Annotated in this window: 50 protein-coding genes (1 of these 50 running past the window's edge); 35 read left to right on the top strand and 15 right to left on the bottom strand. The window is 60.4% G+C overall.

What is annotated here, in order from left to right; translation table 11 throughout:
- Positions 1-691: the 3' portion of a DegV family protein gene (locus JQM68_RS07315; RefSeq protein WP_235222349.1), read on the top strand. 155 nt of this gene lie to the left of the window's left edge; the window shows 691 of its 846 coding nt (coding positions 156-846); the start codon falls outside the window, past its left edge; it ends in the stop codon at positions 689-691.
- 44 nt (positions 692-735) lie between these two features.
- Here the strand turns inward: JQM68_RS07315 and JQM68_RS07310 are convergent, their stop codons facing one another.
- The 4 genes from JQM68_RS07310 to JQM68_RS07295 form a co-directional block, all read right to left on the bottom strand.
- Entirely contained in the window at positions 736-1590 is an 855-nt protein-coding gene (locus JQM68_RS07310; RefSeq protein ID WP_235222348.1) for a fumarylacetoacetate hydrolase family protein, read from the bottom strand.
- 63 nt (positions 1591-1653) lie between these two features.
- Complete coding sequence (locus JQM68_RS07305) at positions 1654-2448, bottom strand: ABC transporter ATP-binding protein (RefSeq protein ID WP_235222347.1); 795 nt, start codon at positions 2446-2448, stop codon at positions 1654-1656.
- Positions 2441-3397, bottom strand: coding sequence for an ABC transporter permease (locus JQM68_RS07300; protein ID WP_235222346.1), 957 nt, complete (start codon positions 3395-3397; stop codon positions 2441-2443). The genes JQM68_RS07305 and JQM68_RS07300 overlap by 8 nt, the downstream gene beginning before the upstream one ends.
- Before the next feature lie 133 nt (positions 3398-3530).
- On the bottom strand, positions 3531-4541 hold the full coding sequence (locus JQM68_RS07295) for an ABC transporter substrate-binding protein (RefSeq protein WP_235222345.1): 1011 nt from the start codon (positions 4539-4541) through the stop codon (positions 3531-3533).
- A 682-nt stretch (positions 4542-5223) separates the two neighbouring features.
- Here JQM68_RS07295 and JQM68_RS07290 point away from each other — a divergent pair.
- From JQM68_RS07290 to JQM68_RS07280, 3 genes are all read left to right on the top strand, one after another.
- Positions 5224-6831, top strand: coding sequence for a CTP synthase (locus JQM68_RS07290; RefSeq protein WP_235222344.1), 1608 nt, complete (start codon positions 5224-5226; stop codon positions 6829-6831).
- 29 nt (positions 6832-6860) lie between these two features.
- Positions 6861-7934 (top strand): M24 family metallopeptidase, encoded by a 1074-nt coding sequence (locus JQM68_RS07285; protein ID WP_235222343.1) that lies wholly within the window; start codon positions 6861-6863, stop codon positions 7932-7934.
- 132 nt (positions 7935-8066) lie between these two features.
- Positions 8067-9680, top strand: a complete 1614-nt coding sequence (locus tag JQM68_RS07280; protein WP_235222342.1) for a putative manganese-dependent inorganic diphosphatase — start codon at positions 8067-8069, stop codon at positions 9678-9680.
- A gap of 51 nt (positions 9681-9731) precedes the next feature.
- Here JQM68_RS07280 and JQM68_RS07275 read toward each other — a convergent pair whose 3' ends face one another.
- Genes JQM68_RS07275 through JQM68_RS07265 form a run of 3 tightly spaced genes read right to left on the bottom strand, consistent with a single transcriptional unit; the run spans position 9732 to position 11568 of the window.
- On the bottom strand, positions 9732-10340 hold the full coding sequence (locus tag JQM68_RS07275; RefSeq protein ID WP_235222341.1) for an ABC-2 transporter permease: 609 nt from the start codon (positions 10338-10340) through the stop codon (positions 9732-9734).
- Positions 10337-11191 carry an ABC transporter ATP-binding protein gene (locus JQM68_RS07270; RefSeq protein WP_235222340.1) on the bottom strand — a complete coding sequence of 285 codons (855 nt, stop codon included), beginning with the start codon at positions 11189-11191 and terminating at the stop codon, positions 10337-10339. Before JQM68_RS07270 ends, JQM68_RS07275 begins: the two co-directional genes overlap by 4 nt.
- Positions 11188-11568, bottom strand: a complete 381-nt coding sequence (locus JQM68_RS07265) for a GntR family transcriptional regulator (RefSeq protein WP_235222339.1) — start codon at positions 11566-11568, stop codon at positions 11188-11190. Before JQM68_RS07265 ends, JQM68_RS07270 begins: the two co-directional genes overlap by 4 nt.
- Before the next feature lie 154 nt (positions 11569-11722).
- On the opposite strand from JQM68_RS07265, the gene JQM68_RS07260 reads away from it, so the two are divergent.
- From JQM68_RS07260 to JQM68_RS07235, 6 genes are all read left to right on the top strand, one after another.
- On the top strand, positions 11723-12697 hold the full coding sequence (locus JQM68_RS07260; RefSeq protein WP_235222338.1) for a leucine-rich repeat protein: 975 nt from the start codon (positions 11723-11725) through the stop codon (positions 12695-12697).
- A gap of 10 nt (positions 12698-12707) precedes the next feature.
- Positions 12708-14072, top strand: a complete 1365-nt coding sequence (locus JQM68_RS07255) for a vWA domain-containing protein (RefSeq protein ID WP_235222337.1) — start codon at positions 12708-12710, stop codon at positions 14070-14072.
- A 15-nt stretch (positions 14073-14087) separates the two neighbouring features.
- Positions 14088-15623, top strand: coding sequence for an ATP-binding protein (locus JQM68_RS07250; RefSeq protein WP_235222336.1), 1536 nt, complete (start codon positions 14088-14090; stop codon positions 15621-15623).
- Entirely contained in the window at positions 15616-15909 is a 294-nt protein-coding gene (locus tag JQM68_RS07245) for a NifU family protein (RefSeq protein WP_235222335.1), read from the top strand. Before JQM68_RS07250 ends, JQM68_RS07245 begins: the two co-directional genes overlap by 8 nt.
- A gap of 257 nt (positions 15910-16166) precedes the next feature.
- A complete protein-coding gene (locus JQM68_RS07240; protein WP_235222334.1) occupies positions 16167-18005 on the top strand; it encodes an NAD(P)-binding protein in 1839 nt (612 codons plus the stop codon).
- Complete coding sequence (locus JQM68_RS07235) at positions 17999-19744, top strand: NADH-dependent [FeFe] hydrogenase, group A6 (RefSeq protein WP_235222333.1); 1746 nt, start codon at positions 17999-18001, stop codon at positions 19742-19744. Before JQM68_RS07240 ends, JQM68_RS07235 begins: the two co-directional genes overlap by 7 nt.
- Before the next feature lie 230 nt (positions 19745-19974).
- On the opposite strand, the gene htpG is transcribed toward JQM68_RS07235, so the two are convergent.
- On the bottom strand, positions 19975-21858 hold the full coding sequence (htpG, locus tag JQM68_RS07230; RefSeq protein WP_235222332.1) for a molecular chaperone HtpG: 1884 nt from the start codon (positions 21856-21858) through the stop codon (positions 19975-19977).
- 172 nt (positions 21859-22030) lie between these two features.
- On the opposite strand from htpG, the gene JQM68_RS07225 reads away from it, so the two are divergent.
- Positions 22031-22462: a ribonuclease P Rpr2/Rpp21/SNM1 subunit family protein gene (locus tag JQM68_RS07225; RefSeq protein ID WP_235222331.1), complete on the top strand. Its 432-nt coding sequence runs from the start codon at positions 22031-22033 to the stop codon at positions 22460-22462.
- A 30-nt stretch (positions 22463-22492) separates the two neighbouring features.
- Here the strand turns inward: JQM68_RS07225 and JQM68_RS07220 are convergent, their stop codons facing one another.
- The 4 genes from JQM68_RS07220 to JQM68_RS07205 all read right to left on the bottom strand — a co-directional run bounded on the left by JQM68_RS07220 (position 22493) and on the right by JQM68_RS07205 (position 25222).
- Positions 22493-22987, bottom strand: coding sequence for a MarR family winged helix-turn-helix transcriptional regulator (locus tag JQM68_RS07220; protein WP_235222330.1), 495 nt, complete (start codon positions 22985-22987; stop codon positions 22493-22495).
- A 262-nt stretch (positions 22988-23249) separates the two neighbouring features.
- Positions 23250-24305, bottom strand: coding sequence for a DUF4179 domain-containing protein (locus JQM68_RS07215; RefSeq protein WP_235222329.1), 1056 nt, complete (start codon positions 24303-24305; stop codon positions 23250-23252).
- Positions 24289-24777, bottom strand: a complete 489-nt coding sequence (locus JQM68_RS07210) for an RNA polymerase sigma factor (protein ID WP_235222328.1) — start codon at positions 24775-24777, stop codon at positions 24289-24291. Before JQM68_RS07210 ends, JQM68_RS07215 begins: the two co-directional genes overlap by 17 nt.
- A gap of 100 nt (positions 24778-24877) precedes the next feature.
- Positions 24878-25222: a cupin domain-containing protein gene (locus JQM68_RS07205; RefSeq protein ID WP_235222327.1), complete on the bottom strand. Its 345-nt coding sequence runs from the start codon at positions 25220-25222 to the stop codon at positions 24878-24880.
- A gap of 115 nt (positions 25223-25337) precedes the next feature.
- Between JQM68_RS07205 and JQM68_RS07200 the strand changes: the two genes are divergently transcribed.
- The 18 genes from JQM68_RS07200 to JQM68_RS07115 all read left to right on the top strand — a co-directional run bounded on the left by JQM68_RS07200 (position 25338) and on the right by JQM68_RS07115 (position 46485).
- Positions 25338-26357 (top strand): PhnD/SsuA/transferrin family substrate-binding protein, encoded by a 1020-nt coding sequence (locus JQM68_RS07200; protein ID WP_235222326.1) that lies wholly within the window; start codon positions 25338-25340, stop codon positions 26355-26357.
- Between the two features lie 184 nt (positions 26358-26541).
- The gene (gene hisG / locus JQM68_RS07195; RefSeq protein WP_235222325.1) at positions 26542-28119 is read left to right on the top strand and encodes an ATP phosphoribosyltransferase; all 1578 of its coding nucleotides are present in this window, start codon (positions 26542-26544) and stop codon (positions 28117-28119) included.
- Entirely contained in the window at positions 28116-29408 is a 1293-nt protein-coding gene (gene hisD, locus JQM68_RS07190) for a histidinol dehydrogenase (RefSeq protein ID WP_235222324.1), read from the top strand. The genes hisG and hisD overlap by 4 nt, the downstream gene beginning before the upstream one ends.
- On the top strand, positions 29405-30469 hold the full coding sequence (gene hisC / locus JQM68_RS07185) for a histidinol-phosphate transaminase (RefSeq protein WP_235222323.1): 1065 nt from the start codon (positions 29405-29407) through the stop codon (positions 30467-30469). The genes hisD and hisC overlap by 4 nt, the downstream gene beginning before the upstream one ends.
- Before the next feature lie 12 nt (positions 30470-30481).
- The gene (gene hisB, locus JQM68_RS07180; RefSeq protein ID WP_235222322.1) at positions 30482-31069 is read left to right on the top strand and encodes an imidazoleglycerol-phosphate dehydratase HisB; all 588 of its coding nucleotides are present in this window, start codon (positions 30482-30484) and stop codon (positions 31067-31069) included.
- A 16-nt stretch (positions 31070-31085) separates the two neighbouring features.
- Positions 31086-31697, top strand: coding sequence for an imidazole glycerol phosphate synthase subunit HisH (hisH, locus tag JQM68_RS07175; protein WP_235222321.1), 612 nt, complete (start codon positions 31086-31088; stop codon positions 31695-31697).
- A 12-nt stretch (positions 31698-31709) separates the two neighbouring features.
- Positions 31710-32429, top strand: a complete 720-nt coding sequence (hisA, locus tag JQM68_RS07170) for a 1-(5-phosphoribosyl)-5-[(5-phosphoribosylamino)methylideneamino]imidazole-4-carboxamide isomerase (protein WP_235222320.1) — start codon at positions 31710-31712, stop codon at positions 32427-32429.
- On the top strand, positions 32423-33178 hold the full coding sequence (gene hisF, locus JQM68_RS07165; RefSeq protein WP_235222319.1) for an imidazole glycerol phosphate synthase subunit HisF: 756 nt from the start codon (positions 32423-32425) through the stop codon (positions 33176-33178). Before hisA ends, hisF begins: the two co-directional genes overlap by 7 nt.
- A 16-nt stretch (positions 33179-33194) precedes the next feature.
- Positions 33195-33830 carry a bifunctional phosphoribosyl-AMP cyclohydrolase/phosphoribosyl-ATP diphosphatase HisIE gene (gene hisIE, locus JQM68_RS07160; RefSeq protein WP_235222318.1) on the top strand — a complete coding sequence of 212 codons (636 nt, stop codon included), beginning with the start codon at positions 33195-33197 and terminating at the stop codon, positions 33828-33830.
- Complete coding sequence (locus JQM68_RS07155) at positions 33827-34645, top strand: PHP domain-containing protein (protein WP_235222317.1); 819 nt, start codon at positions 33827-33829, stop codon at positions 34643-34645. The genes hisIE and JQM68_RS07155 overlap by 4 nt, the downstream gene beginning before the upstream one ends.
- Before the next feature lie 128 nt (positions 34646-34773).
- Positions 34774-35439, top strand: a complete 666-nt coding sequence (locus JQM68_RS07150; protein WP_235222316.1) for an HAD family hydrolase — start codon at positions 34774-34776, stop codon at positions 35437-35439.
- Positions 35430-35831 carry a metallopeptidase family protein gene (locus JQM68_RS07145; RefSeq protein ID WP_235222315.1) on the top strand — a complete coding sequence of 134 codons (402 nt, stop codon included), beginning with the start codon at positions 35430-35432 and terminating at the stop codon, positions 35829-35831. The genes JQM68_RS07150 and JQM68_RS07145 overlap by 10 nt, the downstream gene beginning before the upstream one ends.
- Before the next feature lie 279 nt (positions 35832-36110).
- Positions 36111-36731: a TetR/AcrR family transcriptional regulator gene (locus tag JQM68_RS07140; RefSeq protein WP_235222314.1), complete on the top strand. Its 621-nt coding sequence runs from the start codon at positions 36111-36113 to the stop codon at positions 36729-36731.
- 12 nt (positions 36732-36743) lie between these two features.
- On the top strand, positions 36744-38102 hold the full coding sequence (locus tag JQM68_RS07135; RefSeq protein WP_235222313.1) for a TolC family protein: 1359 nt from the start codon (positions 36744-36746) through the stop codon (positions 38100-38102).
- A 16-nt stretch (positions 38103-38118) separates the two neighbouring features.
- Positions 38119-39285, top strand: coding sequence for an efflux RND transporter periplasmic adaptor subunit (locus JQM68_RS07130; protein WP_235222312.1), 1167 nt, complete (start codon positions 38119-38121; stop codon positions 39283-39285).
- 6 nt (positions 39286-39291) lie between these two features.
- Positions 39292-42402, top strand: a complete 3111-nt coding sequence (locus JQM68_RS07125; protein WP_235222311.1) for an efflux RND transporter permease subunit — start codon at positions 39292-39294, stop codon at positions 42400-42402.
- 114 nt (positions 42403-42516) lie between these two features.
- Entirely contained in the window at positions 42517-43536 is a 1020-nt protein-coding gene (gene galE / locus JQM68_RS07120; RefSeq protein WP_235222310.1) for a UDP-glucose 4-epimerase GalE, read from the top strand.
- A gap of 300 nt (positions 43537-43836) precedes the next feature.
- On the top strand, positions 43837-46485 hold the full coding sequence (locus JQM68_RS07115) for an S-layer homology domain-containing protein (protein ID WP_235222309.1): 2649 nt from the start codon (positions 43837-43839) through the stop codon (positions 46483-46485).
- Positions 46486-46570: 85 nt separating this feature from the next.
- Here JQM68_RS07115 and JQM68_RS07110 read toward each other — a convergent pair whose 3' ends face one another.
- The 3 genes from JQM68_RS07110 to JQM68_RS07100 form a co-directional block, all read right to left on the bottom strand.
- Positions 46571-47266, bottom strand: coding sequence for a hypothetical protein (locus JQM68_RS07110; protein ID WP_235222308.1), 696 nt, complete (start codon positions 47264-47266; stop codon positions 46571-46573).
- 152 nt (positions 47267-47418) lie between these two features.
- Entirely contained in the window at positions 47419-49860 is a 2442-nt protein-coding gene (locus tag JQM68_RS07105; protein WP_235222307.1) for an O-antigen ligase family protein, read from the bottom strand.
- A 30-nt stretch (positions 49861-49890) separates the two neighbouring features.
- Positions 49891-51027 (bottom strand): glycosyltransferase, encoded by a 1137-nt coding sequence (locus JQM68_RS07100; RefSeq protein ID WP_235222306.1) that lies wholly within the window; start codon positions 51025-51027, stop codon positions 49891-49893.
- Positions 51028-51188: 161 nt separating this feature from the next.
- Between JQM68_RS07100 and JQM68_RS07095 the strand changes: the two genes are divergently transcribed.
- The 6 genes from JQM68_RS07095 (at position 51189) to JQM68_RS07070 (ending at position 57440) form a co-directional block, all read left to right on the top strand.
- Positions 51189-52571, top strand: coding sequence for an undecaprenyl-phosphate glucose phosphotransferase (locus JQM68_RS07095; protein WP_235222305.1), 1383 nt, complete (start codon positions 51189-51191; stop codon positions 52569-52571).
- 135 nt (positions 52572-52706) lie between these two features.
- Complete coding sequence (locus JQM68_RS07090; RefSeq protein ID WP_235222304.1) at positions 52707-54182, top strand: ABC transporter permease; 1476 nt, start codon at positions 52707-52709, stop codon at positions 54180-54182.
- Positions 54183-54206: 24 nt separating this feature from the next.
- Positions 54207-54923 carry an ABC transporter ATP-binding protein gene (locus JQM68_RS07085; protein ID WP_235222303.1) on the top strand — a complete coding sequence of 239 codons (717 nt, stop codon included), beginning with the start codon at positions 54207-54209 and terminating at the stop codon, positions 54921-54923.
- Between the two features lie 12 nt (positions 54924-54935).
- A complete protein-coding gene (locus tag JQM68_RS07080; RefSeq protein WP_235222302.1) occupies positions 54936-56039 on the top strand; it encodes a glycosyltransferase in 1104 nt (367 codons plus the stop codon).
- 5 nt (positions 56040-56044) lie between these two features.
- A complete protein-coding gene (locus JQM68_RS07075; protein WP_235222301.1) occupies positions 56045-57040 on the top strand; it encodes a glycosyltransferase family 2 protein in 996 nt (331 codons plus the stop codon).
- 4 nt (positions 57041-57044) lie between these two features.
- Positions 57045-57440 (top strand): glycosyltransferase family 2 protein, encoded by a 396-nt coding sequence (locus JQM68_RS07070; RefSeq protein ID WP_235222300.1) that lies wholly within the window; start codon positions 57045-57047, stop codon positions 57438-57440.
- The last annotated feature ends 231 nt before the right edge of the window (positions 57441-57671 follow it).

Raw genomic sequence — 57671 nt, 5'->3', positions numbered from 1 at the left:
GGCAATGGATGCGGAAAAGACCGCGTCCTCTACTGCCTGCCCTTCCCCGGCGGCCTTTGCGCGGGCCTTTGAAAAGGCCGACAGAACGGTCTGTTTTACCATTTCCGCCAATCTCTCCGGCACCTATAACGCCGCCGTCATGGGCCGGGAGATGGTGCTGGAGGAGCACCCGGAAAAGGAGATCTGTATCATCGACTCCAAGTCTACCGCCGGCGCCATGGTGCTGCTGATCCGCAAGGCGAAGGAGCTGATGGAGGCCGATACCCAGGGCGACTTTGCCGGCATCTGCGACCAGCTGCGGATGTACCAGGCGGCGCTGCGGACCTGCTTTACCCTGGAGAACTTCGACAACCTCATCAAAAACGGCCGGATGCGGCCGCTGGTGGGCACCCTGCTCCACAGCCTGGGCATCCATGTCATCGCCGACGCCACGCCCCAGGGCACCATTCACGTTGCGGACAAGGCCCGGGGCGAGGGCAAGACCTACAAGGCGATCACGGAGCTGATGAGGGGCAGCAAGGACTGCGAAGGGGCTCATGTGGTCATTTCCCACTGCGAGAACCTGGCGGGCGCCATGAAGCTGAAGGAGCAGATTTTGAAGGACCTGCCGGTAAAGGGCGTGGACATCATTTCCTGCCGTGGCCTGACGACGTTCTATGCCATGGAGAAGGGCCTGATCGTAGGCTATTAAACGCATGAAAAAACCAGGCGGCCTAGCCGCCTGGTTTTTTATGTTCAGCGCACGGTGTTCCGCAGGGTGCCGATGCCTTCAACGGCACATTCCACCACATCGCCGGGCTTCAGGAACTTGGGCGGGTCGAAGCCCATGCCCACGCCGGCGGGGGTGCCGGTGGCGATGATGGTGCCGGGCAGCAGCGTCATGCCGGAGGACAGCTCCTCAATGATGTCCGCAATGGAGGTGATGAGGAGGTCCGTGGTGGAATCCTGCCGCGGCTCGCCGTTGACCCGGGAGGAGATGCGCAGGGCAGGCGGGAAGGCGATCTCGTCGGCGGTGGTGATGCAGGGGCCGATGGGAGTGAAACCGTCCAGGCCCTTGCCGAAGTACCACTGCTTATGGGTGGTCTGGAGCAGGCGGGCGGAGACGTCGTTGAGGACCGTGTAGCCGAAGATGTAATCCGCCGCGTCGGCGGCTTTGACGTTTTTGGCGGTCTTGCCGATGATGACCGCCAGCTCCGCCTCATAGTCCAGCCGCTCCACCAGGCCGGGGTGACTCTCGATAAAGCCCTCCGGGCCGACGGCTTCAGTGACCCGCTTGGAGAAGTAGATGGGAATGGGGCGTTCCTTTTTGAAGGCCTCGGAGCTGTACCGCTCCGCCTCCTCAGCGTGGGCCTTGTAGTTGATGCCCAGGCAGATGACATCCTGCCGGGGCCGGGGAATGGGCGCCAGCAGGGTGACGGCGGACAGGGGCAGGGAGGCGTCCGCGTCTTTCACAGCGGAGAGAAGCTGGGAGCGGGGCGCTTCGATGAGCGCATTCATGTCGGGGAAGGGCAGGGGACGGACAGCGGCGCCGTCCTCACGCAGGACGCCCACAGCCTCTTTGCCGTCATGGAGATAGGTAACGAGTTTCATGGGGGATGTCTCCTCTCAGTCAGAATAAAACGGCGGACAGGGGGACCTGTCCGCCGTGCGTTTTCAGGAAAGCAGCAGCTTGTCGTCGGCTTCGTCGCTTCCGCTGACCTTGCTGAACAGCTCCAGCAGCTGGGGGACCGTCAGCTTCTTCTTCTCCTCACCGGAGACGTCGATGACGATGCGGCCGTCGTACATCATGATGAGCCGGTTGCCGTGGGCAATGGCGTCCTTCATGTTGTGGGTGACCATCATGGTAGTCAGATGGTTTTCCGCTACGATGCGGTCGGACAGCTCCAGAACCTTGGCGGCGGTCTTGGGGTCCAGGGCGGCGGTGTGCTCGTCCAGCAGCAGCAGCTTGGGCTTTTGCAGGGAGGCCATCAGCAGCGTCAGCGCCTGGCGCTGGCCGCCGGACAGCAGGCCAACCTTGCTGGTGAGGCGGTCCTCCAGCCCTAAGTCCAGTTTCCGCAGCATCTCCTGATACTGCTCCTTCTCTGCCTTGGTGATGCCCCACTTCAGGCCCCGGCTCTGGCCCCGGCGGGCAGCCAGCGCCAGATTTTCCACGATCTGCATGGTGGGCGCGGTGCCCATCATGGGGTCCTGGAACACGCGGCCGATGAACTTGGCCCGCTTGAACTCCGGCAGGCGGGTCACATCGGTGCCGCCGATGGAGATGGAACCGGAATCCACGGGGAAGGTGCCCGCCACCGCGTTGAGCATGGTGGACTTGCCGGCGCCGTTGCCGCCGATGACGGTGCAGAAGTCGCCGTCGTTCAGGGTCAGGCTGACGCCCCGGAGGGCCTGCTTCTCATTGACAGTTCCGGCGTTGAAGGTTTTCCAGATCTCTTTGATCTCAAGCATGGTTGGATACCCCCTTTGTGGTTTTGACGCTGGCGCGGATGTACTTGTTCTTCCAGAAGGGGATGGACAGGAAGATGGCGACCACCACGGCGCTGAGGAGCTTCAGGTAGTTGGGGTTCAGGCCCATGGCCAGCACCGCCTGAATGACGATGTAGTAGATGATGGCGCCGATGGACACGCTGAACAGCTTCAGGGCGAAGTTGCTGAACAGCCTGGAGAAGGCCACCTCGCCGATGATGACCGCGGCCAGGCCGATGACGATGGCGCCGCGGCCCATGTTGATCTCGCTGGCGCTGTTGTACTGGGCCAGCAGGGAGCCGGACAGGGACACCAGACCGTTTGAGATCATCAGGCCCAGCACCTTGCAGAAGTCGGTGTTGATGCCCTGGGCACGGGCCATGTTCTGGTTGGAGCCGGTGGCGCGGAGGGAGCAGCCCAGCTCCGTGCCGAAGAACCAGTAGAGAACGGCGATGAGGATGGCCGTGAAGACGCCCACTACCAGGATGGGATGGCGGTAGAAGGGCCGGGCGCCCTTGGCAACGTCCTGGACGAACCGCAGGGACACCAGCAGCTTGTCCAGCAGCTCCGGCGTGGAGACATTGATGGCCACCGTTGCCTTCATGCCCATGATGGCCATGTTGATGGACCACAGGCCCAGCTGGGTCAGGATGCCGGACAGGATGGCCGGGATGCCGCAGAAGGTGTGCAGCACACCGGTGACAAAGCCTGCCAGCATACCCGCCAGCGTGGAGGCCAGCATAGCGATCCACAGGCTGGTCCCGCCGGTGTACAGCACCACGAACACGGCGGCGCCGGTGCAGAAGGAGCCGTCCACCGTCAGGTCGGCAATGTCCAGAATTTTATAGGTGATGTAGACGCCGATGGCCATGATGCCCCAGATCAGACCCTGGGATATGGCCCCCGGCAGCGCGTTGATGAAATTCAGCATAATCGTGCGTTCCCCCCGTTCAGGTGATGAAAGTCATAGACTTCATAAGTATAGCGTGAATCAGCGGAAAAGGGAAGCCCTTTTCCGCTGATTTTTACGTTATTTCGCGTGGTTTTGCGCTTTTTTGCCTGGATCAGGCGATAACCTCGTAGCCATCGGGAACGGTCAGGCCCAGGTCGGTGCAGATGGTCTCGTTGTACTTCTTGGTGAACTGGGGCGCGTACTCGATGGGCATGGAGGCGATGTCGGCCTCGCCGGTCAGGACCTTGGCGGCCATCTTGCCGGTGGCGACGCCCAGGTCATAGTAGCTGATGGACAACGTGGCAACGCCGCAGCCGCCGCAGATGCCTTCCTCACCGCAGATGACGGGCACGCCGGCGGGACGGGCGATGTTGTCGATGATGCCGGTATTGTTGGCGCAGGTGTTGTCGGTGGGGACATACAGCACGTCGCTGTTGTCAACGGCGTTCTGGGTCACGGAAGCCATGTCGTTAGTGTCGGAGAAGGGATACTGGGTGCAGGTCAGGCCCAGCTTCTCCAGCTCAGCCTGGACGGTGTCCACCTGGTACTGGCTGTTGGCCTCGGCGGAGCAGTACAGCAGGCCCACGGTCTTAGCCTCGGGGAACCACTCGGTCACCATAGCGGCCTGCTGGTCCAGGGGAGCCAGGTCAGAGGTGCCGGACACGTTGGTGCCCACAGTGCCGTTGAAGTCCTTGATGCCCAGGGCCACGCCGTACTCGGTGACGGAGGTGCCCAGGACGGGGATGTCACTGGTGGCGGCCACGGCGGCCTGCAGGGCGGGGGTGGCGTTGGCCATGATCAGGTCCACGCCGGCGGACACGAAGCCGTTGACGATGGTGGCGCAGGTGGCGCTTTCGCCGGCGGCGTTCTGCTCATCGAACGTCACCTGGCCGGGCAGAGCCTCTTCCAGTGCGTCCCGGAAGCCCTGGGTGGCGGCATCCAGAGCGGGGTGGGGGGCCAGCTGGCAGATACCGATGTTGTAAGTAACGGCCTCGGCGGGGGCTTCGGTCTGCTCGGTTTCAGCGGGAGCCTCGGCAGGGGCCTCCGTCTTGGAGCCGCCGCAGGCGGCCAGGCTCAGGACCATCACAGCGGCCAGAGCAAGAGCAAGGATCTTCTTTTTCATCACAATGATCTCCTTTTATATTTGGAAAATCTTATAAAAAACGGCCCTGTCCGATGGGACAGAGCCGCTTTCCATACAAGTTCTGTCAAACCGGACGATTTATTTTTGGGCGTAATAAAGTCGGCCCGCATAGCGGACCTCCATAAAAGAATAGGAGATCATAGAAACAGAGAGGGTCATGTTCATATGAAAACTCCTTTCCGCCCTCCGGCTGGTTTTGCTACTTTTGCAGTATATAGCTTTAAAGGAGTGAAGTCAACCGTCATTTTCTACAAAATAAGGGGAGGGAATCGGACGGAGCGCACAGAGAAGCCGCGAAGGAAAGGGAAAAGACTTGAAATGCGGCCTTTTTCCTTTTGGGCGAAATACAGCGGCATGCATGCATGGGAAAAAATCTCCCGTTGACAACGGAAAAGCGGGGTGCTATATTGGAAAAGTATTTTTTGGAACGCTTTTAGGCGGCGGTTTGCGGCGTGAGCCGCAAGGCGACAATCGAACAGACGAGCGACACCGCGGATCGCAGCTGAAAGTCCCGAAAGAGACTGGGACTTTTAGCCGCAAAAATGGTCCGGTGGTGTTTTTTTGTTTACCAAAAGCGGGCCGGTTTGTCCGCTTTGCGCGTACAAATCCCATTTCCGGCAAAACTGTTGTGTGGAATATAGAAAAAGGTAAGGTGAGAGGAATGTCAACAAAATTCGTATTCGTGACTGGCGGCGTGGTGTCCGGCCTGGGCAAGGGCATCTGCGCGGCATCCCTGGGACGGCTGCTGAAGCAGCGGGGCGTCCGGGTGCGCAACCAGAAATTCGACCCCTATATCAACGTGGACCCCGGCACCATGAGCCCCTACCAGCACGGCGAGGTGTTCGTCACCGAGGACGGCGCCGAGACCGACCTGGACCTGGGCCACTACGAGCGGTTCGTGGATGAGGACCTCAGCGGCAATTCCTCCATCTCCTCCGGCAAGATCTACTGGTCCGTGCTGAACCGGGAGCGCCGGGGCGACTACCTGGGCGCCACCGTCCAAATCATCCCCCACATCACCAACGAGATCAAGAGCCGCATCTACGCCATGGCGGGCGACGATGTGGACGTAGTGATCTCCGAGATCGGCGGCACCGTGGGCGACATCGAAAGCCAGCCCTTCCTGGAGGCCATCCGCCAGGTGGCGTCCGAACGGCCCCACGGCGACGTGCTGTTCATCCATGTGCCCCTCATTGTCCAGATCCCCGGCTCCGGGGAGCTGAAGTCCAAGCCCACCCAGCACTCCGTGAAGGAGCTGCTGTCCCTGGGCATCCAGCCGGATATTCTGGTGTGCCGCTGCGACACCCCCATCACCGAGGACATCCGCAGGAAGATCGCCCTGTTCTGCAACGTGGAGCCGGACTGCGTCATCCAGAACGCCACGGCGGAGACGCTGTACGAGGTGCCCCTGCTGATGGCCAAGGAGGGCCTGGACGAGGTGGTTTGCCGCAAGCTGGGGCTCATCACCCACCAGCCGGACCTGCGGGAGTGGAGCGCCATGGTGAAGCGGGAGAAAGCCGCCCACAAGAAGGTGCGCATCGCGCTGGTTGGCAAGTACACCCAGCTCCACGACGCCTATCTCTCCGTGGTGGAGTCCCTGAACCATGCCGGCACCGCCAACGACGCCGTGGTGGACATCGAGTGGGTGAACTCCGAGGAGGTCAACGAGGGCAATGTGGCGGAGCGGCTGTCCGGCTGTACCGGCGTTCTGGTGCCCGGCGGCTTCGGCGACCGGGGCATCGAGGGTATGATCACCGCCTGCCGCTATGCCCGGGAGAACAAGATCCCCTACTTCGGCATCTGCCTGGGCATGCAGATGGCGGTCATCGAGTTTGCCCGCCACGTGCTGGGCTACGAGGACGCCACCTCCTCCGAGTTCTCCGAGACCACGAAACACCCGGTCATTGATTTGATGCCCGACCAGGTGAACGTGACGGAAAAGGGCGGCACCATGCGCCTTGGCAAGTACCCCTGTGTCCTGACCGAGGGGACCCACAGCCGGGAGCTGTACGGCGTGGAGGAGATCTCCGAGCGCCACCGCCACCGCTTCGAGTTCAACAACGACTACCGGGAGGCCATGCAGGACGCGGGCATGGCCCTGGCGGGCCTGTCCCCCAACGGCCATCTGGTGGAGATCGTGGAGATCCCCGACCACCCCTGGTTCGTGGGCGCCCAGTTCCATCCGGAATTCAAGAGCCGTCCTGACAGACCCCATCCCCTGTTCTACGGTTTTGTGAAGGCCGCCGTGGAGAAAATGGAGACAAAGTGAACCCCGCTGTTTGATGGAAAGGTGCTTGCATGAATCATTTTCAGAAAATTGCCGCCCGGCTGGAGAGCAGCGGCCTGGACGCCATCCTGCTGACCGGGGAGGCCAACCGTTTTTACGGCTCCGGCTTCCACTCCGCCGGGACTGACGGCGTGGCGCTGGTGACCCGGAAGCGGGCCTACTACTTTACCGATTCCCGGTACACGGAGGCCGCCGCCCGGTACGTACAGGGCGCCGAGCTGCGGGAGATCGGCCGGGGCCGGGGCTATGCCGCCCTCATTGAGGAGGTCATCGGCGAGGAGCAGCTCCGTCGGATCGGCTTTGAGGACGCCTATATGACCGTCCAGGACCATGAGCGTTACCGCAAGGCCCTGTCCTGCGACCTGGTGCCTGCCACGCAGCTCCTGTGGGACCTGCGGATGGTGAAGGACGACGAGGAGATGGAGACCATGGTGGCCGCCCAGCGCATCGCGGAGCGGGCCCTGACGGACATCCTGGAGGAGATCCGGCCCGGCGTCACGGAGAAGGAGATCGCCGCCCGCCTGCAGTACCTGATGCTCCACTACGGCGCGTCGGACATGTCCTTTGACCCCATCGTGGTTTCCGGCCCCAACGGCAGCCTGCCCCACGGCGTCCCGTCGGAGCGGGTCATCGGGCGGGGAGAATTCGTCACCATGGACTTCGGCTGCGTCTATCGCGGCTATTGCTCTGACATGACCCGCACCGTGGCGGTGGGCTTTGCCACGGAGGAGATGCAGACGGTCTACAACACGGTCCTTGCCGCCCAGAAGGCGGGCATTGCCGCCGCCAAGGCAGGCGTCACCGGCCGGGAGGTGGACGGCGCGGCCCGGGCGGTCATTGAAGCCGCCGGGTACGGTGACTGTTTCGGCCACAGCTTCGGCCACGGCGTGGGCGTGGAGATCCACGAGGCCCCCAACGCCTCTCCCATGAACGACAAGCCTCTGCCCGCGGGCGCGGTGATCTCCGCCGAGCCGGGTATCTACCTGCCGGGCAGGCTGGGCGTCCGCATTGAGGACGTCATCCTGCTGACGGAGGACGGGTGCCTGGATATTACGAAAGCGCCCAAGGAGCTTCTGATCCTCTGACAAAAAATTATTTTCCGGAAAGCCCGCGGAAGCAATCGTTTCCGCGGGCTTTTCCCACGGGAAGAGCCGTTGACAAAGTTTTTTGGGGGAAGCATAATGAGAATGAAAACAAATGCGAGGAGAATGACTCACATGGAAACAGTATACATCACCGGCCACCGCAACCCGGATACCGACTCCATCGTGTCCGCCATGGCGTATGCCGCACTGAAAAACGCCCTGGGACAGCGGGAGTACAAGGCCGCCCGGCTGGGTCAGGTCAGCGATGAGACCCAGATCGTGCTGGACCGCTTTGGTTTCCAGCCGCCCATGCTCATCAGCGATGTGCGCAACCAGGTGCGGGATCTGGACTTTGACACGCCGCCCACGCTGGACGCCTCCGCCACCATCAGCCGGGGCTGGCAGGCCATGCAGACGGACAAAATTTCCGCCATGCCCGTCACCAATGAGGACGGCACCCTGTACGGCATGCTGTCCGCCGGCGACGTGGCCAACTACGATATGACCTCTGTCCGGGACCCCCTGGTGAAAAACATCCCCGTTTACAACCTGCTGTCCGTGCTGGAGGGCCAGATCCTCAACGAGGGCAGCGAGCTGTGGGAGGAGGTCTCCGGCGCCGTGACCATCGCCCTGCCCGCGGGACGGGAGAACCTGATGTTCTCCGGGCGGGATGTCATCCTGGTCTGCGGCGACCAGCCGGACATGCTGCGCCGGGCGCTGGAACAGCAGGTGAACTGCGTGCTGGTGTGCCAGGCGGAGGTGAGCCAGGAATTTATCGAGATGGCGGAAAAGACCTGCATCATCTCCACGCCCTACGACCCCTACCGGGCGGTGCGGCTCATCCACCACGCCATGCCCATCAGCAGCATCTGCAAGACCCAGGACATGGTCTGCTTCCATCTGGACGATTACATCGACGACGTGCAGGACACCGTGCTGGAGAGCCGGTTCCGTTCCTACCCCATCCTGGATGAGGAGGAACGGGTGGTGGGCACCCTGTCCCGCTACCACCTGCTGCGGCCCCGCCGCAAGCGGGTCATCCTGATGGACCACAACGAGCGGGCCCAGTCCGTCGTCGGCCTGGAGCAGGCCGACATCCTGGAGATCGTGGACCATCACCGCCTGGCGGATATTGAGACCAAGAATCCCATCTACGTCCGCAACGAGCCGGTGGGCAGCACCACTACCATTGTGGCGGGGATGTACCAGGAAAAGGGCCTGATGCCCACGGCGAAGATGGCGGGCCTGATGGCTGCCGCCATCGTGTCCGACACCGTCCTGTTCAAGTCTCCCACCTGCACCCAGCGGGACATCGACATGGCCCACCGCATGGCCCGCATCGCCAACGTGTCCCTGGAGGAGCTGGGCAAGGCCATCTTCTCCGCCACCTGCGGCGACGAGAAGACCGTGGACGCCATGCTGAAGACCGATTACAAGGAATTCCACATCGCCGGGCACAACCTGGCGGTGAGCCAGATCACTTGCATGGATTCCGACCGCCTGCTGGCCCGGAAACAGGATTTCCTTCATGCCATGGGCGCCATCCGCAAGGCCCGGGGGCTGGATACCGTGGTGCTGATGATCACCGATGTGCTGCTGGAGGGTACCCAGCTGATCTTCACCGGCGATGAGGACACCATCCGCCAGGCGTTCAACATCAAGAGCGAGGACAACTGCGCCTTCCTGCCCAAGATCATGAGCCGGAAAAAGCAGGTCATCCCCACGCTGTCCGCCCTGTGGGGCTGAAATCCCAAAGAGATGCAAAGAGGTCCGGGCCGTGCGGCCCGGACCTCTTTTTCAGGACTGACGTCTTTGGTAGAACTTTTGAGACAGCGGAATGGAAACCACGTTCAGCACCACGGCGGCGATCAGCATGGCGGCCAGAATGGGGCCCTGGAAGGCGAAAGCTGTTCCGCCGCCCATGCTCTCGGCGATGGAGGCAATGGCCCCGGCGCCGCCGCAGACGAGGAAGATAATGAGGAACATGGCCAGCCGCCCCTTTTCCACACCCATGCGGAACATCAGCGGCAGGGTGATTGCCAGGATACAGAGGGCGCCCAGAACGGACAGGGCTATGACACTGGGGAGAAACGCCCGGTGGATCACCAGGGAGAGGACCGCCTGCAGCAGGCCGGACAACACCGCCGCGGCACCAATGCACAGCCAGCCGAACACGTACTTGCCCAGCACCACGTCCCGTGCGGAATAGGGCATCATGGCGGCCATCTGGTCCCATTTGCTCCGCTCGTCGTAGGCCAGGGCGGTGTAGGGCATCATGGCGGCGTAGATCACGGCGAAGGCGTTGTTAAACCCGCTGGGCAGGGCGGAAAACAGCAGGATCATCACCAGAAAATACTTCATCTGCCGCCAGATGACATAGGTATCCTTTAAAATGAGGGCCTTCATCTCGTTTTCGCTCCTTTCACCAGAAACAGCACGATGTCCTCCACCGAGGGCTTCTCCAATTGGAACCCGGCGGGGGCCAGGTCACGGCGTATCAGCGCCCGGACGCCGCCGTAGCCGTTTGGCTCCCGGGCTACGATGGCCTCGGGCAGCAGGCATTCCAGCTGCTCCGCGGAATCAGTAAAAATGCCGTATTCCTCCAACAGGCGGTCCTTTTCCTCGCAGAACAGCAGATTGCCCTGGTGGATGAAAGCGATGTAGTCGCAGAGCTTTTCCAGGTCGCTGAGAATGTGGGAGGAGATGAGGATGGAGTGGTCCTCCTCCCGGGTGAACTCGTTGAAAATATCCAGCACCTCATCCCGGACGATGGGGTCCAGCCCGGCGGTGGCTTCGTCCAGCACCAGCAGCTTCGGCTGATGGCTCAGGGCCACGGCGATGGCCAGCTTCATCCGCATACCACGGGAGAAGTCCTTGAACTGCTTGCTGGGGGGCAGGTCAAACCGCTTCAGATAGCCGTCGTAGAGCTTCTGGTCCCACCGGCGGTACGTGGCCGCCATGATCTTCCCCACCTGGACGGCGTTCAGGGATTCGGGGAAGTAGGCCTCGTCCAGCACCACGCCCACGTCCTCCTTCACCTCCCGGAATTCCGGGGAGGAGACGTCCGTGCCCAGCACGGAGGCTGTGCCGCTGTCGGGCCGCAGGGCGCCCATCAGAAGGCGGATGGTGGTGGATTTGCCGGCGCCGTTTTCGCCCACCAGACCGCAGATGGTGCCGCTGGGCACCGTCAGGTTCAGGTCCCGGATGGCGAAATCGCCGAAGGATTTGTTGATGTGAGATAATTCAATGGCATTCATTGAGCTTCCTCCTCCAATAGAATGCGCAGCATTTCCTGTAATTCTTCCCGGGAGACGCCGCAGCTTTTGGACAGCTCCGCGGCGGCGGACAGGTGGTCCTCCAGCTCTTTCAGCTGATGCTCCCGCACCAGGTCCAGATTTTTTTCCGCCACGAAGCAGCCCTTGCCCGCCACCGTGGTGACAAAGCCCTGGGCCTCCAGCTCGTCGTAGGCCCGCTTCGTGGTGATGACGGAAATTTTCAGGTCCTTTGCCAGCCCCCGGATGGAGGGCAGGGCCTCTCCCGGCCGCAGCGTCCCGGCGATGATCTGGGCCTTGATCTGGGAGCTGATCTGGTCATAGATGGGCTGGCCCGCGGTATTTCGGATAATGAGCTCCATGGAATTCCTCCGTTCGTACTGTACATGTACAGTATATACAGTATGCACGGCTTGTCAAGAGGGAATTTGAAATTTCTTTTTGGGCCGCTACTAGGAAACGGGCGGAAACTGTGATATACTACGAAACCGGATAAAAAATGGGAGGTCAGGGCCTTTGGAGCGTGTCAGCGGCGTCAACAACTGGAAACTGGTCATCCGCCGGGAGGCGGCGGGCGTCGCTATCCTGTGGGCGGCCACCTGTGATGCTGAAGCCGCCCTGCCGGACGAGCTGTTCGGCCTGCCGGTGACGGCGCTGGGGGACCATGCCCTGACGCCGGGGCGTCCCATGCCGGAGGGGGAGGAGGTCCTGGTGACCTGCGGCCCCGTGAACGAAGAGGACTGGGACAACGGCGCCCTGACGGATCTGACCCTGCCGGACAGCCTGGAGCGGGTGGAGGACTACGGCTTTTTCAACTGCCGGACGCTGAAGACCCTGCGGCTGCGGGACACCGTCCGCTATTGGGGCGGCGGGGCCCTGATGAACTGCCGGGCGCTGGACACCTTTCACATCACCTGCACCGGGGAGGAGGGCGAGCTACTGGCTTACCTGGCGGAGGAACTGCCCCGGGAGCTGGATGTGACGCTGACCCGGGCGGATGGGCAGACGGCGCGGCTGATTTTCCCGGAGTATGTGGAGGTCTACGAGGAGAACTGCCCCGCCCATCATTTTGATTACAACATCAGCGGCGCGGGTTACGGCTACCACCATTGTTTTTACCGCAAGCAGCTGAGCTTCAAAGCCTATGATGAGCTGTGGCGGCCCATGCTGGGCATGGAGCACGACGAGGACTGCGCCCTGCGTCTGGCCTGGTGGAGGCTGCGGTATCCCGTGGAGCTGACGGAGCAGGCGGAGAATGATTATCTGGACTTCCTCCGCCAGCGTCCCCTGGCCGCCGGGCGGTGGCTGCTGGGACGCCGGGACACAGAGGGCCTCCAATTCCTGCTGCGGACACTGGACTGGGACCGGGACGATCTGACGGCCCTCTGCGGCGAGGCCCGGGAACAGGATTCCCCGGAGGCATTGGCGATGCTCCTGGAAGAACAGCATAGGCGGTTCCCCTCCGGGTTGGACAAGAGCTTTGACCTTTGAGTGAGACGGTATGGACGAACAGAAAGACTTTAGCCAAATCGGGCGGGACATCCTGCTGACCGCCCGGAATGAACTGTATATGAACCTGCCCTACCTGGATGTGGCGCTGTGCGCCCTGGATTTCCAGCCCGGCGGCGGGATGACGCTGTCTGTTGCCACAGACGGCGAGACGCTATACTACGACGGCGGGTATCTAGCGGAGCGGTACATGCGGAGCCGGGTGTACACCAACCGGGCGTACCTCCATGTCATCCTCCACTGTATGCTCCGCCATCTGGCGAAGAAGCGGGGCAAGGTGCCGGAGTTGTGGGACTTGGCCTGCGATGTGGCGGTGGAGAGCATCCTGGACGGGCTGAATTACCCCTGCTTGGATGGCGGCAGCGTGCCCGCCAAGCGGAAGTTTTACGGCGAGTGCCGCCAGGATATGCCGGTACTTACCGCCGAGGGCATCTACCGCCGCCTGCTGCGGCTGAGCTTGCCGGAGTACGAGGTGGCCCAGCTCCAGCGGCGGTTTCTGGAGGACGACCACGGCCTCTGGGACCCGGAGAAGCAGGACGACCAGGAGCAGTCCCAGCAGCAGGATGAGAAGTGGAAGGATTTGTCGGAAAAGACCCAGACCGGCATGGAGACGGTGCTGGCGGGCCAGTCCACCGGCGGCGAGGCGGTGCTGGAGCAGATCCAGGTGGCCAACCGGGACGACGTGGACTACCGGGCCTTTCTGCGGCGGTTCGCCGTGCCCCGGGAGGTGCTGGGCGTGGACGGCGACGCCTTTGACTACGGGTTTTACTCCTACGGTCTGCGGCTCTACGGCAATATGCCCCTGGTGGAGCCTACGGAGACCCGGGAGGAAAAACGCATCGAGGATTTCGTCATCGCCGTAGACACCTCCATGTCTACCTCCGGCGAGCTGGTGCGGCAGTTTCTGGCATGCACCTACGCGATTTTGCGCAGTACCGAGACATTTACCCGGAAGGTGAACATCCGTATCCTCCAGTGCGATGACCAGGTGCGGTCCGACACGGTCATCCATGACCTGGAGGACCTGAGAAAATACATGGACCACTTCCAGCTTGCCGGCGGCAGCGCCACGGATTTCCGTCCGGTGTTCGAGCATGTGGCGCGGCTCCAGAAGGAGGGGGCTTTCACCTCTCTCCGGGGGCTGGTGTACTTCACCGACGGCATGGGCGTCTACCCGAAAAAGCGCCCGCCCTATGAGACGGCCTTCGTACTGCTGGAGGAGCCGCCGATGTCCGTGAAAATCCCGCCCTGGGCCATCCGGCTGGTACTGGACCTGCCGGGGCTGGAAAAGGCGGCGCGGGAGACGGCGGAGGAACTGCCGGACATGATAGATCTGGACGAACTTCCCGCATTATAACGGAGGAATTACAATATGAATATCAAACAGGCAAAACAGGAGATCGCCAACACCTTAAAGGCGTATCTCACCCGTGACGAGCTGGGGAACTACCTCATTCCCGCCATCCGCCAGCGGCCCGTGCTGCTGATGGGCCCTCCGGGCATCGGCAAGACCCAGATCATGGAGCAGATCGCGGCGGAGGAAGGCGTGGGCCTGGTGGCCTACACCATCACCCACCATACCCGTCAGAGCGCCATCGGCCTGCCCTTCATTGAAAAGCGCACCTACGGCGGCAAGGAATATTCCATTACAGAGTACACCATGAGCGAGATACTGGCCTCCGTCTACCAGCTCATGGAGCGGACGGGGCTGAAAGAGGGCATCCTGTTCCTGGACGAGATCAACTGCGTCAGCGAGACGCTGGCCCCCATGATGCTGCAATTCCTGCAGTGCAAGACTTTCGGCAACCAGCGTCTGCCGGAGGGCTGGCTCATCGTGGCTGCGGGCAACCCGCCGGAGTACAATAAGTCCGTCCGGGACTTCGACGTGGTGACGCTGGACCGGGTGAAGCGCATGGACGTGACGGAGGACTTCGCCGTCTGGAAGGAATACGCCCGGCGCAAGGGCATCCACGGCGCCGTCATCTCCTATCTCGACATCAAGAAGGACAACTTCTACCGCATCGAGACCACCGTGGACGGCTTGCAGTTTGCCACCGCCCGTGGCTGGGAGGACCTCTCCGAGCTTATCATCGCCTATGAAAAATTGGGCCTGCGGGTGGACCGGGAGGTGGTGGGGCAGTACATCCAGCTGCCTCGCATCGCCAAGGATTTCGCAAATTATCTGGAGCTGTACTACAAGTACCAGCGGACCTACCATGTGGACGACATCGTGAAGGGCACCTGGCAGAACATCACCATGCTGGAGCTGCGGGAGGCCCCCTTTGACGAAAAGCTGTCCGTCATGGGACTGCTGCTGAGCCGCCTGTCCGAATCGGCCCGGGCCGTTCGGCAGCAGGACGCCCTGACCACCGCCCTCCACACCGCCCTGCTGGACTTCAAGGCCAAGACCGCCGACGGCGCGGAGCCCCAGGCGGTACTGGGCCAGCTCATCTGGCAGCGGCAGGAGAAGCTGCGGCAGGCGAAAGAGGCCGGGAGCCTGGAAAAGGAGACTCGGGACCTGGGGATGTGGGAGGTCAACACCCTGGAGGACTACCGCCAGCAGCTGGCAAAAGAGGACGTCACCGACCCGGCAGAGGCCATGGAGACCGTCCGGGGCTGGTTCGGCGGCGAGGTGGAGAAGCGGAAGACCCTGGGCGCGGACACCGGCGCCATGTTTGACAACACCTTCCGCTTCCTGGAGCAGACCTTCGGCCAGGACCAGGAGCTGGTGCTGTTCGTGACGGAGGTCACGGCGGGGTATGACACCAGCTGGTTCGTGGAGAATTTCGGCTGTGACGCCTATTTCCGGCATAATAAAGAACTGCTGTTTGACGACACCCGGCACCGCATCCGGGAGAGCATTGCCGCGGCGAAAGCGGCGGAACTGGAGGAGAGAAGCCATGAGTGAAGATCTGAAGCGCATTGAGGAAGTGCTGGACCGGCAGGTCCGCCCGTCCCTCCGGGCCCACGGAGGGGAGATCCAGGTGGACCGTCTGGAGAACAAGGTGCTGTATGTGAAGCTGCTGGGCCAGTGCGCCGGATGCCCCTCCGCCGACCTGACCAACGAGACACTGGTGGAGGCGGAAGTGGTGAAAGCCCTGCCGGAGCTGGTGGAGAAGGTGGCGGTCATTCAGACCGTCAGCGACGAGCTGTGGGAGCAGGCCAAGCGGCTCCTGCGGGACCACCATCTGTAAAGGAGAAACGCGATACCCACGCCTGTATACGGCCAAAAGCGCCGGACTCATCCTTGCCGCAGGGACGAGTCCGGCGCTTTTTCGCAGGGGAGTTTCGGGCATCTGACCGCATGGTTTGTGAAATAACAAATTTTTATACAACCTAAAAATTTTTTAGAATTACATTGATTTTACGCAAAGTTTACGTTATACTTGACATCAATACGGTTAAGGTTACCACGCTTTTGCGGTACCAGCCAGAAGGAGGGACAACAGATATGAGCAGATTAGAAGTGAAAATGCCCGGCGCTGCCCAAGCCGTGGTGGAGCAGTTATACCGCAATATGGAGCGGCGGATCGCCGCCAGCCCTCCGGGATTGTGCCCGGTGGACATGGCGCTGAACTTTCTGAACCTGTGCCAGGCCCAGACCTGCGGCAAGTGCGTCCCCTGCCGCATTGGTCTGGCCCAGCTCTCCAACATGATCCGGGAGGTGCTGGAGGGTGAACCGCAGCTGAAGATCCTGGACCGGATCGAGGCCACCGCCCAGGTCATCGTGGATACGGCGGACTGCGCCATCGGCATCGACGCCGCCAACCTGGTGCTGATGGGTCTGAAGGGCTTCCGGGATGATTACGAGGAGCACATCCTCCACCACCGTTGCCTGGGAACTCTGAAAAACCCCGTGCCCTGCGTGGCATTGTGTCCCGCCGGTGTGGATATTCCCGGCTACATCTCCCTGGTGAACGAGGGCCGCTGCGCCGACGCCGTCCGGCTCATCCGCAAGGACAACCCCTTCCCCACTGCCTGCGCCTATATCTGCGAGCATCCCTGCGAGGCCCGCTGCCGCCGGAACATGGTGGATGACGCGTTGAACATCCGGGGCCTCAAGCGCTACGCCGTGGACCACGCCGGGGACGTGCCCCAGCCGAAAAAGGCTCCCGCCACCGGAAAATCCGTGGCCATCGTGGGCGGCGGCCCCGGCGGACTCTCCGCCGCCTACTACCTGGCGCTCATGGGACACAAGGTCACGGTCTACGAGCAGCAGAGCAAGCTGGGCGGCATGATGCGCTACGGCATCCCCAGCTACCGCTTCCCCCGGGAGAAGCTGGACGCGGAGATCGCCTCCATCCTCTCCCTGGGCATCGAGGTACATACCGGGGTCAAGGTGGGCCAGGACGTCACCTTTGACCAGCTCAAGAAAGAACACGACTGCGTGTATATCTCCATCGGTGCCCACACCGACAAAAAGACGGGCATCGAGGGCGAGGACAGCGCGGGCGTCATGTCCGCCGTGGAGCTGCTGCGCCGCATCGGTGACGACGAGATGCCGGACTTCACCGGCCAGAACGTGGCGGTCATCGGCGGTGGCAACGTGGCTATGGACGTGACCCGCAGCGCCATCCGCTTGGGCGCGGCCAAGGTCACCTGCGTCTATCGCCGCCGCCAGGAGGATATGACGGCCCAGCAGGAGGAAGTGGAGGGCGCCATCGCGGAGGGCGCCGAGGTCCTGACCCTCCAGGCACCGCTGAAGATCGAGGCGGACGAAAACGGCCATGTGACGGCCCTGTGGACCCAGCCCCAGATCATCGGCGAGGTGGACAAGGCGGGCCGTCCCCGGCCCAGCACCGCCTCCGTGGAGCCTCTGCGCATTCCGGCGGACACCATCATCGTCGCCATCGGCCAGGGCATCGAGTCCCGGGGCCTGGAAGAGAGCGGCATCAAAATTCAGCGGGGCGGCAATGTGGCCGCCAACACCAGCACCCAGATCCCCGATATGGAGGGCGTGTTCGCCGGCGGAGACTGCGTCACCGGCCCCGCCACCGTTATCCGGGCCATCGCCGCCGGCAAAGCGGCGGCTGCCAATATCGACGACTATCTGGGCTTCAACCATGAGATCAAGGTGGACGTCACGGTGCCCACGCCCCGCTGCACCGACCTGCGGCCCCGGGGCCGTGTGGACGCCACGGAGCGGGACGCCTGCGAGCGCAAGTGCGACCTCCAGTGCATCGAATGCGGCATGACGGACGAGGAGGCCGCCCAGGAGTCCTCCCGCTGCCTGCGGTGCGACCACTTCGGGTATGGAATCTTCAAGGGAGGACGTGTGGAAAAATGGTAAACTTCAAGATCAATGACCGGGAGCTGTCCGCAGCCAAGGGCACGACCATCCTGGCGGCCGCTGAAAAGGCCGGCATCCCCATTCCCCACCTGTGCTTTTTGAAGGACATCAACGAGATCGCCGCCTGCCGGATGTGCGTGGTGGAGATCGAGGGCACCGACCGCCTGGTCCCCGCCTGCAACACGGAGGTGCTGGAGGGCATGGTCATCCAGACCAACTCTCCCCGGGTCCGGCAGGCCCGGAAGACCAACCTTCGGCTGATTTTGTCTCAGCACAACTCCACCTGCACCACCTGCATCCGCAGCGGCTACTGCGAGCTGCAGAAGCTGTCCCACGACCTGAACATCCACTACCAGCCCTACGACGTGCAGCCGGAGCGCTCCCGGGTGGACCTGAGCGTCCCCATCGTCCGGGAGGCAGGCAAGTGCATCAAGTGCATGCGCTGTATCCAGGTCTGCGATAAAATTCAGGGCATGCACATCTGGGATGTGGCGGGCACCGGCTCCCGCACCACCGTGGACGTCAGCTACAACCGCTATCTGAAAAACACGGCCTGCACCTTCTGCGGCCAGTGTGTCACCCACTGCCCCACCGGCGCCCTGACCGTCCGGGATGACACCAACCGGGTGCTGCGGGCCCTGGCGGACCCAGAGATCACCACTGTGGTCCAGGTGGCTCCCGCCGTGCGGGTAGCCTGGGGGGAAGTGCTGGGCGCCGTGAACAAGAACAAGCAGGTGCCGGTGGGCAAGCTGGTGGCGGCCCTGAAGCGCCTGGGCTTTGACTATGTGTTCGACACCAACTTCTCCGCCGACCTGACCATCATGGAGGAGGGCAGCGAGTTCATCGAGCGGTTCACTCACCGGGGCAAGTACCGCTGGCCTATGTTCACCTCCTGCTGCCCCGGCTGGGTACGGTTCCTCAAGACCCAGTACCCGGATTACGCGGAGAACCTCTCCACCGCCAAATCCCCCCAGCAGATGTTCGGCGCGGTGGCCAAGAGCTACTTTGCCGAGAAGATGGGCATTGACCCCCACAAGATGTGCGTGGTCTCCATCATGCCCTGCTCCGCCAAGAAAGCGGAGAGCGAGCTGCCCACCATGCGGGACGCCTGCGGCGACCGGGACGTGGACGTGGTGCTGACCACCCGGGAGCTGGTGCGGCTGTTCCGCAGCGACTGCATCGTGCCCGCCGACCTGGAGGAGGAGCCCTTCGACAGCCCCCTGGGTTCCGGCACCGGCGCGGCGGTCATTTTCGGCGCCACCGGCGGCGTCATGGACGCGGCCCTGCGCAGCGCCTACTATCTGGTGACGGGCAAAAACCCCGACCCGGACGCCTTTGAACAGGTGCGGGGCAGCAAGCCCTGGAAGGAAGCCACGTTTGACATTCCCGGTGCCGGGAACGTCCGGGTGGCGGTGGTCAGCGGCCTGGCCAACACCCGCAGGCTGATGGAGGCCGTGGACAGCGGCGAGGCGGACTACGACTTCGTGGAGGTCATGGCCTGTCCCGGCGGCTGCGCCGGCGGCGGCGGACAGCCCATCCATGAGGGCGTGGAGATGGCGTCGTCCCGGAGCAGCCAGCTGTGGAAGCTGGACGCCAATGCAGACATCCGCTTCTCCCATGAGAACCCGGATATTCAGACGCTGTACCGGGCCTACCTGAAAAAGCCCCTGGGGGAAAAGGCCCATCATCTGCTGCATACCGATCACAACGCCTGGGACGCCATGCCCGAAAAACCGTGATAAAAAATCTGCCCGCTGCGCAAGCAGCGGGCAGATTCCAGCTTGTCGAAAAACTTCCGTTTTGTTCAGAAAGGTTTTGGCTTGCAGGGGGAGTACGAGGGGGCGGGAGCCCCTTCGTGTTGGATCGAATGTCTGCAAAAAGCCTGCCTCAGCAGGCGTTTGCGCCGCGCAGCGGCAGCTTTTCGGGCCGCAGTGCGGCCAGAAAAGCGAGACATTAGGCAGGCTGTGATTTACTTCATCAGCTCGCACACCAGGTCGGTGTAGCCGGAGGGGTCCTCCAGGGGCAGGCCCGCGATGAGCAGCGCCTGACTGTACAGCAGCTCAGCGTACTTTTTGGCCTTGTCCGGGTCGGCGGTGACGGCGGTCTCCAGTGCCTGGAACACAGGATGGTCCACATTCAGCTCCATGATGCGGTCCGCCTTGATGGTGGAGTCGGGCTGGACGGACTGGAAATACTTCTCCATCTCGAAGCTCAATCCCTCGCCGGCGGTGAGGCAGACAGGGTGGGACTTCAGCCGGGCGCTGGCCTTGACTTCCTTGACCTTGTCGCCCAGAGCTTCCTTCACGAAGTCGAAAGTAGACTTGTGGGCGTCGGAGGCTTCCTCGGCCTTCTTCTCGGCGCCCTCCTCGATCTCCTGGTCCAGGATGGAGCGCAGCTCCTTGTCATCCTCACTGCGGATGGTCTGGGCGCAGAACTCGTCGATGTCCTCCGTGAAGTACAGGATCTCGATGCCCTTGTCCTTCAGCAGCTCCGTCTGGGGCAGCTTATCCACCTTGTCCAGGGTCTCGCCGGAAGCGTAGTAGATATACTTCTGGTCTTCCTTCATCCGGCTGATATACTCGCCCAGAGTGACGGGCTTTTTCTCCGTGGAGGAGTAGAACATCAGCAGGTCTTTCAGCAGGTCCTTGTGGGCACCGTACTCGCTGACCACGCCGAATTTCAGCTGGCGGCCGAAGTTCTTCCAGAATTTCTCGTAGCCCTCCCGGTCGTCCTTCATCATCTTGACCAGTTCGCTCTTGATCTTCTTCTCCAGGTTGGCGGCGATGACCTTCAGTTGGCGGTCGTGCTGCAGCAGCTCACGGGAGATGTTCAGGCTCAGGTCGGGGGAATCCACCACGCCCCGGACGAAGCGGAAGTGCTCCGGCAGCAGGTCGGCGCACTTGTCCATGATGAGCACGCCGTTGGAGTAGAGCTGCAGGCCCTTTTCGTATTCCTTGGTGTAGTAATCGTAGGGAGTGGCGCCGGGGATGAACAGCAGGGCCTTGTAGGTGACGGCGCCTTCGGCGGACACGGCGATCACCCGCTGGGGGTCGGTGTAGTCGTGGAACTTGTCCCGGTAGAACTTGTTGTACTCCTCGGGCTTCACGTTGGACTTCCGGCGCTGCCAGATGGGCACCATGGAGTTCAGGGTCTCCACCTCGGTGTAGGTCTCATACTCCGGCTTGTCGTCGGGGGAATCCTCCTTCTTCCGAGTCTTGCTGACCTCCATGCGGATAGGGAAGCGGATATAGTCGGAGTACTTCCGCACCAGCTCCTGCAGCCGCCAGGACTCCAGGAACTCGCTGTACTTCTCGTCGTCGGTGTCGGGCTTGACGTGCATGATGATGTCCGTGCCCACGGTGTCCTTCTCACACTCCGTGATGGTGTAGCCGTCGGCGCCGGCGGACTGCCACATGTAGGCGGTGTCGCTGCCGTACTTCTTCGTCACCACGGTGATGTGGTCCGCCACCATGAAGGCGGAGTAGAAGCCCACGCCGAACTGACCGATGACGTCGGTGTCCTTGGCGTCGTCGCCCACTTCCTGCTTGAACTTGTAGGAGCCGGAGGAGGCAATAACGCCCAGGTTGTTCTCCAGGTCATCCTTGTCCATGCCGATGCCGTTATCGGACACGGTGATGAGGCGGTTCTCCTTGTCCACTTTCAGCTCAATCTTGAAATCCTTGCGGTTCATGCCCACGGACTCGTCCGTCAGTGCCTGGTAGCACAGTTTGTCGCAGGCGTCGCTGGCGTTGGAGATGATCTCCCGCAGGAAGATCTCCTTGTGGGTGTAGATGGAGTTGATCATCAGGTCCAGCAGCCGCTTGGATTCCGCTTTGAATTGCTTTTTTGCCATGATACAGTTGCACTTCCTTTATTGTATTTTCATAACAGTTAGCACTATAGCACAGAGAGTGCTAAAAATAAATGACCAATTTGTAAATTCTGGCTGGAGGGAGTTGTTTCGGTGTGGGTTTGCGAGTAAAATATGAAAAAAATCCAGTTCATCAAAAGGGGAGTCCCGCACTATGAGCTTTTTCCAGAAAATCGGCAACGCCATCGTTCGCTTCATGTATGGACGCAACGGCATGGACCAGATGAACCGGGCACTGTTCTGGGGATATATCGCCGTTTTCTTCGGGCAGGTGGTGTTTTCCGCCCTGCGCCTGCAGACGCCGGCCCTGATCTGCGAGATCGTGCTGTGGCCCCTGATGGTGCTGATCCTGTTCCGGATGTTTTCCAAAAACCTGCCCAAGCGGCGGGCGGAGAACCAGAAGTTCGTCAACTGGTGGTGGGGCGTCAAAAGCCGCAATGCCGGCGCCAAAGCCCGCCACGCCGACAAGGACCACAAGTATTTCACCTGCAAGACCTGCGGCACCATCTGCCGGGTGCCGGTGGGAAAGGGAAAGATCATCATCACCTGCCCGAAATGCGGTGCGCAGATCCATGCCAAGACATAAAAAAACGGTTCCCTTGTGGGAACCGTTTTTTTATGTCTCATTGTCGGGAGGCTCCGGGCCGGGGTGGGTCCGGTCATAAAATTCCAGCAAATGGACGAATTTCTGGCGGCGCTCGTCCCGGCTTCTGAGCTGGAGCCGGTTCAGAAGGGGGCACAGGACGTCCAGTTCCTCCCGCGTCAGACCGGCGGAGAGCCACTCAAAATAGAAGGCCTCGGCCTCTACCTTCGCATTGCGGACGGCGGAGCCCTTCTCCGTGATATACAGCTGTTTCCGGCGGCCGTCCTCAGGATGGGGCCGGCGCTCAATGTAGCCCCCGGCCTCCAGCTTGGCGGCCCGGCGGGCGATGGTGCTCTTGTCCTGGCCGTACTTTTGACGCAGCTGCTCCTGGGTGATGCCGGGGCGGTGCTGGACGGTATGGATCATGTCATAGTCGGACAGGGTCAGATCGGTATTGCCCAGCGCAAGGGACACAAAGCGCTGCGCGTCCCGGTCGATTTTGCGGATGCGCCGGTTGGTAGGGTCCATATGCCGCCTCCTTATATACGAGTGTTCTTTGCTCATATCATAGCGGTTTTGTCAGGGCCCGTCAATTATCGACGGCTGTTTTCTGCGGTTTGCACAAATTGTTGCGACTTGCAACAATTGCGGTTGACTTCGGAAAAGTCTGGGAATATGATACATAATGTGGGGCGACCCACTGACAGGAAACACCTTGCCGACCGGGAACGGCATGCCTGAAAAAAAGAGCGCCGGGATTGATCACCCTGGCGCTCTTATTTTATGTCCGTCAGCCGGCGGAGATGGGGTACACGATGCCGCCCACGGAGATGCTCTCCAGCTCCTCCAGGGGGATGATCTCCTCAAAGACCTCGCCCTTGTCGCAGACGGTGACGCCGTGGTCCGGCCGGATGCCGCCGCCGGAGGAGGACATGTCGATGACCGTGCCGTCCTTCTTCGTCAGCAGAATTTCCACGTTCTCGAAGTACCGCTCCATCTGGCGGCTGTCTTCCTCGTTCTCCCGGCCGCTGGGGGCGTCGCTCCACCGGACCTCGCTGTCCACGGTGTAGTCCACATTGACGGCGATGGGGGAGACGGTGACGGAATCCACGGTGAAGGTCATGCCGTCCTGGGTGAAGGTCTCGCCGCCGCCGAGGGTGACGGAGGAATCCTCGTAATCCACATCAAAGCGGAACTTCCAATGGCCCTCCACTGCGGGGACGCTTTCACCCGCCGCGTCATCCCAGACGCACAGGTCCTCGAACTCCGCCGTGGCGGTACAACTGGAGATCGGCACATCGGCGGTAATGGTCTGCACCATCTGAATGGCGCTGCTGTCGTTCTCATCCGCTATGAACCAGGAGCTGCCGTGGCTGCCGCCCCGGACGGGAAAGTTGGCAAAGCCGAAGCCGCCTACCAGCAGGGAGCGGGCGTCGGTGCCCTCAGGCAATAAGGCCGTGCCGTCGTCCCGGCGGATGGTGTAGACGATGGCGGCGTTGTACGTGTCGCCGATGATGGCGTCGGCGGTGATGGTGACGCCGTTGTCGGTGGCGGACGCGCCGATGGGCCGCCCGATCTTATCAATGACCTCCGTCTGGGCCGCGCTGCCGCCGAAAATGGGGGACAGGGCGTCCACGGCGCTTTTCAGCACACCGGTGGCTCCGGCCCCCACCATCAGCACCGCAGCCACAGCAGCGGCGATGAGGGCCGTCCGCCAGACGGGTCTGCGCCGCCGGGGCGCAGCCTGCTCCGCCGCCCGGAGGGCCTGCTGCGCCAGGGTTTTCTTCTGCTCGTCCGTATAGTGCAGGCCGTCCATGGCCTGCCTGTATTCAAACAGTTCGTTCATAGTCCGTTCCTCCCAACATGGTTTTCAGCCGCGCCCGTCCACGGGCCAGCCAGGTGTGGATGGTGGCGGTGGGGGCGCCCAGGATCTGCCCGATCTCCGCCGCCTGATAACCCTCGTAATAATAGAGGTAGATGGCGGAGCGGTAGTTGGCCGGCAGCGCATTCACTGCCGCCAAGAGACTGCCGTCCGCCGCCTCCGGCGCCGGGACCTCCATCGCGGTGTCCAGGCCGCAGGTGCGCTTCCGCCAGGGACTTTTCAGGATGTCCTTGCAGGCGTTGGCAGCCATCCGCAGGATGTAAGCCCGTTCGTGGGCGGGACTTTCAAAGTCCCGGGGCTCCGCCAGCAGCTTGACGAACACCGTCTGGCAGATGTCCTGGGCGTCGTGGGTGTTTTTCAAATAGGTGTAGCTCAGGCGGAGGATGGCATCGGCGTAAGTCTCCGCCAGGTATTCCGCCCGTTCCGTTGGATTCATTTCATCAGCTCCTTCAAGCGCGCTCATAAGGGATACGATCTGGAGGAGGAAAAACTTTCGGCGCGCATGAAAAAAGAGCGGCAGCGCCGCTCTTTTTTCTTTATTCCATGACAATGAGGGCAATCAACTCCACCGGTTCATCCGTTTTGTTCTCCATGCCGTGGGAAGCTCCGTAGCCCGTGGCGCAGATGTCACCCGCGTGGACCAGGACCTCCCTGCCGTCGTCGTTGAACACGGCCTCGCCCTTGATGATGTAGTAGAACTCCGTCTCATGCTGGTGGTCGTGATAGCCGATGGAGCAGCCGGGGTCCACGGTGAGATGGGCGAACATCCGCCCGTGGCCGTACAGACCCTCCTTATCGGTCAGCTCCTTGATGTGGATGAGACCCTTGCCCTCCCGGACGCAGACGTCCTTCCGGGGACAGTTTTCAGACAGTGTGTACATAAACATCCTCCTTCCGCTCCGCCCTTGCGCGGACGGAGGCGTAATGGTAAAATCAGACTATCTACAATATATCAGACCGGCGGTCCCTTGTCCAGCCGCCGGAAAGGAGCAATATATGAAAAAAGTATCTCTGCTGCTGGCGCTGGCCCTGCTGCTGACTCTGACCGCCTGCAGAAAAAAAGAGCCGGAGACGCCTGCGCCTCCCACACCGCCGGAGCCCGTGGAGGAGGAACCTCTCCGCATGGAGGAACTGACCGTGGAATTCCCCCGGAACGGTTTGAGCACCCAGCAGCTCGCCGATGCGGTCAAGACCCTGCCGAACCTGCTGAAAACCTATTTTGACGAAACGGGGCTGGCGGAGGTAGAGCGTGTCACCGTCACCGTGGGCAGCTCACCGGCGGCCACCGCGCAGGCGCTGAAAGAGGGAAACATCGATCTGGCGTTCCTCCCGGCGGAGGTTTTCGCGGAAGAAGGGAGCGAGACGGCGCTGCTGGCGGACGCTCGCCTGCTGGACGACGGCTCCCTGCGCGCCGGCACCCGGGCGCTGATCTGCGCCGCGCCCACGGAGTACGGAGGCCAGCTCTCCGGCCGGGCCTCCAGCGGCAAGCCGCTGTCCCGGAATGAGCTGGGCCGGGCCCGCTGGGGCGTGCTGGACAGCGCGTCCCTGGGCGGTTACGGCTGCTTCGACCTGTGGCTGGCGGACAATTACCAGGGCGACCGGGTGTCCGGCCTCGCCAGCGTCACGGTGTACGGCAGCTATGACGATTTGTTCCGGGCTGCCGCCAACGGGGAGATCGACGCCCTGACCATCCGGGATGACGCGCGGACAGACGCGGCGGAGGTCTGGACGCTGGACAATACCCGCACCGGGGCGGGCGGCGTCCGGGGCTATGGCCGGACGGAGAGCATCTGGGACGAACTCCCGGTGCTGGACGTGACAGAGACACTGTACACCACGGTGGCTGCCGTAAGGCCGGAACTGGCGGAAAACGGGTTTGCCCCGGCGCTGGAGCGGGTGCTGCAGCGCATGAGCGAAGAACAGCCGGAGCTGATGGTGGTGCTGGGCGCCCAATGCTTCGCCCCGGTGACGGATGCGGAGCTGAACCCCACCCGGCGGCTGGCCGCCCTCGGATAGGAATTGCAAATGGGAGACGCAGGGTGTAAAATGCCCCTGTATTTTCCTTTTTGACCGTTGGGTTTTGTGTAAATAGCAAAATTTCGCTTACTACCGAATTACCACTTTACTTTGGTAATAAAATAAAGTAGAATAACTCCGAAAGAAAGAGGGGCTTTCTGCGCCCCATGAGGAGGAGCCTTCCATGGAATTAGATCTGAATATTTTGAAGCCCCAGGAGCGGGTATCCCTGCAGCTGCGGGTGCTGTATGAGAAGGCCGGGTTCCGGCAGTACCACATGGGCCGGTTTGAGGAATACGGCCTGTATCAGGAAAACCGGCGTTTCCTCTCCAGTGAGCAGGTCATCACCTTTACAGACCTGGACGGCCGCCTGCTGGCGCTGAAGCCGGACGTGACGCTGTCCATTGCCAAGAACGCCCAGGTGGAGCCGGGCCAGTGCGGACGGTTCTACTACGCGGAAAATGTCTACCGCCCCAGCCAGGAGAGCCACACCTTCAAGGAAATCAGCCAGATGGGTCTGGAGTGCATCGGCGCGGTGGACGATGCCGTGACGGCCCAGGCGGTGTCTCTGGCAATCCGGAGCCTTGCCCGCACCGAGCGGGATTTCGTGCTGGAGATCAGCCACATGGGTTTTGTCACCGGCCTCTTTGACGCCGTCGGCGCGCCGGAGAGCATCCGGCCCAGGCTCCTGACCTGCATCCGGGACCGGAATGCCCATGAGCTGCAAAAGTGCGCCGCGGAGGCGGGCCTCTCCCGGCAGGGGGCTGACGCCCTTTGCCGCCTGTCCGCCCTCGCAGGCGACTGGGAAACCGTGCTGACCGCGGCGGAGCCGCTGGCCCTCAACGCCGCCATGGGCGCGGCCCTCACGGAGCTGCGGACGCTGTGCCAGGCGCTGGAGGCCCAGGGCGAGACGGCGAATCTGAAGCTGGATCTGTCCCTGGTCAACGATATGGAATATTACAACGGCCTGGTGCTCCAGGGGTATCTGGCGGGCCTGCCCCGGGCGGTGCTCCAGGGCGGGCGGTACGACCCCCTGGCGGCCCAGTTCCGCCCCGGTGCCAAGGCCATCGGCTTCGCCCTGTACCTGGACGAGCTGGCCCGGCTGACCGACGCCGCCCCGGAGACAGGGGAGAAGGTCATGCTGAACGTGGCCCTGCCCAAGGGCCGCCTGGGTGACAAGGTCTACGACCTGCTGGCGGGCGTGGGCTACGGCTGCCCCGAGAATTACAACGACACCCGGAAGCTGGTGGTGGAGAATCCCGCCGCCGGCATCCGCTACTTCCTGGTGAAGCCCAGCGACGTGGCAATTTATGTGGAGCACGGAGCGGCGGACATCGGCATCGTGGGCAAGGACATTCTGCAGGAGTCCGGCGCCGACGTGTACGAGCTGCTGGACACGGGCCTTGGCAAGTGCCGGATGTGCGTGGCAGGCCCCAAGGACTTTGCCGACGACCCCGGCCGGGCCCTGCGGGTGGCGACGAAGTTCGTGAACATCGCGAAAGCCTATTACGCCGCCCAGGGACGGGACATCGACATCATCAAGCTGAACGGTTCCATTGAGCTGGCGCCCATTCTGGGCCTCAGCGACGTCATTGTGGACATCGTGGAGACAGGCACCACCCTGAAGGAAAACAACCTGAAGGTCATCACGGAGTTCATGCCCATTTCCGCCCGGTTCATCGCAAACCGGGCCAGCTACCAGTTCAAGCGCCGGGAGATCGACACCCTCCTGACCAAGCTGACGGAGGTGACGGAGCGGTGATACCCATTTTAGAATTTGACAAGCTGGCGCCGGAGGACATCCTGAACCGGGACATCCAGGCCGAGGAGAATGTCAGCGCCGCAGTGGACGCGGTGCTGGCGGAGGTCAAGGCAAACGGCGACGCGGCCCTGAAAGCCTACACCAAGCGGTTCGACGGCGTGGAGCTGGAGAATTTGCAGGTGACGGATGCGGAACTTGAGACTGCCTGGAACTCCCTGGATACCGAGTTCATCAAAACTCTGGAAATGGCGGCAGAGAATATCCGGCATTTCCATGAGCGCCAGGTCCACAAGGACTTCGTGCTGACGGACAAGCCGGGTATCCTCATGGGCCAGCGGTACACCCCCATTGAAAAGGTGGGCATCTGTGTGCCCAGCGCCCCGGCAGCCTTTCCCTCCACCATTCTGATGAACGTCATTCCTGCGAAAATCGCGGGAGTCAAAGAGATCGTGGTGGTGACGCCGCCGGACAAGGACGGGCATATCAGCGCCGAGGCCCTGGCGGCGGCGAAGATCGCCGGCGCGGACAAAATCTTCAAGATCGGCGGCGCCCAGGCGGTGGCGGCCCTGGCCTACGGCACGGAGAGCGTACCCCGGGTGGACAAGGTCGTCGGCCCCGGCGGCATCTTCGTGGCGACAGCCAAGAGGAAGGTGTTCGGCCAGGTGGCCATCGACATGATCGCGGGCCCCAGCGAGATTTTGGTGCTGGCGGACGGCAAGTCCGACCCCGTCTGGGTGGCGGCGGACATGCTGAGCCAGGCGGAGCACGACGTGCTGGCCTCCGCCGTGCTGGTGACCGACAGCCGGGAACTGGCGGAGCAGGTGCGGCAGGAGCTGGAGGTCCAGCTTGAAAGCCTGCCCCGGCGGGAGATCGCCCGGAAATCCATCGACGAAAACGGCAAGATCATCGTGACGGACAGCCTGGACAAGGCGGCGGAGGCCGCCAACCGCATCGCCCCGGAGCATCTGGAGCTGTGCGTGGACGACCCCTTCGCCCTGCTGCCGAAAATCCGCAACGCGGGCAGCATCTTCCTGGGCCGCAGTGCCCCGGAGGCGTTGGGCGACTACTTCGCGGGCCCCAACCACACCCTGCCGACTTCCGGCACGGCCCGGTTCTCCAGTCCCCTCAGCGTGGACGATTTTGTGAAGAAGTCCAGCTTTCTCTACTATGACCAGGCGGCGCTTTCCCCCGTGGCGGAGCGTATCGCCGATTTTGCCCGGCGGGAGGGCCTGGAGGCCCACGCCCGGTCCGTGCTCATCCGAAATGAAAAAGGAGGAAATGCAAAATGAGCAAGTTCCTTTCCAAGGAGGCCAGCCGTCTGGCCCCCTATACCCCCGGCGAGCAGCCTCAGGATCAGCAGTATGTGAAGCTGAATACCAACGAAAGCCCTTTTCCACCCTCCCCCAAGGTGGTGAAGGCCATCTCCCGGGCGGAATTGCTGAAGCTGAACCTGTACTCCGACCCCACCTGCGGACAACTGGTACAGGCTCTCGCCAAGCGGTATGAGCTGCAGCCCGAAAACGTCATCACCGGCAACGGCTCCGACGAGATTTTGGCCTTTGCGTTCCGGGCCTTCTGCGGCGAGGGCAAGCCCCTGGCCTACGCCGACATCACCTATGGCTTCTACAAGTCCCAGGTGGCCCTGTTCGGCCTGGAGGCCAAGGTCATCCCCCTGCGGGAGGACTTCACCCTGAACGTGGACGATTACATGGACTTCCCCGGCACCATCGTCATCGCCAACCCCAATGCCCCCACCGGCATGACTGTGGCCCGGGAAGACATCCAGCGGCTGCTGGAGGCCGACCCCGGCCGGGTGGTCATCGTGGACGAGGCCTATGTGGACTTCGGCGCCGAGAGCTGCGTGCCCATGATCTACCGCTACGACAACCTGCTGGTGGTCCAGACCATGTCCAAGAGCCGGTCTCTTGCCGGCGGGCGGGTGGGCTTCGCCCTGGGCAGCCCGGAGCTGATTGCCGCCCTGAACCGGGTGAAGTACAGCTTCAACCCCTACAATGTGAACCGCCTGTCCATCGTGGCGGGCGCCGCCGCCGTGGAGGACGAGGACTATTTCCAGACCTGCACCGCCGCCATCCGGAACAACCGGAAGTGGACGGTCCGGGAGCTGGAGGCACTGGGCTTCACCGTCCTGCCCTCCCAGGCCAACTTCATCTTCGCAAAGTCCAATAAGATTCCCGGCGGCGACCTGTACCGCAAGCTGAAGGAGAACGGTATCCTGGTGCGCTGGTTCGACGCTGACCGCATCCGGGACTACGTCCGCATCACCATTGGCTCTCTGGAGCAGATGGCATCTTTGGTGGACGAGATCGCCCGCCTGCTGGAAGAACTGTAAAGGAGGGAGCCTATGCGTACCGCTGTTATCCGGCGCGACACGAAGGAGACCCAAATTGAACTGACTCTGAATCTGGACGGCGCCGGAAAAGGGGAAATCGCCACCGGCTGCGGTTTTCTCAATCATATGCTGACCCTGTTCGCCCGCCACGGCGACTTTGACCTGACCGTCACCTGCCACGGCGATACCGACGTGGACTACCACCACAGCGTGGAGGACATCGGCATCTGCCTGGGCAAGGCGTTTACCGAGGCTCTGGGCGACAAGCGGGGCATCACCCGCTACGGCCAGTTCCTGATGCCTATGGACGAGACGCTGGTGCTGTGCGCCTGTGACCTCTCCGGCCGGGACTACCTGGGCTGGTCGGTGGACCTGCCCACGGCCAAGGTGGGCGACTTTGACACGGAGCTTGCCAAGGAATTCTGGCTGGCCTTCGTGCGGAATTGTCCCGCCTCCGTCCACATCCGGGAGCTGGCCGGGGAGAACACCCACCACATCCTGGAGGCGGTGTTCAAGGGCATGGGCCGGACGCTGAAAATGGCGGTGGCCCCGGACGCAAAGCACCTGGATGAGATCCCGAGTACCAAGGGTACTCTTTAAAAAGTGAGTTGATACCATGACAGCAATCGTAGATTACGGCGTGGGAAACCTGTTTTCCCTGTCCTCCAGCCTGAAGTCCCTGGGGCTGGAGACGGAAATCACCCGGGACGCGGAAAAACTTCGGGCGGCGGACCGCATCATCCTCCCCGGCGTGGGGGCCTTCGGCGACGCGAAAGCCAAGCTGGACGACACCGGCCTGGTGCCGGTGCTGCTGGAGGAGGCGGAGCGCAAGCCGTTCCTGGGCATCTGCCTGGGGATGCAGCTTCTGTTTGACCGGGGCTTCGAGTACGGCGAGCACCCCGGCCTGGGCCTGGTGCCCGGCCAGGTGGTGGACCTCCACAATGAATTGGAGGATAAGACCCTGAAAGTTCCCCACATGGGCTGGAACAGCCTGCAAATTGTCAAGGACGACCCCCTGTTCAAGTATTTCCAGGACGGGGAGTACGTCTACTACGTCCACAGTTTTTACGCCAAAGACTGCGCCGCCAGCACCCTGGGCACCTCTCGGTACGGCAATGTGGCGGTGACCGGCGCGGTGCGCAATGGCAACGTCTGGGGCACCCAGTTCCACCCGGAGAAATCCGGTGACGCGGGACTGCGGCTCCTCAAGGCGTTCGCGGAGCTATAAGGGGGCGGACATATGCAGATTTTTCCCGCCATCGACCTGTCCGGCGGACAGGTGGTCCGCCTGTATCAGGGCGATTACAACAAAATGACCGTCTACGGCCAGGACCCCTGCGCCGTGGCCAGAGATTTCATCGCCGCCGGAGCTAAATATCTCCACGTTGTCGATTTGGACGGCGCCAAGGACGGCACCCTGGCGAATTTTGAGAGCATTGCCGCCATCGCGAAACAGGGCGGCTTGTACATCGAAGTGGGCGGCGGCATCCGCACCGAGGAGCGCATCCGCCAGTACCTGGATTTGGGTGTTGGCCGCTGTATCCTGGGCACCATCGCCGTCAAGGACTTTGCCTTCACCGCCCGCATGGCCCAAACCTACGGCGACAAGATCGCTGTGGGCGTGGACGCCCGGGACGGTTATGTGGCCGTCAACGGCTGGAAGGAGCTGTCCGCAGAAAAAGGCGTGGATTTCTGCCGCCGCCTGTACGCGGCGGGGGTCGGCACCGTCATCTATACCGACATCAGCCGGGACGGAGCGGAAAAGGGCACCAACCTGGACTTGTACCGGGAGCTGGCGAAGATCGAGGGCCTGCAAGTGACGGCCTCCGGCGGCGTCAGCTCGCTGGAAGAACTGAAGGAACTCCAGTCCATCGGCACCCACGCCGCCATTCTGGGCAAGGCGCTGTACACCGGGCGGCTGGATTTGAAATCGGTCATCAAGGAGGTGGGCGCATGTTAGCCAAACGCATCATCCCCTGCCTGGACGTAAAGGACGGGCGGGTGGTCAAGGGCACCAATTTCGAGGGGCTCCGCGATATGGCGGACCCGGTGGAGATGGCCCACTTCTACAATACCTCCGGCGCGGACGAGCTGGTGTTTTATGACATCACCGCCTCTGTGGAGGGCCGGAACCTGTTCACGGACATCCTGCGCCGGGTGGCGTCCGAGATTTTCATTCCCCTCACCGTGGGCGGCGGCATCCGCACCCTGGACGACTTCGACCGGGTGCTGAAATGCGGCGCCGACAAGGTGTCCGTCAACTCCGGCGCCATCGCCGACCCCAGCATCATCGGCGCGGCGGCGAAGAAGTACGGCGACCAGTGCGTGGTGCTCAGCATGGACGTAAAGCGGGTGGACGGACAGTTCCGCCTGTTTGCCAAGGGCGGCCGGGAGGATACCGGCATCGACGCCATGGACTGGGCCGTCAAGGGCGTCGCGGCGGGCGCCGGTGAAATCGTCCTGAACTCCATCGACACCGACGGTGTGAAGAACGGCTTCGACCTGGAGATGCTGGACGCCCTGGCGGCTCGGGTCAGCGTGCCCATCATCGCCAGCGGCGGCGCGGGGAACATGGAGCACTTCGCGGAGCTGTTCACCCACCCCGGCGTGGACGCGGGCCTGGCGGCCTCCATTTTCCACACGAAGCAGGTGGACATCAAGGAACTCAAACGCTTCCTGCGCGGCAAGGGCGTGGAGATGCGGATATAAGGGAGTAAAGAAAGATATGGAACTGAAATTTGACGAAAAGGGCCTCATTCCCGCCATTGTCCAGGACCACTACACGAAAGAGGTCCTGACTCTGGCTTATATGAACAAGGAGAGCCTGGCTATTACCATCGACGAGCGGCGGACCTGCTTCTGGTCCCGCAGCCGTCAGGAGCTGTGGCGCAAGGGCGACACCTCCGGCAATGTCCAGCACGTGGTCTCCATCACCGCCGACTGCGACGGCGACGCACTGGTGGTGGAAGTCGTGAAGGACGGCCCCGCCTGTCACACCGGCGCGGAGAGCTGCTTCTTCAATGAGATCTACCTCTCCGAGGAGCTGAAGCAGTTCAGCTATGAGGGACTGTACCACCTCATCGAAGGCCGGAAGACCAGCCCCAAGGAGGGCAGCTACACCACCTACCTCTTTGAAAAGGGCCTGGACAAGATTCTGAAAAAGGTGGGCGAGGAGTGCACCGAGGTCATCATCGGCGGCCGCAAGGAGGACAAGGAGGAGACCATCTATGAGATCGCCGACCTGGCCTACCACGTCATGGTGCTGATGGTCCAGATGGGCATTACCGTGGAGGACATCACCCGGGAGCTGGAGAAGCGCCACGTGGTGGACCACAAGGTCAAGCAGGAGCGGATGCAATGACCCCCTTTGCCTGCTCCGTCCACACCCACGCCACCTGCTGCGACGGGAAAAACACCCTGGAAGAGATGGCCGCCGCCGCTTACGCGGCTGGGGTACAATACTACGGCGTCTCCTGCCACAGCCACACGCCCATCGACCTGGACATGGGCTACGTTCTGCCCGCCGACATGACGGATTACCGCCAGTCGGTGCTTGCCTTGCGGGCGGAATACGCCGGGCGGATGGAAATTTTGCTGGGCCTGGAGTGGGACAGCCAGTCCGACATCACGCCGGAGGGCTTCGACTACTGGATCGGCAGCGCCCACTACCAGCGGCAGAACGGCAAAGCCTACGCCGCCGACTGGGGCGAGGAGGCGTTCACTGCCTGCAGGGACGAGGCGTTTCACGGCGACGCCCTGGCGGTGGCCGAGGGTTACTTCCGGGAGGTGCGCCGGGTGGCGGCCATGAAGCCTACGATCCTGGGGCACATGGACCTTATCACGAAACTCAACGCCGGGAACCGCTTCTTCGATGAAACCTCTCCCCGCTATGAAAAGGCGGCGCTGGAGGCCCTCCACGCCGCGGACCCCAAGGCTACATTGCTGGAGATCAACACCGGCGGCATGGCCCGGGGTTACCGGGACGCGCCTTATCCCGCGCTGTTCCTCCTGCGGGAATGGCGGGCCATGGGCGGACGCATCATCCTGACCTCCGACAGCCACAGCGCGGACACCATTCTCTACGGCTACGGCGATGCTATCAACCTGGCGAAAGCGGCGGGCTTTGAAAAGAGCACCCTGCTGACCATGGGCGGCCAAGTGGAGTGCCCTCTTTGAACAATTTATGCTGAAAACCTCCAAAAAAGGCGCGGCTTTCGCCGCACCTTTGTGTTTCTTCGCCACTTGTGAAAGCAGAGGCGGACTGATACAATATTGACACTGTAAATTTTGCGTGAGGTGCCTTTATGTATCGTACTGTGATTTTCGATCTGGACGGAACGATCCTGAATACCATCGACGATCTGGCGGACGCGGGCAACTGGGTCTGCCGGAAAAACGGCTGGCCGGAGCATACCGTGGAGGCGTTCAAGGCCATGGTGGGCCACGGCATCCCTGACCTGGTGGCGAAGTTTTCTCCGGAGAATTTCCGCAGCCCCCTGCTGGTGGTAAATACCCTGTCCCAGTTTTCACAGTATTACGGCGCCCACAATATGGATAAAACGGCACCCTATGACGGCGTCCCGGAGCTGCTGGCCCGCCTGAAGGGGGCCGGCGTGCAGCTGGCGGTCTACTCCAACAAGGCCGATGAGTTCAGTCGCGCCATTGTGGAGCGGTACTTCCCCGGCGTGTTCGACCTCATCCGGGGCAAGGTGGAGGGCGTGCCGGTCAAGCCGGACCCCGCCGGCGTCCACGCTGTGATGAAGGCGCTGTCCGCAGACCCGGCGGAGACGCTGTTCGTGGGCGACAGCAGCGTGGACATCCGCACCGGCCACAACGCCGGCACCAGGACCTGCGGCGTCACCTGGGGCTACCGGCCCCGCGCCTCCCTGGAGGCGGCGGGCGCCGAATTCATGGCGGATACCGTGGCGGAGCTGGAGCGGGTGATCCTGGAGGGCGAGCCGTGCTGCTGACCTTTGACCAGGTGGGGGAGATGCTGGACGACCTTGCGGACGCCTTTCCCCCGGTGCTGTTTGACGGGCTCAACGGCGGTGTGAACCTGCTGGAGGAAGCCGTCCCCGACCCGGATTTCCCGGAGGGGGAAATGTACATTCTCGGCGAATATTGCGATGACCTGCTGGGCCGGTACATCAACCTGTACTACGGCTCTTTTGCGGCTCTGGCGAAAAGTGAGGACTGGAGCGTGGACACCTGGACGGACGAGCTGCGGACCACCCTGGCCCATGAGCTGACCCACCATCTGGAGGCCCTGGGCGGCCTCCACGGTCTGGATGACCGGGACGCGGAGGAGCTGGCCCGGTGGCGGGCGGAATACGCGGCAGAGGCCGACGCGTCAGAAGAATAAGAAATCGTGTTTGACCCCGGAGGCGGCCGCTTCCGGGGTTTTGCCATCTGAAAAACAGACACAAAGTGCTGCAAAATCGACCTATCGGAGAAGGGCGGCGGCTTGTAAAATGAGAGGAACCGGCGAACATATAAAAGTTCCCGGCGCTTTACGGAAAATTCACATTTTCTTTACGAGTTTCAAGCGGTAAAGGAATTGACACCTCCCCGGAGGCGTCGTATAATAAGCGACAGCTTGTCACAAAGTGACATCGTGTCATTTTCGGAGGTGATAACGGTCATGTGTACGGAGACGTTTCTCCATCTGCCGGAGGAAAAACGCACCCGCTTTTTGAATGCCGCATGGGAGGAATTCACCCGCGTCAGCTTCGCGGAGGCATCCACCAACCAGATCGTGCGGCGGGCAGGGGTTCCCCGGGGCAGCTTTTACCAGTATTTTCGGGATAAGGAGGACCTGTTTGTTTATCTGATGATACAGGCCCGTGACCATTTTATTGAGATTTACGCCCGTACCATGGAGGAGGCCGGAGGGAACTTTTTCCAGACGCAGATGATGTGCTTTGACCGGTTTGCCCAGCGGGAGCCGGAGACAGACATGCTGTTTGAACGGTGCATCCAGGTCCTGCGGCTGAATCCGGGGCTGCATATGCAGATGATCATGACAGATCAGCCGGGGAACCGGATGCTGGCGGAAGTCTCCAGGAACGCGGACCTGTCCGCCTTCAGCGACCAGGAGACGGCCCGGCAGGCCTTTTCCCTGTCACTGGTAGCGCTGGCCGGTTCCATTATGGACAGCCTGGCGGAGCCGGAGCGGGTAGGTGAATTCCGGCGCCAGCTGGAGATCCGGCTGGAGATCATCAAAAGCGGAAGCCTGGCGGTGGGCCGCCGGGAAGCGGTATAAAGGAGGAGCCAAATGAGACAAAAGAGTATCGCGGTGCTGCTGGCCCTGGCGCTGGTGCTGTCCCTGTGTGCTGTGACAGCGTTTGCGGGAGAAACGGCGGAAGACCAGCAGGCGGCTGCCGGCGGGAGCCAGAGTGAAGAGACCGCTGCTGAGACCGAGGAGGAGGCTCCGGAGGAAGAAGCACCCTCCCTGGCGGGACCTGACGCGGAACCTGAGACCGACCCGGAGACGGGGGAGGCCATCGAAAGCGCCCTCATCGAACCGGACGCCGTGGGCACCGTCAGCTACGCCAATGTGGAGCGGCGGATGCGGGAGAATAACCTGAACGTTCTGGCCCTGCAGGAGAGCATCGACTTCATCGACAGCATTGACTACGACAAGATGTACGAGGACCTGCGCAAGCAGCTGAATCAGATCGCGAATTATCAGTGGATGATGATACAGGGGGGCGCAGGAGATTCCTATGCCTACGCCCAGATGGAGCAAGGCTACAACGCCCTCCGCGAACAGTTTGACGCCATCAAGGACGGAGAGATGCAGGAGGACAACGCCGGGGCGAAGCGGCAGCTGAAAAATCTTCAGGACCAGATCATCATGGGCGGCGAGATGATGTACGCCACCATTGCGGGACTGGAGACACAGGAGGCGGCCCTCCAGCGTCAGCTGGCCGCTTTGAACCGCACGGTGGAGGAACTGGAGCTGCGCTACCAGATGGGACAGGTCTCTGCCCTGCAGCTGCAGCAGACAAAGGCGGGCCGGACGCAGCTGGTCAGCGGCCTGGAGACCCTGCAGATGAACATTCGCAGCTTAAAATACCAGTTTGAGATGCTGCTGGGCGCGGAGCAGACCGGCGGGATCACCCTGGGCACGGTGCCGGAAGTCACCGACAGGGAACTGGAAGCGATGGACCTGGAAAAAGACCTGCTGGCTTACAAGGATAGAAGCTATGACCTCTACGCCGCCGCCAAGACGCTGGAGGATGAAAAGGAGAACTATAACGATGCCGGAAGCAAGTGCGGCTACGACATGGAAAAAACCGAGTTTGCCCGGGCGAAACACAACTGGCAGGCTGCCCAGTATACATACAACAATACGGTCCAGTCCTATGAGCTGAAATTCCGCACCCTATATGAGCAGGTCAGGGATTACAAGCAGATCCTGGACGCGGCCAAGGTCTCCCTGGAGTGTGAACGGGCGTCCTATCAGGCGTCGGAACTGAAATACCAGCAGGGCTCCATCTCAAAGAATGCGCTGCTGGACGCGGAGAGCAGTCTGAAAGAGGCCGAGGAGAAAGTGCTGTCTGCCTCCAACGACTTGTTTTCTTCCTATAACACCTATTGCTGGGCCGTGGAACACGGCGTTTTGAACTGACAGGGGGTCTTATCACATGAAATATCAGAAATTGTTCGCCGGGCTGCTGGCAGCCGCCATGACCCTGGCACTGACCGCCTGCGGCAGCAAGGAACCGGAAGAAGAGACGCCCGCCGCGGAGGGTATCGCCGTCCAGGTGCAGACGGTGACGGCCAATACCATCTCCACGGAAAACAAGGTGTCCGGCCAGGTCAGCGCCGACAATGCATCCACCATCCTCATCGCCTCCGCCGCCAAGTGCACCGCCGTCTATAAAAACGCCGGCGATCAGGTACAGGCCGGCGAGAAGATCTGCACCCTGGACCTGGGCAGCACCCTGTCCGGCTACAACGCGGCCCGCATCAGCTACCAGGCCGCCGTCCAGAGCTACCAGGATCAAAAGAGCATTCTGGATAAGCAGGTGTCCATGGCGCAGGACAACGTGAACAACACAAAGGCCCTCTTTGAAATCGGCGCTGCCTCCCAGCTGGAGGTGGACCAGGCGGAGCTGAACTACGAGAACGCCGTGGCCGGCCGGAATTCCGCCCTGTCCCAGCTGGAGGCGGGCATCCAGAACGCAAAGAGCGGCGTGGAGCAGCTGGATACCGCGCTGGACAACGTGGACGCTAACGGCAATGTGCTGGCGCCCCAGTCCGGCACCCTGGTGACCATGAACGCCGTGGAGGGCAGCTACATCTCCAACTCTATGCCGCTGGTCGTCATTGACGGCGCGGACCAGATGAAGGTGACGGCCTCCGTCTCCGAGGCGCTGGTGCCCAAGCTGACTGTCGGTGACAAGGCGGAGGTCTCTGTCAGCGCCGCCGACGCGACCTTTACCGCCACCATCCGCTCCGTGGAGCGGGCGGCCAGCATGCAGACGAAGCTGTATACCGTGGTGCTGACGGTGCCCGCCGACGTGGGCGGCCTGATGAGCGGCATGTTCGCGGATGTGACCTTCCGCACCGACACCGCTGAGAATACCATCGTGGTGCCCACCGAGGCCATTCTTACCAGCAATCACGTCCAGTACGTCTTTGTGGTGGAGGACGGTGCCGCTAAATATGTGGAGGTCACCACCGGTCTGACGGGCAGCGGCGTCACGGAGGTCACCTCCGGCCTGACCGAAGGAGAGCAGCTGGTGACCGTGGGTCAGGCGTACCTCAGCGACGGCGACCCTGTCCGCGTTGTCAGCGGGGAGGAATAACGGCCCATGAGTACGGCAAAATTTTGCATCAAGCATCGGGTGACGACCCTTCTGGCGGTCATTATGATCGTCATTTTCGGCGGGGTCTTCACCACGCAGCTCCAGATGGCGCTGCTGCCGGACATGGAGGCGCCCATGGCCATCGTCGTGAGCTACTACAACGGCGCCACCCCCAGCGACATGGAGGAGCTGGTGACCCGCCCTCTGGAGACCGCCGTCATGTCGGTCTCCGGAGTGGATGAGGTGTCCTCCACTTCCTCCGACGGCCTGACCACGCTGATGATCACCTACGAGGATGGTACGAACCTTGACATCGCGGCCACCAAGCTGCGGGAGAAATTCGACGCCCTGTCCCTGCCGGACGGCGCCTCCAAGCCCGTCATCATCAACATGAACATAGGCGATCTGATGCCCACGGCCATGATCGCCCTGATGGGCGACGACCTGGCGGAGCTCCAGACCCTGGCGGACGACACCGTGGGCCCCGCCCTGGAGCGCATCGACGGCGTGGCCTCCGTCACAGTCAGCGGCGGCGTCACCCAGCAGATCAGCGTCCAGGTGGACGCCACCCGGGCGGCTGGCTACGGCATCTCCAACAGCTATATCTCCCAGTTCCTGGCGGCGGAGAACCTGCTGTACCCCGGCGGCGATATGCAGAACGGCTCCAAGACCCTGACCGTCAGTACCGACGCCCGCTTCCGCAGCGTGGAGGACGTGACCAATATGATCATCGCCCTGCCCACCGGAGGCACCATCCGCCTGGGCGAGGTGGCGGATGTGGTGCTGGAGAACAACGAGAGCGATTCCATCGCCAAGGTGGACGGCACCAACTGCGTGCTGCTGCAGGTATCCAAGCAGTCCGGCGCCAACGAGCACTCCACGGCCCAGAAGGTGGAAAAACGGATGGCGGAGCTCCGGGAGGAGAATCCCAGCATCCGGTATTCCACCGTGTACCTTGCCTCTGACTTTATCAACATCGTGGTGAACTCCGCCCTGCAGAACATCATCCTGGGCGTGCTGCTGGCGGCCATCGTGGTGTTCCTGTTCCTGCGCCGCTTCAGCGCCACATTGACCATCGCCATCTCCATGCCGGTGTGCATCCTGGCGGTGTTCCTTCTGATGAACCTGTTCGACCTGACGCTGAACATGATGAGCATGGGCGGCATCGCCATGGGCGTCGGCATGATCGTGGATAACTCCATCGTGGTGCTGGAGAACATCTACCGCTACGCGGCGGAGGGCCACGACCGCATGACGGCCTGCGTGGAGGGCACCAAGGAGGTCACCACCTCCGTCCTGGCCTCCACCCTGACCACGGTGGCGGTGTTCATCCCCATCGGCCTGTCCGGGGGTATGGCGGGCATGCTGTTCGACGATTTCTGCCTGACCATCGCCTTCCTGATCCTGGGGTCCATGGCCATCGCCCTGACCCTGGTGCCCCTGCTGTGCTACATGATGCTGGACGAGGAGAAGCTCCGCCGCCAGCAGCTGAAAAAGGCGGAGAAGCAGCCCGGCGCCCTGAGCGTAAAGGTCAAGGGCTGGACAGGCAAGCTCTATCACCTGTATCTGCGGCTTCTGAATTACTTTGTCCATCATCTGAAAGTCGGTATGCTGGCGGCTGTGGGCCTGGTGGTGTTCTTTGTGGTCTGCTGCCTGTCCACCAACACCGTGCTGCTGCCCTCTATGGACATGGGCCAGGTCTCCATCTCGGTCAGCATGCCCATCGGCTCCGAGGTGGAGGAGACCACCGCCATCGCCGACCGCATCAGCCGGATCGCGGAGGAGCATGTGGGGGAGCTGTCGGAGATGTATTACAGCGCGGAGGCGGAGTCCGCCAGCATCAGCCTGAACCTGGTGGACAAGAGCGAGCGCAACCGCAGCAGCCAGGAGGTGGCCGACGACCTGCGGAGGTATCTGAAGGACATCGCCGGCTGCGAGATCAGCGTCACCGCCTCCGATATGACCGCCATGATGAGCGGCGATGACATCAGCGTCAATATCACCGGCGACGACTATAACACCCTGGCGGCTATCGCCGGGGACCTGACCCGCGAGATCTCCCAGCTGGAGGACGCCGTGGACGTCACCAGCTCCGTAGCGGACCAGGTGCCTCAGGTGGAGATCAGCATCAACCGGGAGGCGGCCTCCCAGTACGGCCTCACTGCCGCAAGCATCGGCGCGGCGGTCCGCTCCGAGCTGACCGGCGACACCGCCACCACGGTTTTCCTGAACAACAAGGAGATCGACGTGGTGGTCAAGGGCGACGGCGACGCTTCGGAGAGCCTGGATGCTCTGCGGGCCATGCCCATTTCTACCGCCATGGGTGGATACGTGGCCCTCAGCGATGTGGCCGGCGTGGAGATCGTGCAGGCCCCGCAGACCATCAGCCGCGTGAACCAGTCCCGCCAGGTGAGCGTCACCGGCTCCACCATCAGCGGCGACACGACCTCTATGACCCTGGCCATCCAGGAGATCCTGGACAATTACAACATGCCCGAGGGCTATACCGCGGAGACCGCCGGCGCCTATGAGGACATGATGGAGAGCTTCAACGACCTGCTGCTGGCCCTGCTGGTGGCGCTGGGCCTGGTGTACTTCGTGCTGGCGGCCCAGTTTGAATCCTTCCTGATGCCTGTCATCGTTATGACGATCCTGCCTGTGGCGTTCAGCGGCGCCCTGTTTGCCCTGCCGCTGACAGGCCGGGACCTGTCCATGATCTCCCTGGTGTCCCTCATCATGCTGGCGGGCACCGTGGTCAACAGCTCTATCATCCTGGTGGACTACATCAAGGTCCGCCGGGAGCGGGGCGAGAGCCGGGAGGAGGCCATCCTCAAGGCCTGCCCGCTCCGCGTGCGGCCGGTGCTGATGACGACCACCACCACGGTCCTGGCCATGGTCCCTATGGCGATGGCGATGGGCGACACTCTGGAGATGATGAGCGACATGGGCATCACCATGATCTCCGGCATGGTGATCTCCACCATCGTGACGCTGCTGTTCACCCCGGTGTTCTACTCCGTCATCGACGACCTGCCCGGGCACTTCCGGCGGAAGAAAAAGCAGCCGCCCAAGCCCGGGACCCTGCCCGCGGAGGAGACCCCGGCAGCCATTTCTTAAATCGTATGCCGCCTCGCGGGACTTTCCGCGGGGCGGCTTGTATTTGGCCGGGTGCTGTGGTATACTGCTTGCGTAAAACGCGCCGGCCCTTCGGCGGCGCCGGGAGGGATGCCTATGTCGATTTTGGTGACAGGGGCCGCCGGATATATCGGCAGCCACACCTGCGTGGAACTTTTACAGAGCGGATATGAAGTCGTGGCGGTGGACAATCTGGTGAACGCCAGCCGGGAGGCCCTCCGCCGGGTGGAGCGGATCACCGGGAAAACAGTCCCTTTTTACCAGACGGACGCCTGCGACCCGGCCGCGCTGGAGGCGGTATTTGCCGCGAATCCGGGCGTCACCGCCGTGATCCACTTCGCGGGATTGAAGGCGGTGGGCGAAAGCGTCCGGAAACCGCTGGAGTATTACACGAATAATCTGGAGAGCACCCTCTCCCTCCTTCAGGTCATGCGCCGCCACCGGGTGAGGAACCTCATCTTTTCTTCCTCCGCCACGGTGTACGGCGACCCCGCCAGCGTTCCCATCCGGGAGGATTTCCCCGTGGGCGGCACCACCAATCCCTACGGGACCTCCAAGCTGTTTATTGAGCGCATCCTGACGGACCTCTGTGCGGCGGACCCGGAGCTGAACGTGGCCCTGCTGCGGTACTTCAACCCCATCGGCGCCCATGCGTCGGGCCTGATCGGGGAGGACCCCCGGGGCATTCCAAACAATCTGGTGCCCTATATCGCCCAGGTGGCGTCGGGGAAGCTGGAGAAGCTCCACGTGTTCGGCGGGGACTATCCCACGCCCGACGGCACCGGCGTCCGGGACTACATCCATGTGGTGGACCTGGCGAAGGGCCATGTGGCCGCCCTGAAAAAGCTGGATCAGAACTGCGGCTTGTTCATCTGCAACCTGGGCACCGGCCGGGGGTACAGCGTCCTGGAGGTGCTGCGCGCCTACGAAAAAGCCTGCGGCCGGAAGCTGCCCTATGTGGTGGAGGGCCGCCGGGAGGGGGATATCGCGGCGTGCTGGGCCGACCCCACCAAAGCCCGGACGGAGCTGGGCTGGCGGGCGGAGCTGGGCATTGACGAGATGTGCGCCTCCAGCTGGAACTGGCAGCGGCAGAACCCAAACGGTTACCCCGAATAAGAGAAAACAGGCGGAGTGCATCGGCGCCCCGCCTGTTTTTTTCTGCCCTGCCGGGGGTAACGGGCCGCCTATCTCCGGAATGTTGCAATGTTATAATTCCATTACAACTAAAACATCCCTATTGCACCTTCGGAATTTCTTTGGTAAGATGCGACTGTGGAATTCAGCCGTTCAATGGATAGCCGGCTCAGATACGGGTTAGGCTAGCCACGGTATGTGAACCGGAAGCCGGAGGATGGCGGGGTTTCGCAAAATCAATGCCGGGAAAGACCCGGTAAATTCAAAAGGAGGAAATCCACCATGAAGAAGTTCCTTTCTCTGGTTCTGGCTCTGGTTATGACCATGTCTCTGGTCACCATCAGCGCCGGTGCCAAGGACTTCACGGACGATGACAAGGTCAACTATGCCGAAGCCATCGACGTGCTGTCCGAAGTGAAGGTGATCGACGGTTATACCGACGGTTCCTTCAAGCCCCAGACCCAGCTGAACCGTGGTCAGGCTGCCAAGATCCTGTGCAACATGATCCTGGGCCCCACCACCGCCAGCGCTCTGAAGGCCGACTCCGCTCCCTTTAAGGATGTCGCCGCCGATTCCACTTTCGCCGGCTACATCGCCTACTGCGCTCAGGCTGGTATCATCGATGGTTACACCGATGGCAGCTTCCGTCCCGCCGCTCCCCTGACCGGCTATGCTTTCATGAAGCTGCTGCTGGGCGCCCTGGGCTATGACAAGGACGTCGAGGGCTACAATGTTCCCAACTGGTCCATCAACGTTGCCAAGCAGGCCCTGGCCATCGGCCTGGACGACGGCCTGGTCTCCGACTTCGACGGCACCAAGATCGTCACCCGTGAAGAGGCTTGCCTGTATGCTCTGAACACCCTGAAGGCCACCATGGTCGACTATGACAGCCGTACCACCGTTTCCATCGGCGGCACCGAGATCGTTGTCGGCGGCTCCAAGGCTGAGCCCGTTGCTCAGACTGGCTACTCCAACAAGATGCACCTGGACAACCTGCAGTTCGCTGAGAAGTACTTCACCAACCTGGCCCGTCAGGACGTGCAGGATGCCTTCGGCCGTCCCTCCAACAAGTGGACCCTGAAGACCTCCTCCATCGGCACTTATGTCAAGTCCGGTGATCTGGTTGCTTCTTACACCAAGAAGGTTAAGGAAGGCGATCTGTATGATCTGCTGGGCTCCTCTCTGGTTTCTGATCTGAGCGCTGGCCGTGCCGACCTGAATGTCTACATGAACGGCGCTTGGACCACTGCTCAGGGTGGCCATGACCAGCTCCATGACGTCAAGTTTGATCTGGGTGTTGCCATGTTCGACAAGAACAGCGGCTCCAAGGTCGGCGGCGCCGGCGTGAAGACCGAGATCTATGTGGACGATTCCGGCTCTCGCGCCCAGGTCACCGTTGTTGGTACCGGCACCTACCTGTTCCAGGCCTCCGAGGACTACAACACCCGCAAGGAGACCGTGAAGATCACCCCCGCCGGTGATACCACTGACTTCATCCCCGCTGCGAAGTTCGACTCCCTGACTCTGAGCCAGGAGGACTTCGACGTCGAGAATGTCAAGGCTGACGATTATCTGCTGGTCACTGTTGCTTACAAGAGCAGCAACGACAAGTTTGAGATCAAGTCTGTCACTCCCGCCGAGACCAAGACCGGCATCATCAACACCTATGATGTTGAGGACAACATGACCGTTAACGGCGAGGCTCTGAGCTATTCCTTCGCTACCAGCAAGGGCGCCAACAAGGTCAAGAGCGAATCCTATGTTGTTGGTGAGAACGCCTGCGTGGTTCTGGATACCTATGGCAACATCATCGGCATCGACTCCAACTATGTTGCCGGCAACTACCTGTATCTGTTCGAGGGCATGAATACCTCCGGCCTGCGCGGCGGTCAGTACAAGGTTGCTGCTTACTTCACCGACGGCACCAACAGTGACGTCACCGTGAAGAAGATCGAGAACGTCACTCCTTCTGCGACCATCGCTCGCGCGAACGGCGGCTGGTACACCTTCAGCAAGAACAGCCAGAACGAGTACAACCTGATGAAGGTTGAGACCAAGTATGGCGCTTCTCAGGCTGCTGCCAACGTGAAGGTCAAGTTTGGCTCCAGCGTCTATGACTTCGTCCAGAACGGCAAGGTCAACTTCTTGAACACTTCCGCTAACGTGATTTCCGGCTCTGCCACCGTCAAGGGCGACAGCAAGACCGTGTTCGTGGTTCTCGAGGCCGATGATACCGTCAGCACCTACACCGGCATCAAGAACATCCCCGACATCTGCGTGACCTCTGGCGACGCCACTGTTACCTATCTGAAGGATAACACTGGTTACGCTGACTATGTGTTCGTTGACCTGACTCAGGCTACCGCTACCATCAAGGGTCAGACCAACTCCGACTTCGTCTATGTTGTCGAGTACAAGGGCCAGACCTACATCGACGAGAACAACACCTATTACACCTACAAGGTCCTGGATGAGAACGGCGATGTGACCACCATCAAGACCGACTCTACCTTCATGACCACTGGTGATGTCTTCCAGCTGCGTTATAAGGCCCGCACCAACGCCGATGGCTACATCACTCAGCTGCCTGCCGTTGTTGCTGATGGCAACAAGCTGATTTCCGGCAGCCTGGATAAGGACGCTCCCAACCAGCATACCGTTACCTACAGCAACGGTTCTCTGGTTCTGGGCACTGCTGAGTACACCGTGGCTGACGACGCCAAGATCGTTCTGGTCACCAAGGACAGCAAGCTGATGAAGGACGACGATGCTGACTACGAGGTGTACAACGACATCTCTGCCCGTACTCTGGGCGCCCTGCTGAAGGGTTACTATGTTGAAGCCACCTATGCTGGCCAGAAGACCGACGCCGCCAGCGATGAGCTGAACGTCCTGTATGTGACCGTCGACGCTCTGACTGTTATTCCCTGATTAGTTAGACGGAATTGATCGTCACCTAACAAAAAACGTCCCCCGGATTTTCCGGGGGACGTTTTTTCTGCATCCGGGGACGGCCTCAGCGCACGCCCCAGACCTCAAAGTGGGAACCCACCCCAAAGGGATCCATGGTATAGCTGAGATAGTTCATATAGCTCAGTCCCGCGAAGGTCAGACTGCTGAAATTTGTGTAAAAGCGGCCGGTCTCCGTATAGACTTCCGCCCGTACCCGCAGATCGCTCCGCCGGGAGCAGATCAGCTCACAGGTGACCCGGGGCTCCCCCTCCTGGGGAACGGCCACATACCCGCCGTCCGAGGTCCTGCTCAGCATGTTGACGCAGGTACACCCGCTGTCATCGTTGCAGCGGATGCGGCAGTATCCGGAGTGGTTCAGTACGGAGTGGATCACCACCTTCTGCCATGCGTTCCAGTCGATGCCCGTGAGGGGAACATTGACGGAGGATGCCGCTTCCGTGAGGCTCATGTCCACCAGCTTGACATAGTGGTCCTTGCTGTTCACCCAGTTTTCCAGATTGTTTAACGCGGCCTGTTCCGCTTTGGCGTCCACCCGGCTGCTCAGGGCGTTGAGGGCGGATTGCTCCGCCTTGGCGTCCACCCTGCCGCTGAGGGCGTTTAATGAGCTGGCCTCCGCCTTTCCGTCCCGCAGGGCCGCCAGCGCTGCGTCCACCTTTGTGTTGTCGCTGTTGAAATCCTCCATCCTGATACGGTCCGTCAGTTCCCATTGATTCAGTTGATAAGCGCCTGTTTGCTTCATGCCGTCTCCTCCTTCTTTGCATGGGGAGTGTCCCCTTTTGAAAAGGCGGCCAAAAGCGGAGTGTTGCATCGTTATATACACATAGCAAATAAAACGAATATTTATCAAAAAACAGCGGCTGCCTTTCGGCAGCCGCTGCGTGTGTTTTGAAATCACTCCAGTGCCAGATATTCCGCCATGGCGTCGTAGGCCTCCTGCCCTGTCACGCCGTCCCGGTACAGCGCTCTTGCCTCGTCCAGGAATGCCTGGTTTTCAGGCTCCAGCACGATGACTTCCATCCGCCCCTGGTTGAAGCTGTCCAGGAAGTCGCCCATCTCCACGATGTTGCGGGTATAGTCCGCCATGTGTTCCGGTTCGAGCTGCAGGTGTGCCTGCCGGAACATGTAGAACAGGGTGTTCCAGCTCATGGTGTCGGACGCCTCCTGCAAAATGCCGGTTTTCAAAGCGGCAAAGAAGCCATCCACGTTTTTCAGGGGCAGATAATAGTAACCTGCCGCGTTGTAACAGGCGATATATTCCTTCTTGGCCAGCAGTTCCCGGACGCACCGTCCGGCGGTGTTCAGATCGCCGACCTGGAGACTGTTCAGCATCAGATTGGCCTTATATTCTGTGTCATCATAGACTTCCAGCGCATCCATCCGCTCCAAACGCTCCAAAAGATCATCAGGCAGGGAGGGCATCGTAGCCACCTTAAGATGCTGCGCTGCGGCGGCAAAGCTGCAGATCTGGAGGATGGAAAAGACCACGACCAGTCCCCAGCCCACTCCGGCGGACGCCCAGCCCACCGCGCGGCGGCCATCTTCCCGGGCCGTCCAGACGGCCATCGCACCCAGCAGGACATACACGATGCCCAGATACATCCGGGCCGACCAAACCACCTCGGTGAGGGAGTGGGCCGTCATCATGGTCAGGCACGCCGCCAGCATGGGCAGCAGCGGCCCGCCCTGCTTCCGCTGGCGGATCAGGCCCCAGACGGCGGCCGCCAGCAGCGCCAGGAAGGTGACAAAGCCGATGATGCCGGCCTCGTCCAGCATCTGGATGAAGTGGTTGTGAACGTATTTGCTTTGATAGTAGAACTGCTGCACGGCGGTGATCTGCCCCTCCACGCCGCCGGCGCCCCAGCCGTAGATGGGGCTCTGCTTCCACAGGGTGATGCCGTCCCGGAAGAACACCAGCCGCTGGATGAAGTTCTGGTTGGCCCACAGGCCCTGCAGCCGGTTGGCGGCAAAGCTGGGCAGCAGCTTGTAGCCCAGGGGCAGCGCCGTCCCGTCGGACAGCGTGACCCGCTCCAGTACGCCCTCTCCGCTGAGGACGAACCACACGATTTTGGAATCCTCCGGTACGGTAAAGGCCGCGCCGGACAGGGGGCCTTCGTACAGCACCGTGTTGGTGTGCATCATAAGCTGGGCCTCGTTCTGGCAGTAGATCTGGACGCCAGCCTCCGTGCCCTCGGCGGTGACGGTGTAGCTTCCCGGGGCGGGATCCACCGCTCGGGAGAGCGACTCCCCGGCGGAGAGGGTCACGGGCCCGGTGAGGCGGAACGCCAGCACCAGATAGACCACCAGCAGCACCACAAGGCCGGCGATCACGGCGGCAACGGCCTTTGTCCGGCTCTCCAGCAGGGAGAGGATACGGGTGCCGGCGAAGCGGTCCAGCGCCCAGATCAGCAAACCGCAGACCGGGGCCAGCAGCACCGGGACGGCGGAGCCGGCGCCGGAGGTGCCCAGGAACGGCGTGGCGGCGAAGGAGCACAGCACGGTGACGATGACGCACTCCAGCATCAGGAGGAACAGGCCCAGCCGCTCCTCTTTCCCGGAAGCGAGCACGTACACCAGGCAGGTCATGGCGAAGGCTGCCATGGCGCCCATGGAGAAGGACAGGAAAAAGGCCAGCGCCTGGATGCCCAGAGAGACGGCGTACAGGCCCCGGGCACGCTCCGAACGGGCGGTGCGGTAGAGGAACAGGGAGACCAGCAGGCCGAAGGCGATCATACCGGCGGCGATGTTGGGGTTGTTGTAGATGCCGGTGATGCGGATGCCGCTTTCGTAGCCCATCTCCTCGGCGAGGTACCCGGTGCCCAGGCGGTTCATCACCCAGATAAAGCCGCGGGTCAGGAGCTTCAGGGAGGCGCCGTCAATGCACAACAGGGAGACGGCGGACAGAACGGCGGACACGGCCTGGAACAGCCGCCGCAGGCGCGCCTTGGGGAAGCGGGCCAGCACCAGCAAAAACAGGGCCAGGGCCATGATCTGCTTGGAGCTTTCGTTGCCGGCATAGGCGCCGAAATGGGACCACAGGCCGGAGAACAGGCATACGCCGGTATACAGGATCACGGCGGCTGCCAGCGGGGTAAAGCTGTCCCGCAGCCGACGCAGCGGCTCCCGGCCAATGGTGAACAGCAGGCAGACCGCCGCCACGCAGACAGAGCCCTTCCGGGTCAGGACCGTGATGGACAGAAACAGCAGGATGGGAAACAGGTAGAAAAAGCAGCGGGCGAGCGGTTCCTTCAGCAGGCCTTTCCGCGGAGCCGCGGCTTCGCGCTGCACCGGGGCGGCGGGCACATCCTGCCGCATGGGACGGTTTTTCTTGGACAAGAAGATCACTCCTAAATTCTTTGGTAAAAGTTATCGCGGGGAAAGCGCGGGCGTCTTGCCCACAGGGAGAAGGGAACCGTATTTTTCCATGACCTGGGGCAGAACGCGCTCCAGACCGTATGGCAGCACAGCTTCATGGGCAGCCTCGCCCAGAGCCGGCCCCAGGGCAGGCTCGTCCAGCAGGCGTCGGAGCTGTGCCTGAAAAGCGGCAATGTCGCCATAGGGGTAGAGAAGCCCGGTGCGTCCTTCCGCGATCAGGTCGGTGTGGCCCTTTACCCGGCTGGCCACAACGGGCAGGCGGGCATACATGGCCTCCATGATGTTGAAGGGAAGCCCTTCGGAGCGGCTGGATGAGACGGCGGCGTCCGCCAGAGCGTACAGCGAGGCCATATCAGAGACGAACCCGGGGAAGACCACCCGGTCACCGACGCCGAGGGTATCAGCCAGCGCCCGGCATTGCTCCAAAAGGGCGCCCTGGCCGGGTAGCAGCAGCTTGACCTGCGAGGGCAGCCCAGGCAGGGCACGGATCAGCATTTCCTGGTTTTTCCGGGCGGAGAATTCCGCGGCATACAGCAGAACATAGTCATCCGCGCGAAGGCCGTAGCCCGAACGCAGCAGGCCAGGGCTGGCCGCTGGGCGTTCCAGGCGGGAAAAATCGACGCCGATCCCCGGCACAGCTTCCACCCGGGCGCCAAGGCGGTACTGCCTGGCGGCTTGCAGGTCGTAGCTGTTCATGGTCAGAAGCAAGTCGGTCTGGCGAGCCGTCAGCTTTTCGGCGGCAAGCAGAATGCTCCGTTTCAACAGAGACGTGCCGTCGTCAAACAGGTAGCCGTGTACCATATTGATGACCGGCGGCCGGGGCGACAGGGAAGCTGCCGCGCGGCGGGTGAAGAAAGCCGCCAGGGAGGTATGGGTAATCACCAACTGGTATCGGTGCTCTTTTATCAGATCGCGCAGCATCCGCTGGGCGCGGAAGTTGGCGGGAGAGGACATTCGCTTTTCAAAGGGAACGGAAAACGAACGGTCCGCCCCGCATTCGTGGGGAATGGGGCCGCCGCAGGCAATGTGGACCTCCCAGCCGTCCGCCTGAAAAGCGCGCAGGTATGGGAGATGAAAACTGCGGATATGGGAATATGTAGAAGCGGTAAAAAGGATACGGTTAGACATAAACGCCTCGGTTCATTTTTCTTTCTATTATATTTGACATTGTATGAAGTTTCAAGTAAAATAAACTGATGAGTTGTCATGTAAAAGTAACCTGAAACAAATGCGGAAAACGGACTGGAACGCGCAGACGGACCCGACGGTGGGGCAGGAGGACACGGCCTATGATAAAAGAGAATCAACGGCTGTTCAACCGACTGAATGTGCTCTCTGACGGATGCCTGGTGTTCTGCGCCCTGCTCCTTGCGTATTGGGTGCGGTTCTGCGCCCTTTCCGGAACGGCGTCGTTTCCCTTCCGAAGCTATGTGTACCTGGCGTTGGGCACAACTGTGCTGTGCCTTGTGACCTATGCGACAGCGGGACTTTACGGCTCCTACCGTGCTGTGAGGTTCCACAAGGAGGCCCAGGCGCTGTTCCTTGCTACGGCGCTGGATACGCTGTTGCTGATGGCCTTTCTGTTTGTGTTCCGGCTCTCGGAGATGTCCCGGTGGATGCTGGTGTTTTTCTGTGTGCTGAACTTCGGCCTTCTGGTCAGCAAGCGCGCCGTACTGCGGCTGACACTGCGCCATTACCGGAAATTGGGCTATAACCAAAAGCATGTGATACTTGTCGGAGATAGTAACGTCGCGGCGGTGTACGTGAGCAAGGTGCGGGAAGACAAGAGTCTTGGGTATCTGGTGGACGGATACGTGGCCGGAACCGGGCATCTGAAAGACCTGCCTTACCTGGGAGATTATGAACAGCTCGAAGCGGTCGTGGACAGGCTCAAGCCGGATGAAGTTGTGGCCGCCGTCGGAAGCGGAGAGCAGGACCTCATCGGCAAGGTCATCCAGATCTGCGAAAAGACAGGGACCAAGGTGTCCCTGGTCCCCTACTATGCGGCGTATATGCCCTCGAATCCGGAGATCGACAATATCAACGGCCTGCCGGTTATCAACCTGCGCCGCATCCCGCTGGACAATATGGGAAACGCGTTTGTTAAGCGGGCCATGGATATTGTGGGCGCCCTGGCGCTGATCATCCTGACTTCGCCGCTGATGCTTGCGGCCGCCGTGGGTGTGAAGCTCTCCTCACCGGGGCCGGTGCTGTTCAAGCAGGAACGGGTGGGAAAGGATAAAAAGACCTTTTATATGTATAAATTCCGCTCCATGCGGGTCAATTCCGAGGAAAAGACCGGCTGGAGCCGGAACTCCGATCCGCGCAAAACTCGGTTTGGCGCATTGATCCGGAAATTCTCCATTGATGAATTGCCGCAGTTTTTCAATGTACTGAAGGGGGACATGAGCCTGGTAGGACCGAGGCCGGAGGTCCCCCATTATGTTGAGCAGTTTAAGGAGGAGATCCCCCGCTACATGGTCAAGCACCAGGTCCGTCCCGGCATCACCGGCTGGGCCCAGGTCAACGGCTACCGGGGGGATACGTCCATTCGTAAGCGGATCGAATATGACATTTACTATATCGAAAACTGGAATGTGTTCTTTGACCTGAAGATCCTGCTGATGACGCCGTTCAAGAGCGTGAATCAGGAGAAATTGGTTTCCAGATAAGTGCATCTGTTTTGCTAAAAAGGCGTGCATGTCGCGCCTTTTTACCGGGATAATATTATGACAAAATAACTATTTTGTATTAAATGGCGCCGGATATTTGCGGCGCATCAAACGCATAGACAGTTGGAGTGATTCATGTTGCATCAAAAAAGAAAACACAGCGGGCGGACGGAGGCGGATTTTGCGCCGCTGCTTCGCCGTTTGGCACTGTTCCTGGTGGTGGGCTATCTGGCGGCCACGGTTCTGTTCTATTTCCTGGCCGGAGAGCAGCTTCATCTGCGGGAGTCCAGAGGAGATTTGGAACTTTTGACAGCCGACAGCGGCACCGTGGAACTGGCGGCGGGCAGCGTCGTGGAGCAGACCTTTACCACGGAGATCCAGCGCCTGGAAAAAATCAGCGTGCAGTGGGGCACCTATTACCGGCCCAATGCCGGGACGGTCGTCCTGGAGCTGTACGATACCCGAAGCAATACCTTGCTGATGAGCAAAAGCTTTGACGCGGCCGCTGTCACGGAAGGCGGCTTCACGGTGATGGAGGCGGAAGCGCCCATCGAGGGGCTGTATAACGCGCCGCTTCTGCTGCGGATCTACTCTCCGGACAGTCAGGCCGGCAGCGCGGTGTCGCCCCTGATGAACACCCAGGCGAAAGAAGAGGGCTTCTCTCTGACCCTGAATGGCGCGCCTACACCGGGCATCCTGTGCTTCACCGCCTCCGGCACGGACTACATCTGGACCGGCCTGCACTATTGGGAATTCGTGGCGGCGGGCCTTGCCGTTATCCTGTTGTTCCTGGATGCGGTGTGGTATCGCGCACGCAGCGGAAAGCGCAGCTATGTGGTGAACGCGGTCATCGCGGTGCAGAAGTACCGTTTTTTGATCCACCAGCTGGTTGCGAGAGATTTCAAGACAAAGTACAAGCGGTCTATCCTCGGCGTATTTTGGAGCTTTTTGAATCCGCTTCTGACCATGTGTGTCCAGTATTTTGTGTTCTCCACCATTTTCAAAAATAACATCCAGAATTTTGCGGTGTATTTGCTGATCGGCGTGGTCATGTTCAACTTCTTCTCCGAGGCCTGCGGCATGGCCCTTACGTCCATCCTGGGCAACGCCGGGCTGATCACTAAGGTCTACATGCCCAAGTATATCTATCCCTTGACCCGGGTCATGTCCTCCATGGTGAATCTGGGAATTTCCCTGATCCCGCTATTCCTCGTGTGCCTGGCGACAGGCGTGCACTTTCAAAAGTCGGTGGTGCTGGCCCTGTACTTTATGATGTGCCTGGTCATTTTCTGCCTGGGCCTGGGCATGCTTTTGTCTACTTCCATGGTGTTTTTCCGGGATACCCAGTTCCTTTGGGGCGTGTTGAGCATGATGTGGATGTATGCAACACCCATTTTTTATCCAGAGAGTATTCTTCCGGAAAATTTCCGGTGGGTGCTGCGGATCAATCCGTTATACCACTTCCTGAAAAACACACGAATTTGTATCCTGGACGGCATTTCTCCGGAGCCTTTCGTGTACTTCCAGTGCTTTATGATCGCCTTGGCGATGCTGCTGGTGGGAGCGCTGGTGTTCCGAAAGAACCAGGATAAATTCGTGCTGTACTTGTAAGGTGTTTCTATGAGCCAAAAGACGATGATAGAGGTTTCAGACGTGACCATGCGGTTCCGCCTGAACAACGATAAGATCCTTTCCTTAAAGGAATTTGTGACCACGGCTCTGCGGGGGAAGCTGCAGTACAACGATTTCACAGCCCTGGAGCATGTCTCCTTTGAGGTGAAAAAGGGAGAGACGCTGGGGCTGATCGGCCGCAACGGTGCGGGAAAGAGCACGATGCTGAAGGTCATCTCCGGCATCCTGAAGCCCACGGAGGGCAGCGTGGTCTGTCGGGGAAATGTAGTGCCCATGCTGGAGCTGGGTTCCGGCTTCGATTTTGACCTGACAGGCCGGGAGAACATTTTCCTGAACGGCGCGATCTTGGGCTACAGCAAAGAGTTCCTGCACGAAAAGTACGATGAGATTGTAGAGTTTTCAGAACTAGGGCAATTCATTGAGGTCCCCATCCGCAACTACTCCTCCGGTATGCTGGCGCGGCTGGCGTTCTCCATCGCCACGGTGGTAAATCCGGAAATTTTGATCGTGGACGAGATCCTGTCCGTTGGCGACGCGGCTTTTCAGGAGAAGAGCAAGAAGCGGATGCTGGAGCTGATGGGCGGCGGCACGACCGTGCTGTTCGTGTCCCACAGTTTGGAACAAATTCGGGAAATGTGCAATCGGGTCGTGTGGCTGGAGCACGGAAATGTAAAGATGGTGGGAGCCGCCGCAGAAGTTTGTGATGTCTATGATATTTGAGGCGTAAATGAGATGAGACGCATATGCATCTATTGCCAAACTTGGGAATCTGGGGGAATTGAGGCATTTATCAATAATATTTTACAACACATGGATCTATCTGAACTTGAGATTGATGTTGTTGTTGATTCGTTAAAAGGAAGCGTTTTTACTAAAAGACTTGAAACGCTTGGCATAATATTTCATGAGCTTTCCGGGTCACAAAGACGGCTGATACAGAATTACCGACTTTTTGCAAGACTACTGGATGAGCGAAAGTATGATGTTATTCATCTTAATGTATTTCAGGCGTTGCCTCTTGCCTATTTATCTCTTGCAAAGAATAGGGGAATTCCGATCCGTATTGCTCATAGTCACAATACTATGTTGCGGCGAAGCAAGACGAGGCTATTGAAAATGGGAATGCATCGAATTGCGAAAAGCATCTTTGCCCGAAAAGCTACGGACTTTTGGGCATGTTCTGCAGCTGCCGCGAAATTCATGTTTCCTAAATCATTGTTATTAAACCCGGAATATCAAGTAATCCTCAATGGTATTGATATGCAGCGATTTCACTTTAACGCGGAGGGACGGGAGCTTGCACGGAAACGGCTCAAAATAGAGGGCGCTTTTGTGGTTGGAAATGTAGGCCGTCTTTGCTTTCAGAAGAACCAGAGTTTTCTACTGGATATCTTTGCCCGGGTTCATGAAGATATACCTTCTGCCAGACTATTGCTAATTGGCGAGGGTGAGGATCTCGCGGAACTAAAAGAGAAAGCAATGAGGCTCCAAATTAATGACAATGTTATTTTTTATGGGACGACCGGTTGCGTTGAGGAACTGTTATGGGCCATGGACGTTTTCGTGTTCCCGAGTGTCTTTGAAGGATTTGGAATAGTGGCGATTGAAGCACAGGCAGCTGGGTTGCCAACCATTTGTTCAGATAGAGTGCCACAAGAAGTATTCGCATCGAGTCTCTCACAGCGAGTGCCGCTTAATGCCTCCACAGAACAATGGGCAAAAGAGATTTGCGCGAGACAAGTAGACCGACGGGAGGATGCCTGCGCTGATCTCTGTAAAAAGGGCTTTGATATATATTCGGTTACCAAAACGGTGTATGAAACTTATTGCAGGTGAAGCAGATGCCTCCATTAATTAGTGTCATTGTTCCCGTGTATAAAGTCGAATGTTATTTAAAAAATTGCTTAGAATCCATACTTTCCCAGACATATCAGAATATTGAAGTAATTCTCGTGAATGATATTGCGCCAGATAACTGTGGAGAGATTTGCGATAACTATGCAAAAAGAGATTCTCGCGTGAAGGTCATTCATAAAAAGCATGGGGGGCTTTCAGCGGCGAGAAATGCAGGCATGAAGATAGCCTCCGGCGAATATTTAGGATTTGTCGATAGCGATGACTGGATTGAACCTGATATGTATGAATATTTGCTGAGCGGAATCCAAAGAACAGGAGGGGATATTTCCTGCTGTGGCCTGTGCGAGGAAAGACTCCATAGTTCAAAAGAGATTGGCAGAAAAACGGATGTCTGTCTTGGGACTGCTGAAGCTCTAAAAGTGCTGCTAACCAATGGCGGTATTCAGACAACAGTGGTCTGGAATAAATTGTACAGACGCTCACTTTGGGATGGAATCTTGTTCCCTGATGGACGATTGTCTGAAGACACAGCAACCATTTATCAAGTGTTTGCAAAATCAGAGCGCATATGCATCATGTCAAAAGCCAAGTACCATTACCGGATAAATCCGTCTGGATTGATGAGGGCAACGAATCTCTCACGAGAGTTGGACTTTTGGGATGCAGCGAAAACGCGGTACAACGAATTGTTGCCAATATATCCGGAATTCGGGGAACTTTTAAAGATCGACATGATTCAAGCGATTATGAACATATGGTCTATGATGTGGGAGCTTGGAGCGTCAGAACGAGATAAGTGGTCAGTTTTGCTTGATGAAATGGCAGCATACGCAAGAAAAAATTATAAATCTGTACTTCAATTGTGTAATTTCGGAATAACCGGAAAGCTTCGAACATGCTTGACACCATACAATAAATCTTGGGCATTTTTGATGTGCGCTATTTTGAAAAAGATTTCTGACATAAAACATGGAGGTTAATGGATTGGCCAAGATTTCTGTGCTTGTCCCGGTATATAACGTGGCGCCGTACTTGAAAAAATGTATGGATAGTATTTTGTCACAGACATTGGACGATATTGAAATATTATGCGGCGACGGCGGCTCAACAGACGGTTCACTTGAAATCCTGCGTGAATATGAAAGCAAGGACTCGCGTGTTCATGTTATTTCAAAAAAGGGGTCTGGTTATGGGCAATCAATGAATGAGTGCCTAGCTATGGCTACGGGTGAGTATATCGGCATTGTCGAGTCAGATGACTTAGTTCGCCGAGATATGTATGCGGTGCTGTTTCACGCAGCGGAGCATTTCAACGCAGATATAGTGCTCTCGGACTTTTATCACTATTACGACGATGGCGGCAAAAAAATAATTAATTAATAGATTCCCAGTTTGTCGGACTATAGAAGTTCAGCAGAGTGATCTTCATTCTTTCGCGGGCGTCCACGAGGACGTTTGGGTGTTTGTCCTTCCTTTGCCTTTGGTTTTCTACCACGCTTCTTTGGCTCCGGTTTCGGAACAGCCTCCGACAATCCCAGAGCCTCGAGTTCTGTAAAGACTGTCTGCAACGTATGAACCCAATATTCATCATCCGACTTGGGGCATGATGGA

Origin of the sequence: Oscillibacter valericigenes (assembly GCF_021531435.1) — a bacterium.
Lineage (GTDB): Bacteria > Bacillota > Clostridia > Oscillospirales > Oscillospiraceae > Oscillibacter > Oscillibacter valericigenes_B.
This window is presented reverse-complemented; position numbering and strand designations above follow the sequence as displayed.

Bases quoted from the DNA above. Each gene is read 5' to 3' on its own strand.
- JQM68_RS07310 (WP_235222348.1), bottom strand. From the start codon at position 1,590: ATGAAACTCGTTACCTATCTCCATGACGGCAAAGAGGCTGTGGGCGTC.
- JQM68_RS07305 (WP_235222347.1), bottom strand. From the start codon at position 2,448: ATGCTTGAGATCAAAGAGATCTGGAAAACCTTCAACGCCGGAACTGTC.
- JQM68_RS07300 (WP_235222346.1), bottom strand. From the start codon at position 3,397: ATGCTGAATTTCATCAACGCGCTGCCGGGGGCCATATCCCAGGGTCTG.
- JQM68_RS07295 (WP_235222345.1), bottom strand. From the start codon at position 4,541: ATGAAAAAGAAGATCCTTGCTCTTGCTCTGGCCGCTGTGATGGTCCTG.
- JQM68_RS07290 (WP_235222344.1), top strand. From the start codon at position 5,224: ATGTCAACAAAATTCGTATTCGTGACTGGCGGCGTGGTGTCCGGCCTG.
- JQM68_RS07285 (WP_235222343.1), top strand. From the start codon at position 6,861: ATGAATCATTTTCAGAAAATTGCCGCCCGGCTGGAGAGCAGCGGCCTG.
- JQM68_RS07280 (WP_235222342.1), top strand. From the start codon at position 8,067: ATGGAAACAGTATACATCACCGGCCACCGCAACCCGGATACCGACTCC.
- JQM68_RS07275 (WP_235222341.1), bottom strand. From the start codon at position 10,340: ATGAAGGCCCTCATTTTAAAGGATACCTATGTCATCTGGCGGCAGATG.
- JQM68_RS07270 (WP_235222340.1), bottom strand. From the start codon at position 11,191: ATGAATGCCATTGAATTATCTCACATCAACAAATCCTTCGGCGATTTC.
- JQM68_RS07265 (WP_235222339.1), bottom strand. From the start codon at position 11,568: ATGGAGCTCATTATCCGAAATACCGCGGGCCAGCCCATCTATGACCAG.
- JQM68_RS07255 (WP_235222337.1), top strand. From the start codon at position 12,708: ATGGACGAACAGAAAGACTTTAGCCAAATCGGGCGGGACATCCTGCTG.
- JQM68_RS07250 (WP_235222336.1), top strand. From the start codon at position 14,088: ATGAATATCAAACAGGCAAAACAGGAGATCGCCAACACCTTAAAGGCG.
- JQM68_RS07245 (WP_235222335.1), top strand. From the start codon at position 15,616: ATGAGTGAAGATCTGAAGCGCATTGAGGAAGTGCTGGACCGGCAGGTC.
- JQM68_RS07240 (WP_235222334.1), top strand. From the start codon at position 16,167: ATGAGCAGATTAGAAGTGAAAATGCCCGGCGCTGCCCAAGCCGTGGTG.
- JQM68_RS07235 (WP_235222333.1), top strand. From the start codon at position 17,999: ATGGTAAACTTCAAGATCAATGACCGGGAGCTGTCCGCAGCCAAGGGC.
- htpG (WP_235222332.1), bottom strand. From the start codon at position 21,858: ATGGCAAAAAAGCAATTCAAAGCGGAATCCAAGCGGCTGCTGGACCTG.
- JQM68_RS07225 (WP_235222331.1), top strand. From the start codon at position 22,031: ATGAGCTTTTTCCAGAAAATCGGCAACGCCATCGTTCGCTTCATGTAT.
- JQM68_RS07220 (WP_235222330.1), bottom strand. From the start codon at position 22,987: ATGGACCCTACCAACCGGCGCATCCGCAAAATCGACCGGGACGCGCAG.
- JQM68_RS07215 (WP_235222329.1), bottom strand. From the start codon at position 24,305: ATGAACGAACTGTTTGAATACAGGCAGGCCATGGACGGCCTGCACTAT.
- JQM68_RS07210 (WP_235222328.1), bottom strand. From the start codon at position 24,777: ATGAATCCAACGGAACGGGCGGAATACCTGGCGGAGACTTACGCCGAT.
- JQM68_RS07205 (WP_235222327.1), bottom strand. From the start codon at position 25,222: ATGTACACACTGTCTGAAAACTGTCCCCGGAAGGACGTCTGCGTCCGG.
- JQM68_RS07200 (WP_235222326.1), top strand. From the start codon at position 25,338: ATGAAAAAAGTATCTCTGCTGCTGGCGCTGGCCCTGCTGCTGACTCTG.
- hisG (WP_235222325.1), top strand. From the start codon at position 26,542: ATGGAATTAGATCTGAATATTTTGAAGCCCCAGGAGCGGGTATCCCTG.
- hisC (WP_235222323.1), top strand. From the start codon at position 29,405: ATGAGCAAGTTCCTTTCCAAGGAGGCCAGCCGTCTGGCCCCCTATACC.
- hisB (WP_235222322.1), top strand. From the start codon at position 30,482: ATGCGTACCGCTGTTATCCGGCGCGACACGAAGGAGACCCAAATTGAA.
- hisH (WP_235222321.1), top strand. From the start codon at position 31,086: ATGACAGCAATCGTAGATTACGGCGTGGGAAACCTGTTTTCCCTGTCC.
- hisA (WP_235222320.1), top strand. From the start codon at position 31,710: ATGCAGATTTTTCCCGCCATCGACCTGTCCGGCGGACAGGTGGTCCGC.
- hisF (WP_235222319.1), top strand. From the start codon at position 32,423: ATGTTAGCCAAACGCATCATCCCCTGCCTGGACGTAAAGGACGGGCGG.
- hisIE (WP_235222318.1), top strand. From the start codon at position 33,195: ATGGAACTGAAATTTGACGAAAAGGGCCTCATTCCCGCCATTGTCCAG.
- JQM68_RS07155 (WP_235222317.1), top strand. From the start codon at position 33,827: ATGACCCCCTTTGCCTGCTCCGTCCACACCCACGCCACCTGCTGCGAC.
- JQM68_RS07150 (WP_235222316.1), top strand. From the start codon at position 34,774: ATGTATCGTACTGTGATTTTCGATCTGGACGGAACGATCCTGAATACC.
- JQM68_RS07140 (WP_235222314.1), top strand. From the start codon at position 36,111: ATGTGTACGGAGACGTTTCTCCATCTGCCGGAGGAAAAACGCACCCGC.
- JQM68_RS07135 (WP_235222313.1), top strand. From the start codon at position 36,744: ATGAGACAAAAGAGTATCGCGGTGCTGCTGGCCCTGGCGCTGGTGCTG.
- JQM68_RS07130 (WP_235222312.1), top strand. From the start codon at position 38,119: ATGAAATATCAGAAATTGTTCGCCGGGCTGCTGGCAGCCGCCATGACC.
- JQM68_RS07125 (WP_235222311.1), top strand. From the start codon at position 39,292: ATGAGTACGGCAAAATTTTGCATCAAGCATCGGGTGACGACCCTTCTG.
- galE (WP_235222310.1), top strand. From the start codon at position 42,517: ATGTCGATTTTGGTGACAGGGGCCGCCGGATATATCGGCAGCCACACC.
- JQM68_RS07115 (WP_235222309.1), top strand. From the start codon at position 43,837: ATGAAGAAGTTCCTTTCTCTGGTTCTGGCTCTGGTTATGACCATGTCT.
- JQM68_RS07110 (WP_235222308.1), bottom strand. From the start codon at position 47,266: ATGAAGCAAACAGGCGCTTATCAACTGAATCAATGGGAACTGACGGAC.
- JQM68_RS07100 (WP_235222306.1), bottom strand. From the start codon at position 51,027: ATGTCTAACCGTATCCTTTTTACCGCTTCTACATATTCCCATATCCGC.
- JQM68_RS07095 (WP_235222305.1), top strand. From the start codon at position 51,189: ATGATAAAAGAGAATCAACGGCTGTTCAACCGACTGAATGTGCTCTCT.
- JQM68_RS07090 (WP_235222304.1), top strand. From the start codon at position 52,707: ATGTTGCATCAAAAAAGAAAACACAGCGGGCGGACGGAGGCGGATTTT.
- JQM68_RS07085 (WP_235222303.1), top strand. From the start codon at position 54,207: ATGATAGAGGTTTCAGACGTGACCATGCGGTTCCGCCTGAACAACGAT.
- JQM68_RS07080 (WP_235222302.1), top strand. From the start codon at position 54,936: ATGAGACGCATATGCATCTATTGCCAAACTTGGGAATCTGGGGGAATT.
- JQM68_RS07075 (WP_235222301.1), top strand. From the start codon at position 56,045: ATGCCTCCATTAATTAGTGTCATTGTTCCCGTGTATAAAGTCGAATGT.